Source organism: Vampirovibrionales bacterium, from assembly GCA_016712355.1.
Classification (GTDB): domain Bacteria; phylum Cyanobacteriota; class Vampirovibrionia; order Vampirovibrionales; family Vampirovibrionaceae; genus JADJRF01.
In genome coordinates this window covers 2411412-2469082 of the sequence record JADJRF010000005.1, presented here as the reverse complement: position 1 = coordinate 2469082, position 57671 = coordinate 2411412, and the positions used below count along the sequence as shown (strand labels likewise).

The window sequence follows — 57671 nt, the reverse complement described above, 5'->3', positions numbered from 1 at the left end:
CGAGAATGCTCCACAGCCCCAGCGCGATGAATACCGCCGCTGCGGCCCGGCGAATCCATGTCAACGGCAGCCGATCGGCGAATTTTTGACCCACAAACACCACCGGCGCATTGGCGAGCAACATGCCGACCGTGGTTCCCATGACGATGGCGGGTAAACTGGCATAGCGCGCAGCCAGCGCAACGGTCGCGACCTGGGTCTTGTCACCCATTTCCACCAGAAAAAAGCTGATGAGGGTCGTGAGAAACACGCCATGGCGTTCGGGCCTGGCCGCGCCGTCCTTATCGTCCAGCTTGTCTGGGACCAGCGTCCAGACGCCCAGCGCGATAAACAGCAGCCCGACGCCCCATTTTAAAATCCCATAAGACACGAGCCCCGACAGCCATTGACCGGCAAAGGCCGCCAGCGCGTGATTCAGCAGCGTTGCCGCCGCAATGCCCAGAATAATCGGCAACGGCTGACGATAGCGCGCGGCCAGCATGAGGGCGAGTAATTGGGTTTTATCGCCCAGTTCGGCAAGGGCGACCAATCCAGTGGCGATTAAGAAGGTTTCCATGGGGGGAGTATATCACAAGGGCTCGCCCCATCCCGGACGAGCCCTTGCTCAGAATGATCAAAATGCCGCTGATGCTTACGGATTCATCACGTTACGGCGATAGAAGATACCGGCCAGCGCCGCGCCGAGCATGGGCGCGACAAAGAACAGCCACAGTTGCGACAACGCCTGTCCGCCTACCAGCACGGCCGGTCCCAGGCTGCGCGCCGGATTGAGACTCGAGCCCGAGATGGGAATCCCGAACAGGTGAATGGCGACCAGCGTCAGGCCGATGGCCAGACCCGCCAGACCGACCGGCGCGCCGGCGGCGGTAGAGCCCAGAATCACGCTGACGAAGATAAACGTGGCCACCATTTCGAACACGAAGGCCGCCGTCATATCGAACTGCCCCAGATAGCCCGGTCCCCAGCCATTCTGGCCGAGCCCCTGATGCGCCAGATCATAAGGCGCAATCTGGTGCGACACGATGATATACAGCACCACGGCGCCCAGAATCCCGCCGAGAAACTGCGCGACCATGTACTGGACCATTTCGCTGGTCGTCATGCGCCCGGCAATCCATGCGCCGAAGCTCACGGCGGGGTTAATATGGCAGCCAGAAACCCAGCCGATGGCGTAGGCCGCCCCGATGAGCGCCAGACCGAAGGCAACCCCGATGCCCAGAAACCCAATCTGCGGACCCGCGATGACGGCCGCCCCGCAGCCCACAAGTACCAGCGTCATCGTGCCGAAGAGTTCGGCGGCGAATTTTTTATAACACATCCCACGAATCTCCTTAGTGCATTCTCACAAATTACGACAAAACACGGATAAAGCGCGCACAAGCGCAGGCCCGCTCTCATGCAAGCCCGTCCCGGATATACGCCTCTCACTGACGCCGCCCGTCGCGCCTGACACAGACTGCGGGACGGATCATTAAGGCATATACTATCATAGATATAAAAAATATTTTTTAAGTTTTGAAACAGTTTTATTCCGCCCCGCTACGGCGCGCGCTCGATTGTTCGGGGGAAGCTGCCGCGCCGGGGACGGGCTTTACTGACAGAAGGCCCTGTTCAATGGCGGGCCTTCTGTCGGGAGGCTGGCGGCTCGTTCGATGCCCACATCCGCTTTTAACGCCGCATGGGCCGCTTATCAGGGCGGTCAGCATCTGCAAGCGCTCGACGCCTGCCAGCGGATTCTGGCAAGCGCGCCTGACGATACCGAGGCCCTGCACCTGATTGCTCTCATTGCCCAGGCTCTCGGCCAGCAGGCCATGGCGCTGGACTTTCTCCAGCGGGCGCTGACCTTATGCCCGCAAGACCCGCACCTGTGGAATTCCCTGGGGAATCTCGCCCGAAACGAGGGCCGTTTGCAAGACGCGCAACAGGCCTACCAAACGGCGATCGATCGCCAGAAACGCTATGCTGTTGGCTGGATTAACCTTGGCGCGACGTATAAAGACCTCGGTCGCGGGCCTGAGGCGATCGCCTGTTTTCAGAAGGCTGCGCGACTGGAGCCCGCCAACAGCGCGCTTTATAGTCACTGGGGCAATGCCTTGCTGTCGCAGGGAGACGTCGAGACAGCGATCGCGCGGTATCGCAAGGCGCTGGCGCTCGACCCGCAAAACGCGCAAGCCGCTTTCAATCTGGGCAATGCGTTTCTCAAGCGCGGCGAGGGTGAGCGCGCCATTGACGCCTATCATCAGGCCATCGCCTTGAATCCCGCCTTTTTTGAGCCTTATTATCAGCTCGGCGTCATCCACAAGTCGCTCAAAGCTTACGCAGATGCGTTGGGATGCTTTGAAAAGGCGGCGGCCCTGCGTCCGGGCGAGCCGATGGTCGCTCTGAATGCGGGCGGCTGCCTGTTTGAGCTGCATCGCATCGAAGAAGCGCGGGCCCGTTTTGCCCAGGTCACGCCCTTTCTGCAAGCTCATCCGCTGATTCGCCTGCGGCTGGAGACGCTGGTTGCGCCCATTGCGGCTAACGCGGCAGCCATCGACGCCTCGCGCGCGCAGGCCGCAAGCGCGCTGGCGGCGTTCGAGTCCGAAGATCTGCGCGCGGACGAATCCACGCTGCTCGAATACAACGTGTATCCGCCCTATTACTGGGCTTTTCAGGGAGAAGACGATCGGGCGCTGCGCAGTCGCTTTGCGGATCGCATGACGCGCATGCTGTCCGAATCCGGCTGGCTGGGGACAGAATCGCTCGCGAGCCCCTCTCCTGTCGGCCCGCCGCGCGTGGCCATGCTGGTGAGCGATGGCCATGAGATTGCCTTTAACACCTTTATGGGGGGATTCTTTCGCAATGTCGCCCCCCAACGCGCGCAACTGACGCTGGTTTGCTCGCCTGCCAGCCGAGAACAGCTTCTGGCGCTGGATATGGACACATGGAGCGTGCCCTTATGGACGTCGCTGCCCGCCGGATTGCTTCAGAAAGTCGATGTCGTGCGCCAGAGCCGTTTCGATGCGCTGTTTTACTTTGAGATCGGCACGGACCCCGTGAATTATTGGATGCCCCTGTTCCGTCTCGCGCCGACGCAGTGCGCCTCGTGGGGATTCCCGGTGACAAGCGGCATCGCGACGGTCGATTATTTCCTGAGCAGTCGCCTCATTGAACCGCCCGACGGCGCCGCACATTACCGCGAACGCCTGATTGAGTTTGACGCGCTGCCGGTCTGTTTTCGCCGCCCGGCGACGCCGCCAGAGGATCGCGTGCGCGGCGATCTCGGCTTGCCGCCAGACGGACGGCTCTACGGCTGCCTGCAACAACTCGTCAAGTTCCACCCGGATTTTGATCCCGTCCTGGCCGATATTCTGGCCCGCGATCCGCAGGCGCGCCTGTTGATTCCCGCTGGCGATCGCCCCGGCCTTCGTCAGGCGCTGGAAAATCGTCTGACCCAAGCGATGCCGCCCGAGGCGATGGCGCGGCTGCACTGGCTGGCGCCCATGCCCACAGACGATTTCCTGCGCGTGATGCGTCATTGCGACGTATTGCTGGATCCGCCGCATCTGGGCGGGGGCAATACGACGTACGAGGCCATGGCGATGGGCGTCCCGGTCGTCACCTGGCCCGGCCCCTTTATGCGAGGCCGCATCACGGCGGGATGCTACGCTAAAATGGGCGTGGACGGTCCTGTGGTCGATTCGTTGGCCGATTACGCCGCCTGCGCTGTGTCACTGGCGCAGGATGGCGCTCGCAATCGCGCCTTGCGGGCCGAGATTGCGGCGGCCAGCGATGCGTTATTTGAAGACGCCGAAGCCGTTCGCGAACTCGAAGCCTTTTTTATCGCCGCGCGTGACCGGCATTCCGCTTCCGGGTAAAGCCGCGCGATTGGGTATTCAGCCGTGAGAGCGCCGCTGGGCGGTTTCTTCGGCCATCGGGTAAAAATATTCCCACTGGCGCGTCTGACCGCACTCCTCGCAGGCGGCAAAGCGGTTGATGAAAGCTAAATCCGCGACGAACTCCTGTTTGCCCACGCGGATCATCACGTCTTCGTGGCCATTGGTATAGATTTCAATATTGCCATTGAAATCCGGCTGGACCACCAGCTTAAAGCCGTGGCAACCGCAGGTTTTGCATCGAAACATCGTCATTACGCTCCCCCCGCGTCACTCTTCAGTTGGCATTCAGGCGCTAAATGAAGCATCATCCAGGCAATCCCGGCGTCGAATCCCATGTAGAAAGCCCCTCAGGTTGAATTTTCTCGGATCGTCTCGGGCTGGATCCCCTCCGGCGCCAAAACGCGCCCCTTGTCCGTCTCTCCTCAGGAAATTGATGGTATTATCCTATCGTATTATGCGCCATTCGCCAAGGATTGCCATGACCGGCTCCATCGAACGGATGATTGTGCTGGGCTCGACGGGCTCAATTGGCTCGCAGGCGCTGGATGTTCTGGCGCGTTTTCCGGAGCGCTTTGCTGTGGTGGGGCTGGCGGCGGGCGGCCGTCGGCTGGAAACGCTGGCGGCGCAGATGAGGCAGTTTTGCCCGGCGCAGGTCGCCGTGCCGCACGCGCGCGACGCCGAGGCTCTGGCGCGCCTCACCCCCGATTTTCGAGGGCAGATCCTCAGCGGCGACGATGCGCTGGAAACCATGGCCTGTTGGGACGGTTACGACGCCGCGCTCATCGGCGTCGTGGGGATGCGCGGCCTGGCCCCGACGCTGGCGGCGCTGCAGGCCGGGCGTAAAGTCCTGACGGCCAACAAAGAAACCTTCGTCGCTGGCGGGCATCTAGTCGCCCCCTATCTGGCGGCTTCTCCCGAGCGTCTGCTCCCGCTGGACAGCGAACATTCGGCGATTCACCAGTGCTTGCGCGGCGAATCGCGCGCAGAAGTCGATCGCCTGATCCTGACGGCTTCCGGCGGCCCGTTTCGCGATGCGCGACCCGATGATCTGTCCCGCGTGACGCTGGCCGACGCGCTGCGACACCCCAATTGGTCGATGGGGCCTAAAATCACCGTCGATTCCGCGACGATGATGAACAAGGGGCTTGAAATCATCGAGGCGCACTGGCTCTTTGACGCCCCCTACGACATCATAGATGTGGTGATTCACCCGCAAAGCGTCGTGCACAGCGCAGTGCGTTTTGTCGATGGCTCAACGACGGCGCAGCTAGGGCCGCCCGATATGCGACTGCCGATTCTGTACGCGCTGGGCTATCCGCAGCGCCTTCCAAACGATTTCAGCCCTGCGCCGCTGGATCTGGCGACGCTGGGCGCGCTGGAATTCCGCGCGCCGGACCCTCGGCTTTTTCCGTGCCTGCCTTTGGCGCGCGCCGCAGGCGAGCAGGGCGGCGGCGCGCCCACGGTCCTGAATGCCGCCGATGAAGTCGCCGTTGAGCTGTTTTTACAGGAATCCATCCGCTTTATCGACATCCCCCTTCTGATTGAGCGCGCATTGACCGCCTATCAGGATCAGGACGTATGCGCGGACCCCTCGTTGAGCGATATTCTGGCGCTGGATGCGCAGACGCGCCGCCGCGTGCGCGCGTTTGCGTCCTGCGAGGCTGCCATCGCCGGGTAGGCGCTCACCGGCTCTGCGCTCGCCCGCGCCTTCTCCTCCACCCGCAGGATTGTTGACGCGCGCGCCTCGACCGGGGGTGTCGCTTTGCGCGCGTCCTATGCTAACGTGAATATGCGAACCTGAAAAAATGGCGCGCGTCGTTTCGACAAGCGCGCTTTCTCCCGTGTCAGAGCCATTCCGGTTCAGCGCTTCAAGGGGCAGATCAGCACATGACAGCGGCATTTCGGCGGTATCGACTCGTCACGCGAAGCGACTTCGACGGGCTGGTCTGCGCCATCCTGCTGAAACACCTCGATCTCATCGACGAGATCAAGTTTGTACATCCCAAAGATATGCAGGACGGCCTGATCGAGATTAATTCCCACGACATCACGACCAATTTGCCGTATGTCGATGGGGTGTACCTGGCCTTCGATCACCATGCCAGCGAAACCGTTCGTCTCAAAGGCTTGCAGCGGAATCATATTATCGATCCCTATGCGCCGTCTGCCGCGCGGGTCGTTTATAATTACTATGGCGGCCGTACGCGCTTTCCTGCGGCGTGGGACGAAATGATGCAGGCCGTCGACAAGGCCGATTCCGCCCAGTTCAGCATCGAAGAGATTCTCTATCCCAAGGGCTGGGTGCTGCTCAACTACCTGATGGACGCGCGCACCGGGCTTGGGCGCTTTCGTAACTTCACGATTTCCAATTATAACCTGATGATGCGCCTCATCGATGACTGCAAAGATCACCGCATTGAGCAGATTTTCCAGATCTCCGACGTGCGTGAGCGCGTGGACCTGTATTTTGAGCATGAAACCATGTTCAAGGATCAAATCAAGCGCTGCTCCACGGTTCATGGCAATCTGGTCATTCTCGATTTGACCCGAGAAGAGACAATCTACGCGGGCAATCGCTTTGTGATTTACGCGCTTTACCCCGACTGCAATATCTCAATCCATCGTATTTGGGGCCTGAAGCAGCAAAATACGGTCTTTGCCGTCGGCAAATCCATCGTCAACCGCACTTCCAAAACCAACATCGGCGAGCTGATGCTGGCCTACGGCGGCGGCGGCCACGCCAACGCTGGCACCTGCCAGATTGCCAACGAATCGGCTGACGCCGTGCTGCAAGAGCTGATTACGGCCATCACCCGCCACGGCTAAGTCGTGGGAGGGCCGACGCGCCGATCCTGCAATTGCGACGCAATGGCCGACGCCACAACCTCAACGGGAATCGCCAGATATCGCGCGTCAGGCCCTTGCGCGGGCGCGGCGCGTAAGGCGATAAAGCGCGGATCGTCCGGTGGCAGCAAGCGTTCTGGAGACGTTGCTCCAAAAAGCGCCGTCAGCGGCCGTCCCAGGCCGACAGCTAGATGCATTGGCGCCGAATCCACCAGCGCCAGCGCGTCCGACGCCGTCATGAGCGCCCCCAGTTGCGATAATCGCGCGGTTTCGCCGTATAAATGAGTGAAATCTGCGTTCCCGCAAGCCATTTCTGGCGGCAGGGCTGCCAAAATCGCGTCGATGGTCTCGCGATCGTCCGGCCCGCCGGTCAGCGCCACGCGACAGCCGGGCGTCAGCCGTTGAATCAGCGCCGCCCAGTTTTCGGGCGACCAGCTTTTGACGATGCCTTTGGCCACGCTCGCCAGACTCACCCCCGGATGAATCAGCGCAAGCGGGCGGGTATCCGATGGATCGGGCCGCAGTCGCCCGCGCGCCCACGCGCATTCTGCCTCTGAAGGCGGCGTCAGCATCGGCGCGACGCGACTCATCGGGGTGTAATCGGGCCCCGCCAGCGAGGCGAGCGCCGTGCGGGCCAGCGCGTAGTACATCTGCGCGGCGTAAGCGCGGGTGTCCAGCGGGGCGGCGCCGGTCAGCAGCGCACGGCTGAGCGGACCGCTGTCAAAGCCAAAACGCCGCTTTGCGCCGGATAAAGCCAGCAACACGGCCATAAACGGCGTGCTGCCGCTGGCAATGACCGCATCAAACCGCTCGCGGCGCAGCAGACTCAGGAGACTGGCAAACAGCCTGGGACGCGATTGCTTCAGAACTTCGACGCTCAATACGTGATCGAGCGGCGGCAACAGCGGGGCAACGCACGCGCTGCGGCCTTCCAGAATCAGCGTCAGGCGGGCGTCGGGCAACACCCGCCGCAGGTCGGCAATCACCGGCGAAAACAAAATTTCATCGCCGATGCCGCCAAAATTCAGCAGGCCGATGCGCATTGCGTGCGCCTGATTCGCAGGCGCGGCGGCGGACTTATCCGTTATCATCGGCTTGCCGCATCGCGCTTGGCGGCCTCGCGTCCCAGCGCGTTTTCCGTCAGGGCGGCCAGACCCGCCACGCATAGCCAGAAGGCGATGTTCACCGCCGGGCGATACCAGATCGTGTCAAACGCGCCATAGAGCGCAGAACCCGCCACCGCCGTCAACAGCGTGATGGCGAGAATCTTTTCGCGGATATCGCGCGCCGAATCCAGAAACCACAGCGTGCGCAAGGCCAGCGCCAGCAACAGCGCGCCGAAAATCAGCAGCCCAGGCAATCCCTGCTCGACTGCAATCTCCAGCGGTACGCTATACGCGCCCAGCGCCGTGTAGCCCGGCACCATATACAGGCCGTACACCAGTTTAAACGTATCGTTACCCGGCCCAATACCCAGCAGCCAGTTGTCGCGCGCCATCTGCATGGCGCTATCGTAGACGTTCAGGCGATACGAGATGCTGCTATCCTCGCGCATCGCGAAAATGGACAGCAGCCGGTGCCGCAGACTCTCAGAAAACGTGAGAGCCAGCGCCACACTGCCAAGACCCAGCGCCAAGATAGACAGCCACAGGGTTTTCAGCCCGCGCCTCGCGCTCAGCGCGGGCTCATGAAATAACAAATGCCCCCCCAGCAAAAACGCCAGCGGAAACATCCCTGCCAGCGCCAGATAACCGCCGCGCGATCCCGTTAAAACCAGCGTCGCCAGAATGCCGCCGCCCAATAAAAATGCCAGCGCCGAGAGCAGGCTTTCGCGACGCAATCCGCGCCAGTGGTAAAACCCAAGGCCAAAGGCCGCCGACAGACATGTGACCAGATAACCCGCCAGCAAATTGGGATTAGACGGCTGAAGGGTTCCAAACACGCGCGTCATCACCAGTTCGGGATTCGTGTCCGGGTCTTGCCAGGTCGCCAGCGGCTCCAGATTGGCGGTGTACTGATGCCAGCCGACCAGCGTCTCCCAACCGCCCAGTAACGCCAGCAGCCAGAGCAATGCCACCCACCACGTCAGGCGTTCGGCTTCCAGGGCGTTGCGAAACAGCAGATAAGCGGCCAGAAAGGTTGTCATCTTGAACAACCCCATCAAGCTCGTCAGAAAAAACGAGGAGGCCGCCGTCGACACGACCGCCGACAGGTAAAACAGCCCCACCAGCGCGTCGATCATCGTGATGCGCCGCAGTAGCGGACGCCCCGGAATCAGGCTGGCCATCAGGCTCATGAAAAACAGCAGCCACACGACCATCCCGATGCGCGCCGTGTCCTGAAACGCGGCGACCACAAACAGCAGGCACACGCCGGTAAACAGCACCGCAGGCTGACACGCGCGACGAATCAGCGGATGCACCGCCCGCACGTCAATGCCGGGATCCAGCGCTTCGCACAACCCCAGCGTCCATTGCCCGAGCCGCGACAGTTGCGCCCATGCGGTCAGCGTGGACGCCGGCAATGTGGCCAGACGGGTCAGACCTCCCAGCGCCCAGGAGTTTTTAAGCGCAGCGCGTAGCGCAGACACGGCTTAAGACGCCTTTTTTACATCTGACGCTTTTGTGACCGGCTTTTTAGCGTCCGGCGCCGCTTGCACGTCAACGATAACGCCTGCAATCTGGAAGTCCATGCCTTCCACCAGAATCTTCATCCCGGTTTTAATCTTGACGCCGCTGGTGACGTAGCCGTCTTCCGTCACTTGCGCATGATCGCGCAGCGTTACCAGATAGTTATAGCCGAATTGATCCTCAGGATCCGCTGTGAGACGGAAATTCCCGCCGCCGCTGGGGATCATCGCCTGTTTGGGCTTGACGACGACCTGTTCAATTTTCACTTTGCCGCGCGGCTGGTTGCGCACCGTCATCGAGACGAAGGCCCCCGGCTTGAAAAGCGCTTGAGGACGAAGCGTTTTGACGTTGCCCAGATAAATGGCGTAGATGATATCGCTCTCGCCTTCGATGACCTGGCCAGATGTCTTGTGCCAGCCAGATTGCACGGCGAGCAGCCCCAGCGTTGTCGCCAGCAGAAAGGCAATCAGGGTAAAATCAATCACGTTGAAGCGGCCAAACAGGCGACCGGTGGCGTCAATCATGGAGAATTTTCCTCTTAAACGTAACGGGAGAAGGGGTCAGGATGCTTTTGCAGCGGCGTCTTGCCGCGTGATCTGCGCTATCAGCGCCTCGCCGCGCTCATCGAGAAGCGAATCCAGCGCCGCGCGCATTTCCGCGACCGAGGCGACCGCCGCCCCAAAGCGTCGAACCGTCAGGCTCGCCGCCAGATTCCCCAGCAGGCACGCGCTCAAAATGTCCGAGCCCACGCCAAGCGCAAGCGTCATCGCGCCAATGACGGTATCGCCGGCGCCGGTGACGTCAAACACCTCGCTGCGGTTAAATGCCGGGATTGTCGTATGGCTGCCGTCCTCGTCAAAGAGCATCATGCCTTGCGCGCCGAGCGTGATCAGCAGGCGGCGAACGCCGGTGCTCTGCAACAACTCGCGACCGCCGCGCAGCAGATCGGCTTCGGTTTCAAACGCAAAGCCCGCATTGCGCTCGGCTTCGGGCTGATTCGGCGAAATCACGTCCGCGCCCGAAAACAACGCCAGCTCGCGTTGTGAATCTGCCGCCCAGACCAGACCATGACGCGTTGCCATCGCCTTGCAATGCGCAATTACGGCGTCAGTGGCCATGCCCAGCCCGTAATCTGATATCAACAAAGCGTCCATGTCCGGCGCCAGACGCGAAATCGCATCCAGAACCGCGTTTTCAACCGCCCCTGTAATCGGCGCGTCGCTCTCGCGGTCAATGCGCACGATTTGCTGGGTCACCGAATGATTCGCGATGCCCGATAGCCGCGTCTTGGTCGTCGTCGGGCGATCGGGATCGATAATCAGGGCTTGGGGATCCACGCCGTCGCGCGCCAGCGCGTCGCGCAGGCGCTGACCATGGTAATCGTCTCCACAAACCCCCACCAGCGCCGTATGCCCCGCGCCGAGCGCCGCAATGTTATGCGCCGCGTTGGAAGCGGCTCCCAGCACGATGTCTGTGCGCTCGTGGCGCAGAATTACCACGGGGGCCTCGCGCGAAAGCCGGGCTGTCGCGCCGTAAATCATCTCGTCAATGGCGGCGTCTCCGACCACGAGCGCCCGCCCGTGGCTGAATTTCGCCATGGTCTCCAGCAGATTTGCTTTCAGGTTAGAGGTCATCGCCGTTTAGCCGCCCTCGCTCGTCATTAGCGGCGATAATTCTCCGGCGGCGGCTTTATTCATGATCTTGCGCAACCCCACCAGATGCTGCTCTACCGCCTGACGCTCTTCTGCCGTTTTGCTTCTCTCTGCCAGAGCGCTGAAGGCGCTTTCGGCGCGTTGATAGGAGTCCTGAGCCTGTTGCGTCCACCGTGCGGTTGCAGCGGCGTCGTTCTTGCCTTTGGCTTGGCGGGCCTGTCCCAAAAACGCGTCGCCCTGGGCTTCTTCCATCACCCCCAGCGATTTCAGCGCCCCCGGCGCAAGCTTATCATTGGGGAATTCCTCGATAAACTGCGCCAGTAAGGCGGTCGCCTTTTCCGGCTGCTTGTTTGCCTGATAGGCCAGCGCCAGATTATACATCAGCGAGGGCTCTTTCGGCATCAGATCGCGCGCTGCTTCAAGGCGCGCCACGGCTCCGGCGGCGTCGCCCTGAGCAATCATCACGGCGGCCTTGTTATTCAGCTCCGATACCGAACGCTGATAGACAAAACTGTCATTACAGCCCGACAGGATCGTCAACGCGGCGCATAGCGAGAGCGTTGTTACAACAGGTTTCTGAAAAACGCGCGTCATAAAGGTCTCCCGGATTCCGCCATAAAATTATCTGCAACAATCGCTTCGCCTTGGGCCAGCCGTTGCGCCGCCTGCGCGATGACAAGGGGATACAACTGGTGTTCTTCGCGTAAGATGCGCGCCGCCAGCGTCTGCGGCGTATCGCCCGGCAGCACGTCGACGACCCGCCGGCCCAGAATTGGCCCCTCGTCCACCGCTTCGGTCACCAGATGCGCCGTGCAGCCCGATTGCGTTTCGCCTGCCGCCAACACCGCCTCATGGACGCGTTCTCCCACCATGCCTTTGCCGCCATAGGCGGGCAGCAGACTGGGGTGAATATTCAAAATCCGCCCGGCGAAGGCCCGAATAAAGCCCGGCGTCAGAATCCGGTCATACCCGGCCAATACCACCAGCTCGACGCCTTGATCGCGTAACGCGTCGCATACGGCGCGGTCGTAGGCCTCGCGATCGTCATAGGCTTTCGGCGCCAGCACGGCGGTGGGCAATCCGCGTTCTTCGGCAATCAGCACGCCCGGCGCAGAGGGCCGGTTAGACAGCGTCAGCGCGATGCGCGCGCCCGGAATCCGCCCGGCGTCAATCGCGTCGGCGATGGCGACCAGATTGCTGCCGCGCCCTGACAAGAGGACGCCCAGTCGAACGCCGTTCAGCAAAACGCCACCTCGCGGCGATCCGGGGTGTCGATGACTTGGCCGATCACGGTCGCCTGCAATTCGGGCCAGCCTTCATTGAGAAACGCCAGCATATCGAGCGTTTGGGCGGCTTCTGCCACAATAATATACCCGATGCCGCAATTAAACGTATGGCGCATGGTCGCCGCATCCAGCCCGCCAAGGCGCGCCAGCCAGGGAAACACGGGCGGCGGCGTCCACGTGCTGTCATCGAGGCGCGCGGATAGCCCCATGGGCAGTACGCGCGGAATATTATCCACAAAGCCGCCGCCCGTCACATGCGCCATCGCGCGAATCGCCCCTTCAAAGCGTCGAAGCAGCGCAAGCACAGGCTGAACATAAATCCGCGTCGGCGTCAGGAGCATCTCGGCGATGGATCCGTCTTGGGGCGCAGGCGCGGGACTGTCGAGCGTTGCGCCGCTCTCGGCAAGAATTTTCCTCACCAGACTGAACCCGTTGCTATGCAGGCCTGAACTCGCTAGCCCGATGAGCGTTTGCCCTTCCTGAACCCCGCCGGGTTGCGGCAGCATCAGCTCTTTTTCGACTACCCCGACGCAGAATCCGGCGAGATCGTAGTCATCTCCGGCGTACAGGCCCGGCATTTCAGCGGTTTCGCCGCCAACGAGCGCGCATGCCGCCTGACGACAGCCTTCAGCCACGCCTGACAGAATCGACTCAAACATCTCGGGCTTGAGCGCCCCGGTGGCGACGTAATCCAGAAACGCGAGCGGCTCGCCGCCGCAGACCAGAATGTCATTGACGCTCATGGCCACCAGATCGATGCCGACCGTGTGATGAATGCCGCTTTCGACGGCGAGTTTCAGCTTGGTGCCGACGCCATCGCAGGCGCTGAGAAGCACAGGGCGTTCAAAGCCCGCGGGCAGCTCAAATGCGCCGGAAAATCCGCCCAACTCGCCGACGTTTGCGCGGCTGGCGGTGGTTTTGGCGAGTCGTCGCGCGATCTGAACGACCGCATCGGCCTGGAGCAAATCGACGCCTGCCCGGCGATACGCCTCATCGGAGCGGGGAGGAAGGGACATGGGGCCTCAGGAGAAACTTTCAAGCTCTCAAAAACAAGCCCCAGCATACCAGAAACACGCCTCCTGCGCGCAGAGGATGACGCCCGCCCCGCCACCCGCTTCAATGGGGAGACGGTCCCAACTCGCGAGGTGAGTCCCGGCATGACAGAGCCGTCCCCTGCAATTGTGCCCATCGTGCGAAAATCAAGAATTCCCCTGAATGCGCTTTTTACCCTGTTTGCGTTCTGTCTAACGGCGTACGCGGTTTATACCTATGGTTTGGGCGTATTGCGCGGCGATTTTAGTTCGATCGCTATTCTCGCATTTTACATGTTTATGTTGATATTATTTGTTACGCGCAAAGAGGCGCAAGCGGAGTCAGGCCGTATTACGCATCGGATTATTGCGTTTGCCACCAGTCTGCTGCCTTTATTGTTACAACCGGCCCCGCATCATCCTGCCCCTGGGCTGGGCATTCTTGCCGCCGCGCTCTGGGTGGTGGGCGCAGGGGGCTCACTGGTCGCTATCGGGTGTTTAGGCAAGGGGTTTGGGATTGTTGCGGCATGCCGACAGGTGAAAACGCAAGGGTTGTATCGCTGGATTCGCCATCCTCTGTATGCTTTTGAGCTGGTCTGGTTCTTCTCCTTGGTGTTGCTTCAATTGTCATGGTTCAATATTGTTTTGTTTTTTACTTTAATCACGTGCCAAATTCTGCGACTTCTTGAGGAAGAGCGTATCTTGAGCGCGTCTTCTGAAGAGTACAGGCAATATTTCCAAAAAGTTCGATACCGCCTGTTTCCGGCGGTATATTGAAGGATTTTATTTCAGCTGTGGTAAAGCGTTGGCGTTAACTTGTTCCGCTGCCGGGAGATCCGGGTGAAGTATTTTTAATCGTATTTGCAAAAAAGTTTCCCAAGTAATCGCACATGGAAGAAAATTGATTTGAAAGAAAAGTGAGGGCGGCAACGCAAAAAATAGCAATAAAAACCGTAATGCACGCTAGCTCGGCGAGGGTGTTACCCGTCAAGCCTCTACAAGATTTATCCCCCTTTTTTTGAGGGGGAAATTTTTTTGATGCTTTTCGATAATTTTGCATAAATTAATTTTCTCTTTTAAAAAACTCCAGCGCCGACCTAAAAATATTTAGTTCGGCGCTGGTGGAGAATGTTTGGAAAAAACCTTGATTTTATAAGCTTCTATGATGCGGGCGGCGAGCCGGGTTTAGAGCTGCTAATGGCGGTAAACAGTTTGTTGCCGACGTCATTCAGGGAGTTGCCGATTTGGCTTCCCAGGAACGACAGGGCCGCAATACACACGATGGCGATCAGGGCCAGAATCAAACCGTATTCGGCCAGCGATTGACCTTTTCTGGATTTGCGAAGCATCATTTTCATCAGGAAGTCCTCACTCGTTGCTCTATATCTCATTCTTCGTGGGGGCAAGCGGTCCGACGCTCAGATCCTTCTCAGGAGAAAAGGCGATTTCTGGCCGAGGGGGGTTGCCGATAATGTCATCTTATCGTAGCGCGCGCATGCGTTTTATCACCCGAAGGGGTGAAAACGCATGCATGGCAAACTTGCCTGATCAGAATCCCATAGCCAGATGACGTGGAAGCAGAAAAGACGCTCCATAATGGGAATACGGCGTTTGGCCTCCAAAATAGTCCGGAAATGACGGGGCGATGATGGTTTCTTATCTGGCGCATTCCCGGTGGCGGCAAAAGTTGCCGGCTGTTCTGAATGGCTTGTCCTTTGCTGGCGTCTTATTGCTGTGCCTGAACGTTCAAAATGTCGCCGATCTGGATTTATGGGGAAAAATGGCCATCGGCGCCCTAATAGACCAAAACCCCGGCTATTTTCCCTATCGCGATGTTTTTTCATTCGGCGTTGCTGGCGGGCGCCTGTGGATCGATCATGAATGGGGCAGCGGCTTCCTGCTTTTTTATCTGTTTAAACACTGGGGGAGTTTGAGCATATTCTGTTTTAAATTAACCCTTGTTTTTGCCTGCATCGCCATGATGTTACAGACGTTTCGGCAGGAGCGCGCCTGTCATGCGAATCCGTCCGCTTTTATTCCTGATTTTCTGAAGTATTCGGCGCCACTGACTGCATTTGTTCTCTGGAATGGCTTGGGCTGTACGTTTCGCTGCCATCTTTTTTCTTTCTTCTTCTTTACGCTGTTTCTGAATCGCTTACTGGCCTTTGATCGCGTCAAGGGGAATTCCTGGAAAAATACGCTGGCGTTCTTGCCGCTGGCGATGGCATTCTGGGTGAATCTCCATGCCGGTTTTATTATGGGATTTGGCCTGTTAGGCGCATTCTATTTAAAGTCGGCTTTGCAAAGAAACTGGCGGCAGGCAAATCGTCTGCTGCTCACAACAATCGCGTGCGGATTGGCGACATGGCTGAATCCCTATGGGCTGGATCTGCATCGCGAGCTTTTCGGCGCATGGGGAATGCCCCGACCTTATATTATGGAATGGGGTCATGTTTTGACCCACAGCGTGGGATTTGGCGTGAGTTACCTGCTCGTCGCCCTGTTTTTTGCTGGCGTGGCTATTTATTCGGCGCTGACGCGCCCACGTCAGTTTCCTGTGGTCGAACTCATGTTAGTGGCATTGGCAGTGGCCGGGACGCTTCATTTTAAATTGGCTCCGTTTTTCATTATTGCGGCGATAATGCTGGCGTGGCGCTTAAAAACGCCGCCCGCGTTCGCTTGGACCCGTTCGAACGTTTCGCCGGAAAATCAGGTCGCTTTAAGGCAAGAGGCGCCGTACGCGGTTAAACTCATCCTTTCTACAGGGATTTTACTGCTCGTGTCAGGCGTATTGCATATGCAGGGAGCGCCTCTCTATGTGCGGGTTCTGGGGACGACGGGCGCGGCGTCTCAAGAGGCGGAGACCCAACTGGTTTACCCTCAGGGGCTGGTTCGTTTTCTTCAGCAAAATAAAATTGAAGGCGACCTGTGGACGACTTTCGGATGGGGGCAATATTTCTTCTGGCGCCTGTATCCAGCGGTTCGCGTGTCGATAGACGGGCGTTACGAGGCTGTTTACGACGATCGCCAGATGCAGGCGTACCTGGCATTCTATATGCCGCCGTATGACCTGCGGCCCGCCCTGCGATCGGGCGCGACCCTGATCGTCATCCCCGCTGGGGCGGCGCAATTGCGCAAGAGGCTGGACCGTCTCCCCGGCTGGGCGCGGATTTATTCAGACGCCGTGGCCACGCTGTATCAGCGCCGCGATCGTCTGCGCGGGCCTTACGTCGTAGACGGATTTTCGAACCGCACGACGGCCATGGACGCCCATCTGGGCGATTTATCCCGATTCAGGCTGACGGGGGCGCGTCGCCCAGCAGACCCTGAAGCGACAAGGGCGCGACCTGACGCGTAAGCGTTTCAATGGCGTCGGCGTAAACGCGAATCTCGTATTGCGCCCCCGGATGCTTGCGCAGTTGAATAAAATTGACAATCGCCTGTAACGAGGCCGTCCAGTAAAACTCGGTGTAAATGCTCAGCGGCAGCGCGCCTCGGGCCTGCTCGCGGGCGGCTCCCGCCTCGGTCAGACGCTGGTAAAGCGCCAGCGCGTCGCGACAATGCGCCGCGTAAGCCCGCATCAGCTCGCCGCCGGGATCCGGAACGCAATCGTCTGTTGACGCCTGCTTGTTATCGCTCGATTGCTGGCGGAAGCCATCTGGCGTATAAAAATCAAACTCGCCCGCGTCCACATACCGCTGGCTGATTTCGTTCCAGGCATGATCCACCGTGGGCGCCTCGCTGTAGGCGATGCCGACCACGTGCTTGTACCACTGCCGCGCGACAAATTCCGGGACTTTGCAGTGGAACTGAATCTGCACATGCCGAAACGGGCTCCAGTGCTTGTGCGCTGCCAGATACCGAATCAGCTTCTCGTCCTGGGCGCTAAGGGCGTCCTTGCGTTTGCCGAACGACACGCGAGCCGAATTGACCACGGTCAGATCGCTGCCCATCGCGTCCACGCGCTCGACAAAGCCATGGTCCAGGGCGCGAATCAGCGCGGGAGAAGCGTTAGCGTCTGGCATCGCGGACGCGGCGGGTTGTTCGGACACGGCGGAGGTGGACATCGCAAGCGACCTTCCTGCAATTGGGGCAAAGCAACGCCGAGAGCGCGCCAACAGACAGCCGCGCTTGGCGTTTGAACCCGATTTTACTGCCAACGCCCCCAATCGAGGGATATGCTTGATGATTGGTAATAATCAAGCGCGTTCCAATAGGATTTTATCGCAACGCCCCTGATTGAGGTCGGTACGTGATGATTCGTAATAATCACGTGCGTTTCAATATGATTCTACCGCAACGCCCCCAGTTGAGGGCGTTTTGTGGCGAATCGTTTGCAATTGACCCGAACCCGCAGCCTTATTCGCTGGATTCCTCGTCGTTGAGGCCCAGATCGCTGCCGCCGTCCTTATGGACCTTCACGAAGTCGGGGGCCTTTACCTGGGTAAAGCTTTTCATCATGTACGACCAATTCTCGTTGACGGCTTTTTTGGTCGTCAGGGCCTGATCGCCCCACATCAGGTTGGCCAGAACCTGTCCGGCGCTTTTGCCGTCGCTGGCGTCCTGCTGGGCTTGCGAAAGCGACCACGCCTTCTGCTGCTCATAACTGACGCGCTGATTCAGCTTGACGTCGGAATTCTTGGGCATCTGCCCCAACAGCGTCATCGCTTCCGACACATCTTCTTCGCTCAACTGTTTGCCGGTGAGTTGCTGGGCCATCATCACGTCATTGGCGAACGTCTGCGCGGCTTCAGCCTGCGCCTTGCGCTGGCGGTAAGTCGGCGGCTTGGGCGGCTTGCTGCTGCTCTCGCTTGTCGTCGCGGGATAGCTGTTATAAAAGCCGGAGGGAGAAACGCTCATGGCAAACGCTTTCGCAAAGAATCGGGGAACGCATCAAGGGAATCCAGAGACTGATCTGGAAAGATATACAAAAATAAAAACAATTTTATGGCGGAAATTGCCTGCTGACCTGCGACGCCGCGCGATTGTAACAATCCGGACATCAGGCGATTGGCGGACGCCGGCGCCGGGCATAACAACATTACGGGGTTGAACTGTTGTCTCTGAAGCGCACTTTTAAGAGGCTCCCGATCGCAAAGTCGATCGGGAGCCTTCCCCGTTGTGGATAAAGCGACTGGTCAGCGGGCGGCCAGCGCTGCGCGGACGACTGCAAGCGCGGTTGCCTGGGGCACGTCGTCGCACAGACGTACCCGACCTGCGCATTCCACGGGCAGGACAAACGAGATGCGCCCGTCGTGGGCTTTTTTGTCCTGGGTCATCAGCGCCAGCAGGGTTTCGGCGCGTAAGCCGGCGGGCGGGGTGAGCGGCAAGTCCAGCGCACGTAGCAACGCGCGCGCGCGGCGGGCCTCTTCAGCGCCCAGCAGGTCCAGTTGCGTCGACATCTCCAGCGCCATCGCCATGCCCATGGCGACGGCTTCTCCATGCAGGAGCGTGCCGTAGCCTGCGGCGGCCTCCAGCGCGTGGCCAAACGTGTGACCCAGATTCAGCATTGCCCGCGCGCCGCTGCGTTCGGTTTCGTCTGCGGCCACGACCTCGGCCTTGATTTGGCAGCAGCGCGCGATTAATTCGCACCGCGTGGCGGGGCTGGCGCTGGACAAATGGCGCAAAGCCTCGGCCTGTACGCTCAAGAAGCCAAACAGACCGCTGTCGCCCGTGGCGCTGATTTCCAGCAAGGCGTACTTGGCGGCTTCCGCCAGACCGGCGCGGGCCTGGCGCGCATCCAGCGTGCTGAGCGCCGCCGGGTCAATAAGGACGCGCGCTGGCTGATAGAACGCCCCGACGCCATTTTTCACCGTGCGAAAATTCACTGCCGTCTTGCCGCCCACCGACGAATCAATCTGCGCGAGCAGCGTGGTCGGGATTTGCACGAATGTCGTCCCGCGATAATACGTCGCGGCGCAGAATCCCGCCAGATCGCCGACGACGCCGCCGCCCAGCGCGATGATGGCGTCGCGACGGCTCAGCCCGAATTTTAGCGCCGCGTCATACGCCGATTCCACCATTGACAGCGTCTTCGACGTTTCACCATCGGGAATCACAAAGCGTTGCGCCTGATAACCGGCCCCGTCCAGCTGCGCCAAAGCCGATTCGCCGTAAAGGCCATAGACGGTTTCGTCACTGATAAGCAGCGCGCGCGATCCCGCTGGTAAAACGGGCGCTAAAGCAGGCCCCAGAGTCGAAAGCAGGCCCGGCTCAATGATAATCTGGTAATCCCGCGCGCGCGCAGGCAGCGAAACGGTCAGCGCGGTCATGGGCGCGCATCTCCCGGCAGGGCCTGAGGCTGATCCTCCGGCCAGTTTGCCAGCGCTTCGGCGATTTCGGCGGCCACGGCTTCGGGTTTGCGCGCGTCGGTCCGTACGCGCAGGTGGGCGCGCTGATAAAACGGCTCGCGTTGCGCAAAACGCTCGTGAAAGCGCGCTTCCGCATCTGGCACGTCAATCATCGGACGCTCGCGCGGCGAAAAAATCACGCGCTCGAAGAGGACTTCCGGCGGGGCGTAGAGATAGACCACTCGTGCGCGCGCGCCCAGGGCTTCCCATGCTTCGGCCCGCGCCAGCGCTCCGCCCCCTGTGGCGATCACGGTTTTGCTGGTCTGAGATAACTCCCCGAGCAACGCCAGTTCGGCGGCGCGAAACGCGGCTTCGCCCTGCTGCTCGAAAATCTCGCGAATGGGCGCTTCAAAGCGCTTGACGAGCAGGCGATCCGTATCCAGAAACGCGTACCGAAGCCGCCGGGCCAGATATTGCCCGATGGTCGATTTGCCAGCGCCCATATAGCCGGTGAGAAAGACCGGCGGCGCCTCGCGGGCCGGCTCAAGGACGTCGGACAGGGCTTCGTCCTCCCATCGGGGCCTTGAGAACGACCTTCTCCCGTTGCTTGACGCCGGGGCGCGTCTCGGTCTTCTGGCGAGGCGTCGCGACGCCCGGGCCTGTCGGCGCGCTTCCCTTGCCTGCGTCGCCTGCTGTGGCGGCAGGACCTGACTGCGCACTCAGATTCAGCGGGCAGAACAAGATACCGAGCATCAGCGCCCCTATTGCTGCCGCCCTGCAAAGCGAAATCCCTGGCATGGCCCGTTTCCTCACGGATTCACAGGCGTTGCAGGGGATTGCGTAACCGGCTGAGGCGCAGAAGAGGCCGCGCCGGAGGCCGCTCGGGATGCAGGCGTCGTTGTCGGGCGCAGTCGCAGCAGGCTCTTCTCCACATCTGCGCGCTCAGGGGCCTCGGGCGCCTGCTTGAGGTATTGCTCGTACGCCGCAACCGCTTCCGCGACGCGGCCCATCGCCTCCAGCGTCTGCGCGCGGTGCAGGTAAATTTCGCTAATCTCGCCATCGAGCGCCAGCGCTTTGTCGTAGTCGGCCAGCGCTTCGGCGTAGCGCTTAAGCCCGTGAAGCGTGAATCCGCGCGTATCGAGCGAGGCTGCGTTGTTGGGTTTCAGGAGGATGGCGCGATCCACGGCGACTAATGCTTCCTGATAACGGCCCAGATTGGCCAGCGCGTACGCGTAATTATTGTGCGCTTCGGCCAGACGCGGATCCGATTTCGCCGCTGCGCCCGAATACAGGGCAGAATTCGCGTAATCTTGCCGCTTGGCGTAAATCACGCCGATATCGTAGTTCAGCGCAGCGTTATTGGGCTCGATCGCCAGCCCCTTCAGCAGCCACTGAATCCCCGCTTCACCGTCGCCCATTCGATCCAGCAGCACGCCCATGTGGTAATACCCTTCCATGGCGTCCGGTTTGGCGGCGATGGCTTTTTCATACGCCGCGCGCGCCGCGTCGAATTTCTCCAGTTGCTCGAGCGTCAAGCCGTGCGCCGCATGGAAATCCGGGTCTTTTGGCTTGAGGCGGCAGGCTTTATCCAGCATGTTTTCGGCCAGAATCACATTGCCGCGTGAAGCCAGCTGGGCGGCCAGCGCAAAGTAAAACTCCGCCCATGTTTCTTGCGGCGTGCGGTTCTGATACAAATACAGCGCTTGCGCCAGCGCCGGTTGTGGGGCGAGAGCGCGCAGTAAAGAGGGCGTTTGCGACGTCGGCAAGAAAAAAGCCAGCGCCAGACACGCGCTCAAGACCACCGGCGCGACGGCCAGCAGCAGGCCCCATGCGGCCCATCCGCGCAGGCGCGCGCCAAACCAGCCGGGAATCGAAATTACCGGAATCAACAATGCCGGAATCGTCATGCGCAAGCCTCTGGCGGATTCGGGCGAGGAAACGCCGTTGGGGAAAACGCCGTTATTGTAGCTCAAAGTCGCTCAAAAATCGGCCTTGCGATGCGCGCGCCGAACCCGCCCGCTTACGGCGATTTTCGCTATAATAAGGGTTGCAAAGGATAGGCGACATCCCTCCCATGGGTTTTTTGCTGCGCCTGATGGCGACATATCTCCCCGAAACGCTGCTGGCGATTGCGTTTGTTGCGCTGGCGGCTTCGCCTATGGCCAATCTGGGCCTATTTGAGACGCTGAGGGATTTGCATTGGCTGCAATCGGCCAAAGAAATGGCGATGGGCAGCGGTTCATGGCTTCCTACTCTTTATGGGAACGGCTTTGCGCAGGCCCCGCCTCTTTTGATTGCCCTGATGGCCTTGTTCTTCAGGATTTTTGGATCTGATATGGCAGTTGCCCAGGCGTTAACGGCTATTTTTGGCTTGATGGCGCTCGGGCTTACCTACGGCCTGACGCTGGCCCTGCTCGAAAGCCGCTCGCTCGCCCTGCTGAGCGCGACGATGCTGGCTCTTTGCTGGGGATTCTTTCATGCGACGCACCTGACGCCCTTCACGATGGCCTCTCTGGTCGCCACGCTGCTGACGCTGGCCCTGTTTCTGGCGTTGATTCGCGTGGGCGAGCGCCGCAAGCCGGAGCGCCGTCAAATGCTCTGGTTGAGTCGGGCTTTGGGCGCTCATCTGGGCATTGCGACGCTGATGACAGGCTTGCCCGGCGTCACGCTGGGCGCGACGATTCTGCTGGCGTTTCTCGCGTGGCAGCGCCGCCTGCGAGCATTGAGCGGCGTTCAATGGCGCGAAGTCCTCGTGTTTCTGGGAGTTGTCTTACTTCCGTGGGCGTTTTTCGCCTTTAAAGAAGGCCTGTCGCCCGCCTTTGGCTGGATAACGCCTTTGCCGTCAGCGTCGTCGCTCGGCCAGTTTGTGATGAACACCCTTTCGGGGGCCTTCTGGGCGATGGCGCCGTGGACGTTTCTGGCGGCGGCGGGTCTGGTCGAGGCCGCGCGCCCTTATGTCTTTTCCGGCGGGCGATTTACGACGCCGGAACCCTGGAAGTTTCTCTGGTGCTGGTTGTTGCTGTCATTGCTGGCGCTACCCTTTTCGCCGCTGGCGTTTTTGCCGCCTGTCTGCCTGATTGCCGCCCAATTTACGGCGCGCCGCTTTGAAGACACCCTGACCCGCCGCTCGCAGTCATGGGCGGTGGATGCCACAGTTCTGGCCCTGATGCTGTTGGCCGTTTTCTGGACGGTTGCAGCGTTTCAGCGTCTGCCGGACGCGTATCCCGGCCTTTACTGGCCGTTTCCCGGCGACCCGATGATTGCAACGCCTGAATTTCTCTCTAAATTCTCATTGCCGCCTGCCTTCCCCGCCTGGAAGCTCTGGCTGCTGGGCGGCCCGCCGCTGCTGTTGCTTACAGCGGGCGCGTATTACGTCTGGACCTGGCTTGAAAAGCCTGTGAATGGCTTGATCTCGCTGATGGCCGGCACGCTGATCTTCTACGCGATGGTCAACCTGATTATCGCGCCGATGTTCGCCGCGCCTGCCGGGGTTCGCGCTGCGGATGCCGTGCGCCGCTTCACGGAAGCCTCGCGAGCGCTGCATTCGTCTCATACTGCCTCTAATGCTGCGCTTAATCTGGTTCCGACGCTGGCGTGGCAAGCCTTGCCTGCGACTGACGAGGATCCCTTGGCGCTGGCGCGCGCGCGACTGTTGTTTTCGCTGGATCCGCTGACGTCTCGGGCCGTACGCTTTGCCTCTGGCTCGCGCGGGCTGGCGCATGCCCTGCAAACCCTGCCCGCCGATACGGGATTGCTGGCGCTGATGGCGCAACCGGACTATTATCACCTGCCCTTTAACCTGCGCGAGCGCTTTCGCACTCTCGCGGCGGATGGCGCCCCGCGCTGCGCCCCAATTGCCGTCATTCGACCCGATCAGGCCCTTAACTGCGACCGCGTGGGCGAGACCCGCCTCTATCTGCTGGCCTTGTCCTACGAGGGAGAACCATTGGCGTCTGCTGAAGAAGCCTCCCCGGACGTTGATTCGGCGACATCGCAGGCAGAATCGCCATGACCGATGGCCTTTACGATGGCGAGACAGGCCGCTTGAGTCCTGAACGCGCGCAAGAAGCCGCCGCTCTGCTGGAACGCGCGCTGTACGAGATGAAGAAGGTCATCGTCGGCCAGCAAGACCTGCTCGAACGCCTGTTAATTGCGCTGATGGCCCAGGGCCACGCGCTGGTGGAAGGCGCGCCCGGTCTGGCTAAAACCCTGATGCTCAAGAGTCTCGCCCAAGCCCTGTCTGTCGGATTCAAACGCATCCAGTTTACGCCGGATTTGCTGCCCTCGGATCTCATCGGCGCGCGGATTTTCAACCCCGCCACCGGGGAATTCGCGACAGAGCCCGGCCCTCTGTTTACCAATTTTGTGCTGGCTGATGAAATCAACCGCGCGCCCGCCAAAGTGCAGAGCGCGCTGCTGGAAGCCATGCAGGAGCGGCAAATCACCGTTGGGCGGCAGACGTTTGCCTTGGAAGCGCCGTTTCTGGTGATGGCCACGCAAAATCCTATCGAGTCGGAAGGCACGTACGCCTTGCCCGAAGCCCAGCTCGATCGCTTTCTCTTCAAGCTGCTGGCCGCTTACCCTGATGCGCGCGAAGAAGCTGTCATCGTCCAGCGCATGACCGGCGCCGACATCCCGCAGATATCGCCGGTGCTGGATGCGGACGCGCTGCTGCGTCTGTGCGACTGGGTGGGCAAGGTTTATATCGATCCGGCGCTCGCCCACGGCATTGTCGACTTGATTCAGGCCACGCGCCGCCCGCCCACTAACGCTCTCACGCGCGCCATTCAATTTGGCGCTTCTCCGCGCGGCTCGCTGGCCCTCACGATGGCCTCTAAAGCAATGGCTCTGATGCGCGGGCGCGATTACGTCCGTTCAGAAGACGTAACGGCGCTGGCGCACGACTGCCTTCGCCACCGCATTATCCTCTCCTACGAAGGCCTCGCCGCCGGGATGACGCCCGATAGTTTTCTGGACGAGCTGCTGACCCTGCTGCCGCCGCCCGGCGCATCGAGAGGCGCGTAAGCCGTGGCCGCGTCGCTGTCGGCGCGCGTGCGCAAGGCGCTTTTGCCGTGGCTGGATCCGCCTGCGTACGTAGCGGCGCTGATGGCCCGCTCCGGCCTTCGCGATGAGGGCGATGACGTCCTGCGTCTGGCCGCTGATGATTTGCTGAACGCCTGGCGGGCGCGCTTGCAACGCAAGCTGGCGACCCTGCCCGAAGGCGAGCGACCGATCCGTGCGCTGGGCGGCGGCATGGATTTCGCTCGCCTGCGCGAGTATCAGCCTGGCGACGACGCCCGCGCCCTCGACTGGAACGTCTACGCCCGCACGCGGATTCCTCACGTCCGTGAATATTACGCCGAAAAGACCCTCACCGCTTGGCTTCTGGTTGATTTAACGCCCTCGATGACCGTGGGCGGGCGGCGCCGCAAGTCGCGTCAGGCGGTGGCAATGGCGGCGGTCACAGGGATGCTCGCGCAGAAGGCGGGCTATCGGCTTGGCCTGATGGCCTTTGACGGCCATCAAACGCGCCTGATTAAGCCCGCAGTTGGCCTGATTCGTCTTCAGGCGCTGGTGGAAACCCTGCAAATCGCCTGTCGCGAAGCGGAAGCGCGCGCGATGGAACTTTGGGACGCGTCGAAATCCCCTCATGTCCCGCGCCTGGCTGATGATGCCCTGCTACAAGCCTTGAGCGAGGCTCGCCGACTGATTCAGCGCCGGTCGTGGGTAGCGCTCTTCAGCGATTTAGCCTCCGATAGCGTGGCCTGGCCCGCCGCGATGGCCGATCTGGGCCGGGCCTGCGATCTCGTTGTTGCGCTGATTCATGACCCGTGCGAGCTGGATCTTTCCCGTGCGCCGCTGGCGTGCGCGCTGCGCGACCCGGAAACGGCGCAAGCGCTTGAAATCCCCGTAAGGTCCAAGGCGTTTTACGTCGACTACGCGCGTCTGGCGCGCGAGCAACTGGAGGCGAGACGCGCGCAGGCAAAATTTGCAGCCCATTGCCAAGCCACGTCTACGACAGCCGATCCGCTGGAGGCCGCCTTATCGCTGCTGGCAGCTTTTGGAGGATGGGCCGCGTGATGCTTCCGTCGCCGCAGGCATTTCATTGGGTTCAGCCTCTTTGGCTGTTGTTATTGCTGCCTTGGCTCTTGCTGCCGTGGCTATACGCCTGGCTGACCCGGCGCGGCTGGCAGGAGCGACTTCAATTCAGCGTATCGGCGGCGATGGCGCAGGCCCGAGCGCTTCAGCGGCAGTCGCGCGGGTGGCGTCGTCTGTTGTCGCCTCTCTTATGCTGGCTGGCGCTGGCTTTCCTCATTCTAGCCGCTGCGCAGCCGCAGATGCTGACGCGTACGGCGGAGCGCGCGGTGGATATGATGCTGGCGCTGGATGTGTCGCTGAGCATGGGCGCAGACGACGTTTCTCCCAGTCGATTACAGGCGGCCCGTGAGACGGCGCGCCGCTTTGTGCGCGACCTCCCGCCGGAAATCCGGGTGGGGCTGACGTTGTTTTCGGGCGCTACTGTGGTTGTCGCGTCGCCGACGCGCGATCATGCCCATATCGATTCGCTGTTAGGCCGCGTCACCGAAAAGCGTCTGCGCCCCGGCACGGCGATTGGCGATGCGATTGAGGCTTCGGTCCAAACCCTGTCCGAGGCGCCGCCGCGCGAAGCGTCGCCCGACTCTCATCCTCTCGAATCCCCATCAGAAGCCGTGCCGCGCCGATTGATTCTCCTGATCAGCGATGGCGAGCAGCAATCGGGCTTCCCGTGGCCGGAAGCCGCCGAAAACGCTGCGCGCAGCAACGTGATGATCTGCGCCATCGGTGTTGGCAGCGCTCAAGGCGCGACGATTCGTTACCGCGACGAGCGCTTTTTCGTGGCCTTGAATGACGCGACGCTTCAAGAACTGGCGCGGCGCACGGGTGGCCGCTATTTTCGCGTCTTTCGCCCTCAGGATTTTGCTCCGGTCTTCGATCAACTGGGCGCGCGCGCGCTACAAACCCGTCTGCGTCCAGACGAATTGTCCCCGGCGTTTGCCGCAACGGCCCTGCTCCTGCTCGCGGCGCATCTGGCTCTTAACGCCTTCTGGCTGCGGCGTTTGCCTTAAGCGCAAGGCCTCCGGGCAATTCTCGTTTTCCCCGAACGTTGATACAGCGTCCGACACTGTACTCGGCTGCCTGTATGCCCGTGCGTTTGATTATGTCTGTTCATCCGTTTCTTCCTCTTCCATCACCTGTTTGGCGGTCGCGATCGCCTCAGACGCCTTCGCCTGCGCCGCTGCGTTTTGCGGGTGATTCTGACCGTAAGCCCTCTGTTGCAAGGGCGAAGAACTTTAAATCATCTTCAAAAAGTCCGCTGCTCAAGGCGATGCGTTTGTGGATTGAACGGGTGCGCTTTCGCTGGCTTGAGTGCTCGCGTCTGACCGCGAAAGAAGCTCGCGAACACGCGCCGCACGAGTTGGGACATTTGCTGGCAGCGGCTGCATGGGGATACCGCAACGCCATGCTGGGCCTGATTCAAAAAAAAGACGGCTCAGTTGCTTTTGTTCGGCTTGGGTTCAGACCTGATAGCCCTGATACGCCTGAAGGACTTTTCCCTTTTCTGGTTGTCGCCCTTGCCGGACATGTGTTTCAGCGTCAGGGTTTCTTGCGGAAACAGGATTTAAAATCCTTTCATGACAATAAAATACTGTTGACGGTTGTTAAGGACTTGGCACAGGCTACCTCGTTCTTACGGATAGCCGCTCTGAATGGTTGGTTGCCCCCTCAACCAGCTAACATGCTGCATGCTCGGGATATCGCGCTCGTACGCAACCTGAAGCCTAAGCGCGAAGAGGATTTAATCGATAGTAAGCGGGCGTGTCAGGGCTTCCTTCAGCTTGTGAGCAAGACGCTTGAACATCCCCCTCTCGCGCTGGCGAGTCAGACCGCCGAGCGCCTGTTTGAGGCGATCCCGCCGGAGGCGTTTCAGGCAATGGTGGACGAAGCCGTCGCCCGCCGGGTTATTTCCCCCGAGCAAATGCCCGCCTTCCTCGATCGTCATCTGACGCCTGAAGTCCAGCAGCGTCTTACAGGCATTATGGACGCCTACGTCACGGACGCCATGCGGCGCTTCATGCCCGTAAAACCCGAACAGCCCCCTCCTCAATGAGGCCATGCCCCAAGGCAATCCGCCCGCGCCCTCAGGTTTGAATCCTCTACAGTCCTCCCACACGACACCGTGACGCAATGCTCCTGCTCCCTGTAATCTCTCTTGGCGCGCCGCCTCTCGTTTTTGGCGGCGATTCGACATCAAGGCCTGTTACGCAGCGTTCTGACCAGTTAGCAGCGCCTGTCCGCGAGCCTTTGGCGCGTTTCGGCGCAGAGCCGCCTGCCAAAACAAGGCCTTCCGTCACCGGGGAACTTCATCCGCCCGATTTCGAGTCTTCTGCCTTTGGCCTTCGCCCAAAGGGCTTGCTGCGCTTGCTTCCCTCCGGTCTGCGCCGGCGCTTATTTGAGTGGGCTTGGCGCGTTATGACCAGGGAAGAACTGCCTGCCAGCCGGGCGCGCGAGGTGGCGGTTCACGAGTTGGGCCATATCATCGGAGATGCTGCGTCTGGTCAGCGCAATGTCGGCCTGATGCTCAAGCGTTTTGGCGACGCTGACGGCGCGATCTATAGGCCGGCTCATCAGTCGCCGCAGACGTATGAGGAGATTCTGCGGGGAATTGTCACCATGGTCTCTGGCTGGGCCTTCTCTCAGCATTTCTCAAGAGCCAGTGGGGGTGACGATGACCAACAGCTGATGGATGGGACGACCTACCGGCAGATCCTGCAGAGTACCAGTGACGTTAACAGCATTCTCTCCCTGCTGTCTTCTGCTAAGAGCAAGAGATTCTTAGATGTGGACCCGGCGGATCTGGCCCCATTGAATCAAAGAGGTATGGTTGAAATCATGCGGCCCCTGAATCATGGTGTTGAGACAGAATTTACCCCATTGGCGACACAGTTGGCAGATATCGTTAGCCAGTCATACCAGACTTTTAGGCTGCCCGTCGTGAGTCGCGCGATACTGACGTCCAAACTCCTGTTTGGGACGATCCCGCCTGAGGCGTTTCAGGCAATGGTGGGCGAAGCCGTCGCCCGCCGGGTTATTTCCCCCGAGGAGATGCCTGCCTTCCTCGATCGCCATCTGACGCCTGAAGTCCAGCAGCGTCTTACAGGCATTATGGACGCCTACGTCGCGGACGCCATGCAGCGCTTCATGCCCATAAAACCCGACTAGCCGCAGCTTCGACTCAGGCGGCGATTTCTCTTTGCCGTCGACGGCAAGCTTTGGTAGAATCAATCGCGAGCCGCGAAGGCTTGTTAAGCTTGAGGGTTTCTGCTGATGACGACTGCTAACGCCACGCCGCGCTGGGCTTCCGTCCTGTTTACGGTGGCCGGACTCTATGAGCTGGCGCTCGGTCTTGTCTTTCTGTTTGCGCCGCAAGCGGTGTTCAGCCACTTTAACGTGACGCCGCCCAATCATTTCGGTTACGTCCAGTTCTCGGCGGCGCTGCTGCTGATTTTCGCGCTGATGTTCTTTGAAATCGCCCGTGCGCCCTACCCGCGCCGCGATCTGATCGGCTACGGCATCCTGATGAAAGCCGCCTACTGCGGCGTGGCGGGATTCTACCTCATGAAGGGCCGCCTGCCCGATATGTGGCAGCCGTTCCTGATCGCCGATGCCCTCTTTATGCTGGGCTTCGCCTTGGCTTTGCGTTGCTGCGAGCGTAAAGCCTGCGCGCCAAACGTCTAAACCCGCGCCATCTGGCCGCTTTCCCGGGAGTTTCTGGACGATATCGCCTCTATGACCCATCATCCGCGAACGCCGCTGCAAATTCTGGTCGCCGGGGTGCGGCAGAAAAACGCCCCCATCGCCATCCGCGAGCGCTTCGCCTTGACGCCCGCCGAGATGCCCGCCGCTCTGACCCGCCTGCGCGCCGAGCCCGGCGTGGAAGAGTGCGCCATCCTCAGCACCTGCAACCGCACTGAGCTGTATCTCGTGGTGCGCGATGCGCTGGCCGCTCAGGCGGCTTTCCGGCGTTTCTTCCTCGATTGGCGCGGATTGGACGTGCAGGAGGCGCGCCAAGCCCTGTTTATGCGCTTGGAAGAAGACGCGGCGCTGCATCTGATGCGTGTCGCCAGCGGCTTGGACAGTCTGGTCCTGGGAGAATCCCAGATTCTGGGTCAGGTGAAAGACGCCTGCGAGGCGGGAAAAGCCGCTGGCACGACCGGACGCCTGCTCAATCGGCTGTTTCGCGTGGCAATTTCCGTCAGTAAGCGTGTCAGGAGCGAATTGGGCATTGCCGACAAGGATCTCAGCGTCAGTCGCGCCGCCTACGAGCGCGCCCGCGCCTTGGCCCCCGATCTGCTCAGTCAGCGCATCGTCGTGATTGGCGGCGGTAAGGTCGCCGCGCTGGTCCTCGACGCCCTGCGCCGCGAGATGACCGCCGAACAGCGCCGCCGCGTGACGATCGTCAACCGCAGCGCGGCTCGGCTGGCCGAATTAATGGCCGCCACCGGTTTTCACGGCGTCGGCTGGGATGACGTGCATCAGGCGCTCGACGGCTGTCAGACGCTCTTTGTCGCTACAGGCGCGCCGCATCTGGTGCTGGACGCTTCTCATTTTGAGGCGTTGGCGCCTGAGCGCCGTCCCGGCTTGATTCTGGATTTGGCCATGCCGCGAAACGTCGATCCAGCTATTGCTGAGCGCTTTGCGGACATCCTCCTGCTGAACGCCGATGATCTGGGCGAAGGCGGCGCGTTCTGTCAGGATCGTCAGCGGGCCTTGATTTCACAGGCGCAGTTGCTCATCGACGAAGCCTGCGCCGGATTTGGCCATTGGCGCGTGGGCCTGTCTGCGACTCCGACCATTACAGGGCTGCGCGGACATCTTGAAACCATTCGCCGTGAGCAGCTAGACGCCTTGTCTATCAGCGATCAGGCTTTTGCGGACGCGCTTTCGCGCCGACTTATCAACCGGATTCTCCATGAACCGCTGACCCGCCTGCGCGAGGGCGAGTCGTCTCAAGCCGTCCAGCGCCGCGCCGAGGTGATTCGCCATGTGTTTAACCTACAGGCGTCTGCTCCTTGAGCGATTCGGCAAGCGCTCTGCGCGTTGGCAGCCGAAAAAGCCCGCTGGCGCGACGCCAGGCCGAAAGCGTCATGGCCTGGATTGCGGCGCGTCATCCGCAATGCGCGCTGAGTTGGTCGGGTATTGCGACTCAGGGCGATCGTCAGCTTGATCGACCGCTGGCGACGCTGGCTCGCGAGACGCTAACCAAAGGCGTCTTCGTCCGAGAGCTGGAAAACGCCTTGCTCGCTGGCGAAATCGATGTGGCGGTGCATAGTTTGAAAGACATGCCCGGCGATTTACCGCCCGGCTTGGCGCTTCAGTCTGCTGGCGAACGCGAAGACCCCTGCGATGCGCTGGTTTCGATAACAGGCTTGTCGCTTTCGCAACTCCCTGCGGGCGCACGACTCGGCACGTCGTCGGTCCGACGCGAAGCGATGCTGCGGGCGCTCCGGCCTGATGTTGCCTGTTATTCCGTGCGAGGGAATCTGCAAACCCGTCTGGCAAAGCTTGAATCGGGCGAATACGACGCCTTGATTCTTGCAGCGGCAGGTTTGCGACGTTTAGGCGAAGAGGCGCGCATTGTCCAGCGCTTTGATCCGCTGGTCGAACTGACGCCGCCCTGTGGGCAAGGCATTCTGGCGGTGGAGTATCGTCAGAACGATGCGCGTACGCGCGCCCTGCTGGCCAGTATTGCGGTTCCGGCGGTCGAGACGGCCATGCAAGCCGAGCGCGCCGCCTTATGCGCCCTTCAGGCGGGATGCAGCGCGGCTCTGGGGGCTTACGCCGCTCCCGAGCCGGACGGCGATTTTACCCTCTCGCTGTGGTTCTTGCCGCCTGAGACGTCAATGCCCTTAATGGCGCGCGCGCGTTTTCAGCCCGTAGACGCCGCTAGAACCGCTCATGCGCTGGCTTTGCGTCTCCAGGCGACTGCCCCCGCGCCCTGAATCGCGCGTGAGGACGCGCCTGCGCCTTTTCCTGGCCCTGCGCTTTTCTGCCGTGTAAAATACGCTGCTCAGTCGGCCCCCATCGCGCGTGGGCCTGCTATAATAGAGGTCTGTCGGCGCGTTTGCGTCCCTGCGCGCGATGCGCCGTAACGTTCCAAACGAATCGGCGCATGGCCGCTCCCAGAAGTCGTCCCAGAAACGGGGACGCTTGAAAACCCCTGATGCGAACGCCTGAAGATGCCGTTTTAAGAGAGAGAGTCCCGCCACCGCCGTCGTTTTATGCCCTTAAGCGCTTGATATGCCTTTTTGCTCTGGCTTTTGAAGCCGCTTTGCACGCCCGATTCGCTCGACACGCCTTATGACAAAGAGAATGCGCCCATGATTCCTCTTCACTCTGCTGTTTCCCTTTCTCGATCTCTGTCGCGGCGCGGCTTGAGCGCCTGTCTGCTCATCGTTCTGGCGTGGGGCTTCGCCTCGCTCGCCGGCGCCTGGGCCGAGGCGATTCGCGTGCTGGGGGCGTCTATCGACCCGGCCAACGGCGCGTTGGTCATCCAGTGCAGCCAGCCGCTGACCTCTTATAATCAATTCACCACGCTGAAGCTCGCTTCGCCTTATCGCTTTGTCGTTGATCTGCCCGATGCGCGCCTTTCTGCGCCCGCTTCCACGCAAACTGTCCGCCGTGGGGGGATTCAGACGGTTCAGACCAGCCAGAACCGCAGTCCTTTCTATTCTGCTGTCCGCGTGGTCGTCACGGTCGACTCCAATGAGATTCTTACCCGCTTGCAAGCCCAGACAGACGGTAAGGCGCTTGTGGTGAGTGGGTTTGATACGGCTCCAGAGCCGGTTGCCTCGACGTTGCCTGCGCGTTCGTCCCAACAGCCGCCGTTGTTGCCTGCCTCTTCCCCTCTTGCTGATGCGCCCGCTGCGGTTCCCGCCGGCCAAACGGCGATTACGGATGTCTTCTATCGCGATGGTCAGCTCTACCTGATTAGCGACCCCACGCGCCCGGAACACATCGTGGTGAAGAACCGTTTCAAGCTTAGCGATCCCCAGCGTCTGGTGATTGACCTCAATCAGGCGGCTTTGAGTTCGCGTGATCTGGCCGGGGCCATTCATCTGCCGCCTAACGCCCTGCTCAAAAGCATTCGGGTCGGTCAATTTGACGCGCAGACCGTCCGGCTGGTGATGGAAACGCCGGCGCCGGACCGCTTTCAGCTCGCTTTTCCGGGTTCGGATCAGCGTACCATGACGCTTTCGGCTAATCTGGATGACCGCGACATGCGCCAACTGCCGAAGGAGACGGCTATGGGCGCCTTGGAGCGCATCACGCTGGATGCGGACGCGCAAGGCGGGGCCCGCCTGCGCCTGATTGCCAGCGCCCCGGCAATGTACCGGATGCTGCGCCGCGGCGACCGCGTGCAACTGGAACTCCTCAATATTGCGGCACGGCCCGGCGAAGTGGGCTTTGATCGCGCGCGATTCCCGCAGATTGAGCGGATGCGGGTTGAGCCCCTGAGCGTGGGCCAGCCCAACAGTAAGTTTATCCTCACGCTCGACAAAGATGCCAAGTGGGAGGCGGTTGTCCAGCCGGATGCCGCCGATAGCCGCGCCTTGACGCTCTTACTCGCCCCGGCCTCGCAAGTCGCCTATAAGCCGGGCGGTCCCCTCGTCAAGGCCCCGTTTGCCGCACGCGTTGTCGTAGATGCCGGTCACGGCGGAAAAGATCAGGGCGCCGCCCGAGAAGGCTTTCTGGAAAAGGATTTGAACCTGCGCGTGGCCCTGAAACTGCGGCGAGCCCTGGAAGCGCGCGGCGTCAAAGTGAGCATGACCCGTGACAGCGATACATTTCTGGAGCTGCGCCAAATCACTGAGATTTCCAACCGCATCAGCCCGGATGTTTTTGTCAGTGTTCATCATAATGCCAGCGTAAACCCCTCTATCTACGGGCTTGAAACCTATTACTACACGCCGCAAAGCAGACTACTCGCTGATAAAGTCCACCAGAAACTGGTGAATCAGGTCGGCGCGCCGGATCGCGGCGTTCGTAAAGCGATGTTCTACGTCATCCACCACACCCAGATTCCCGCCATCCTGTGTGAAGTGGGATACGTCTCAAACCCGCAGGAATTGCGCGATGTTGCCAGTGACGCCCGCCAGGAAGCGGAAGCCAACGCTATTGCCGACGGCGTGGTCGCTTACTTGCAGTCGCGGCTGGCTGCTGATGCGCGCTAATCCTGTGTTCCCGCCCGGTTAGGGGACAAACAGGAGAATATCTTCCCAATATCCGGTCTGGATGCTGCGTTTGCAAAGCGATTTGCCTGCAAAGCTTTCCATGGCGTCCAGAAAGGCGAATTCCTCGTCGACGCTCAGGCCGTTTTCGCCGTACAGGCATAGGTAGTAGCGGCACTCGTTCATGGCCGGCGCGTCGGCCAGCGACGTTTCGTCAGCGAGAAAGGCCAATTCCCGGAACCGGGCTTCGTATTCGGGCCAGCGCGGATGATCAGGCGTCATAACACAAGCCTTTTTCGAGGACGTAACGGGCGTCAGGAAAGCGGGGGCGAGTCGAGCAGCGGGGCGATGGTCTGAGACGGGCCTGCAATGGCCAATACGCCTGGTTGCGAAAATGTACGCCGGGCCATGCGCTGCACGTCGTCGACGGTGACGGCTTGCAGGCGTTCGCGCACGCGACCCAAATCTTCCACGCCGCGGCCCATCATCAGGTTGGAGCCGATATAACTGGCTTGCTGGCCGGTGGTTTCCAGATACACGGCCCGCCGTCCCAGAATATTATCGAGGGTTTCCCCGAGTTCTTTCTGAGAAACCGGCGTGTCCATGAGCTTCTGGCACTCGGTCTGGAATCCTGCTACGCAACGGTCGCGATTCTGGGGGTCCGCCCCGATGTACATAACGAACAGACCCTGATGCCGAAAGGCGTCATAAGCGGAACGAACCTGATACGCCAGGCCCTGCTTGTCGCGCAGCTCAATAAATAGTCGGGAAGTTAGTCCTGCGCCGCCAAGCAGCGTGTGAAGCGCCATCATCGGGTAGTAATCGGGATCCGTGGTCGACGGGGCCAGCCATCCCTGAAACAAATGGATTTGCTGCGCGTCCTCACGGGCGAACCCTACGGCGCGGGGGGTTTTAAGGCGATACGCGCTCAAGGTCCCCGCCGCCGGGCACGTCGTGGGCAAGGCCACCCGTTGCGGGGCTGGCGGAAAATGCCGATCGAGCGCCGCCACGACGCGATCCATCGTGATGTTGCCCGAAACCGAAATCAGAAGCCGCTCCGGATGAAACACGCCTTCATAGAAGGCGCGTACGTCTTCCACGCGCGTCAGGCCTGGGAGGTTTTCCAGCAATACGCTGGTGGTGACGCCATAGGGCGTCCCCTCAAACAGCGTGCGGTAGAAGAGATCAGAAGCCCGCGATCGCGGAACATCAAGCTCCATCAGGAGTTCACCGGCGGCGCGCTGCTTCTCGCGCTCGAATTCGGCCAGCGAGCCGTTATAAAAGATGTCGGCAATCAGCGCCAGCGAGGCGTCGAGGTCTTCTTCCAGCAGCGTCGCGCCTATCATGGCGTAATCGCGCGAGGCGTCGGCGTCGAGATCCAGACTCAGGTCGTCGATTGCTTCTGCAATGGCTTCCTGATCGCGGCTGGTCGTGCCTTTCAGCAGCAGGCGATCGGTCATATCCGACAAGCCCACCGCAGGTTCAAACGAAACCCCGCCGGGCAAGAAGAAATCAATCGCCAGACGTGGCGATTCGGGCAGGGCATTCAGCAGAACGCGCGCCCCGCAGGCAAGCGAAGCTTCTTCGAGATCGACGGCGCGCGCAGTCAGCATCGGGCGACCGCCTCCTGCGGCGCGGAGCCGTCCTGGGGCTCGCCATCTTCACCCAACAGGGTGGCGATGTAGAAGCGCTCAGGAGCGAGGTAGCGGCGGGCGCAGTCGCGCGCGCGCTCCAGCGTAAGGCCTTCCAGGGCCTGAAGATAACCCAGATAATAGTCGAGTCCGTCTGACACGGTAAGGCTTTCGCCGATGGATTCCGCGATTCCGCTGGCGGTCTCCGACGTTTCGGCGAAGTCGGCTTTGAGGGCCTTGACGGCGCGGGTGAGTTCGGTCTGCGAAAGCGGACGATCGCCCAGCAGGGCGGCTACCTCGGCGCGAACCTGCTCCAGCGCGCGGGTCATGGCGGCGTCGTCGTCTTCGCCCTCTTGCGGGGCGACATTGCCCTGAATGTAGAACGTGTTGCCGAGCTTCAGGGTGGATTGCCCGCAGGACAAGAAGTTGAACAGCGGGACGGCAGCTTTTTCAATCAGGTTCTGGTTCATGCGCGAGCTATGGCCTTCACCCAGCGCATAGCTCAGGACATCCAGCGCGACGGTTTCTTCGAGCGCCTGAGGGGTTGGACCATGGGCTGCCATCAGGAAGAAGGCCGTGTTGTACTGGCCTTTCACCACATCGGGGGCTGCGGCGGGCGGCGGCGCGTTGAGCGGGACGTCGGCAAGCGTCAGGGCGCGGGCGGTAGAGGCGGTTTCAAAGCAAAAGACTTTCTGGGCGCGCTCGCACAGGGTGTCAGGGTCCAGATCGCCCACGATGATGGTGATCAGATTGCCCGGCGCGTACCAGCGACGGTAGTAATCCACCAGCGTTTGCCGTGGCACGAGCCCGATATTGCGGCGCGTGCCGATGACGTCGCGCCGATACGGGTGCCCCGGCGGGTACATGCGCTGATTCACCGCGTTAAAGAGCTTGGTCCAAGGCTGATCGCCGCGCATCCCGATTTCTTCAATCACCACGCCGCGCTCGCGTTTGTCGCCGGTTTCCTGCGCCTCTGGCGGGGCGTCCGGGTCGAAAGGCTGGCCGATTTCTTCCTCGGGCAGTAGGGCTTGGGTCATCATATCGGCGTGAAGGTCCAGCGCCGTGAGGAAATTGCGGTCGTCATCGCCCTTGGGGCCGGTGACGTAGTAGAAGGTGAAATCTTTCCAGGTCGCCGCGTTAATCACCGCGCCCATGCTTTCCATGCGCCGATCGAATTCGCCGGGACCAAAGCGGGCTGTGCCTTTAAAGAGAAGATGCTCCAGAAAGTGCGAGATGCCCGTGGTTTCATCCGTTTCGTGAATCGATCCAGTGCGCGCCCACGTGCTGACGTTGAATACGTCACCGGGTTTTGGTACGAACACCAGCGTATGCCCGTTCTCGAAGGTGTAAACCCACCCCGGCGCGCGGCGATAGGGGATGGCGATCGGTTTCTTTTCGGCTGGCTGAGCGGACATAGCGATGAAAACGGGCTTTCGGTTGGTCGGAAGGCGGGTTTATACTATAGCGTAAAAGGCCGTCCTAAGGGCTTCAAAAGCAGCCTTAAGCGCGAGACTCGAACCGGTCCTGAATCAGAACGGCCTCGGTCGCAAGCTGCCCCCCACGTGGACGGGCGGGCTCCAGCGCCGCGCCGATGGCGATCATCAGGCTGATGACGTGGTCTTGGGGCAGGCGAATCAGTTCGGCGACCTGCTGCGGGTCGAATCCAACCATTGGGCACGAGTCCAGACCCTGGGCCCGGGCGGCGATCATGAGGGTCTGAGCCGCAATGCCGCACGAGCGCATCGCCTCGTCTCGCTGCAACTGGGGCCGGTCGCGATACGTGCGATCAATCATCGGCAGCAGGATGTCGCGCGTGGCGGGCGGGGCGTCGGCCCAATAGCGCTCGGGCGCCTTTTCCCACGCGGCGATATCGGCGCACAGCACCACCAGCATTGCGGCCTCGCTGACCTGCGCCTGATTCCAGGCGGCGCTGCGCAGTTGCTGGCGAAGCTCAGGGTCGTTGACCACCACGAAACGCCAGTGCTGGATGTTAAAAGAGGTGGGCGACAGCATCGCCAGCTCAATAAGTTCGCGCTGTTGCGCCTCACTCATACGCTGTGAAGGGTCGAAGCGCTTGACCGATCGCCGCTGGCGGATGGCGGAAAAGGCGTCCAGAATGGGCGGATTTGTCATGAGTCGGTCTCCTGTTCGGTGGAGCGCTGTTCTACGCCGGTCTTGAGAAAATCAATCACGCGTTGAAAGGCGGCGGCGCGGTGGCTCAGGCGGTTCTTCTCCTCGGGGGCGAGTTCGGCGACGGTGCGGCGTTCGCCCGCAGGCATCACGATGGGATCGTAGCCGAAACCGCCGTCGCCGCGCGGCCCTTCATGGGGAGCGATGAGCGTCAAGGGCATTTGGCCTTCGACTTCCAGCAGAATACGCCCATCGGCGCTGACCAGCGTCATGGCGGCGGCGTAATGCGCGCTGCGGCGTGATTCTTGCGCCATCAAAGCCAGAATCCCCGCGCTGAGGTGAGCCTGAACCAGCGGGTCTTCTTCAAACGAGGCGTCAATGCCTAGCAGCGCGCTGCGCAGGGCGGGGGTCATCCAGCGGTTGGAGCGCACGCCGGGAAAATCGCGCCAGCCGTCGCGTCCGGCCAGCGCATGGACGCAAAAGCCGGAATCTTCCGCCAAAACAAGCGCGTCGGGGGAGGCGGCGAAGGGGACGGCGGCCAGCGCTTTCAGGCGCGCGTTTTCGGCGAAGGTCAGGCCGGTTTCGTCGACGTCTGCAAGCGCCTCGGGAATGCGCACGTCAAGCGCCAGGCCGCACGCCTGCGCCATCGCCTGAATCTCGCGGCGTTTGCCCGGATTACTCGTCGCCAGCGTCAGGATAAGGCGCGACGACGGCTTTAAAACAGTCTGAAAATCTGACATCAAATGACTCCGCGACGATGTATTGTAGGCGAGGGGGCCCCGCGTGTCCAATGCGCCTAATATCCCGTGTAGGGGTTGCGTGGGCGGCGATCGGGCAGCCTGACGCGATGACGCCGGCGGCGGGCTTCGTCCTCAGACGGTCGCAGTCGGCATTTATAGCTGACGGCGTAGCGCAGGCAGTCCACCACGTCTTCGTGCGGGTGCTCCTGGGCGGGATCGTCGCGCTCAGGCGAGCGGAAGCGATAGCCGCCTTCCATCGCCGCAATCAGCTTGCGACAGCGCCGGGCGATCATCAGCGCGGGTTGTCCGTCAATGGTTTCCGCCAGTTGGGTACGGATGCGCTCAATGCCCCCGGCCACGTCGCTGGGATGGAAAAACGGAAACACGCCCTGGCTCTGGAGAATTTCCACGCTAGTGCAGGCGCTTTTGTCGCTGCGCTGCACCCCGGCCGGGTCGCAGACGTCCTCGTAATCAGCATCCGGGAAGCGCTGGCGGCCTTCTTCGCGCACGCGCGCGATAAAATCCAGCAGCAATTCATCTTGCCCGACGACTTCGTGCAGCACGCGCAGACGATCGTGGTCGTCCAGTTGGGTGAATACACAGGCAGGACAACGATAACCGAAATCCCAGCTCCGTAAAATCCGCTTGCCGGGGACCGGTAGCAGGACGTCGCGCACATGGCGCTGGTCAAAGCCGCGAAACACGCGATCGCTGGCCGAGCGCTCGTAGCAGATATCCAGCTCGCGGGCGACCTCTTCCGGGCTCATGCGCCCTTGCTGGCGCAGATACCACGTCTCATTGCGCAGGGGATGCAAGCGCCAGTGCAGGGTTTTGACGGCAATGCCGCTTTCCAGACGCAAGCGGGCAAAGCGATTCAGCTTGCCATAGGGCGTGCCGACCAGAATCCGGCTGGGCGTCGATTGCCCGGCGGCGGCAAAAGCCTTGTCGTCATAGGGCCAGAAGGGGAATTCGTCCATTAAAACCGCTTTATAACGGCCGCCGCGTCCAAAGTGCGGGTTGCTGCTCTCGCCAATCAGCGTATTGCCGTTTTTGGGATTCACCAGCCGCATCACGCCGTTGTGCGTTCCGTCTTTAAATCCCGCAGGACGCATCCACGACGGGAGCATGGAGAAATTAAAGCGACATTTTTGCAGCAGCGTCGAAAGATCGCCGCGCGAATCCACCAGATCGGCTTTGCGTGAGCCGATGAGAAAATGACTGCCTTCTCGAAACAGCCAGTAGTATTGAAAGGCCAGCAGCGTGATCCAGCTCACGCCCATATCGCGGCTTTTTTCGATAAGCAGATCATCGCCCTTGTCGATGGCCGCGCATAAGGCGCTCAGCAGCTCGCGTTGAAAGGGATAGAGCTGAAAGGGCAGCCGCGACGGCGTACGCCGCGGGTCAAACGTCCAGCAGAAGTAATCAAACCAGAAGCCGGGGTCGCGTCGACAGGCTTCCAGCGCCAGTTGTCGCGTCAGCGGAGAGCGGCGCGCGCGGTGCAGCAGCCGAAAACGCTGTGCCAGTAACGAAAGTTCGCATGCCATTGTCCCTGTTTCCTGTACTTGTAAGAGGGTAACTCTGAGAAAATCCGAAAAAATTCGAGAAATCTTAAAAAGAGAGAAATTTTAAAAATATAAATTTTAAAAAGAGAGATTTTAAAAAGAGAAAGAGAGAAAGAGAGGCTCCCGCCTTGCGCCTATCCAGCGGCGGGAGCCGGAAAACCGCGCCTGAAGGCAGTATTCGCAGGCGCGCGGTGCGCTATTGCGTCCCCCTTCTACGAAAACAATCCCGCCGCTCCACGTCCGGCGGCCCCGCCAAGGGAAGCCCCCAGCACCGGATTGCCGACCATCGCGCCCAGAGCGCCGCCGACGGTCGCGCCTCCGACCGACAGAATCTTGCTGAGCGTCTCCTGACGGCGCTTGCGGGCTTCGTCCAGATTGCTTTGATAATTTTCGAGCAGACGCATACGATTGGCCGCCTGCAGGCGCAGTTCGCCCGTCAGCAGTGAGCTGCCGCTTTCGGCTGCGCTCTGGGCCTGGCCCTGATACTGACTCAGGAGGCTCATCAACGTGTTGGCCCGGCGCAGGCGACTGGCTTCGTCTTGCGCGGTCATCTCCTGCGCTGCGGCGCCCGCGCGCTGTCGGGCGTCCGCCAGCGCGTTCAGCCGCCCGCTGTCCATACGCGCGAGCAGATCGCCGCCGAATGAGGCGTTGAGGCTGCCGCCAAAGCGTCGCGACAATTGCGAACGCAGTTTTTCTGCCGCCAGCCCTGCGTCGCTCTCGATGCCGGACGCTTCCAGCTTGTACAGCTCGCGTTGCGCGCGATCGATCTCTCCTGCGCGCTGGCTGTCGGTCCGTCCCAGCGAACGGGTCAGCGCGCCGAGTTCGTCGCGGGCGTCGGCGACAATCTGCGCGCTTTGCGGCGACAGGCGCGATTCGTTAATCAGAGCGCCGTTTTCGTTGCGGGTGATAAACGCATCGCCCAGCGGCGTGCGGGTTTCAATTTGCGTCATTGCGGGGGGCCGCAAGCGTGGCGCTTTAAGCCCGCTTTTTTTCTTGCCGAATGCCATAGGTAAGGATCCTCCTGGTATGGGTGACGTAATCGCCCCGACTCAGGGCGTAGAACAACAGATCGACCGCCCGACCATTCACGGTGACGGCGTTGGGCGCGCGTCCCTCGCCATGAAAGCCGCATCGCCAGCAAAAGCCCTTGGCTCCCGTATTGTCGGCGCGGCACTCGGCGCGAACGACGGGCAGATCGAGTTCAAAGTAGGCGCATTCCATTGCCGCCAGCGCGGTTTCGCCGATAATGGCCCGACGCCTCACCGTCGGGCGGCTGATTCCGTGCAGGGTTGCGCTGCGGCCGGGGGCGATATCGGTGAGCGATGCGCCCGTGTAGACGACCCCATGCGCGTCCACGCCCAGCCACAGCCACGGCGCACTGTCGGCCAGATTCTCCAGCCAGTCGTCGACGCCGATGCCCGCCTGCCAGTCGGCGTCATCCAGCAAGGCGCCCTGACACGCGCGCAGCAGCGAGCGCAAGGCGCTGGCGTAGCGCTCAAAGTGCTCGCGTGAGACGATTCGAATCACGCGCAGACTGGCGTCGAAGGCCTCAGGCGTCATGGCGCGCCTCGCTTGCGGGCGGCGCATCGTCGTTCAGCAGGGCCATCAGCCGTGACATGACCTCGTCATCGCTCATCGCGGCGAGGGCTTCGATGGACAGCGGGGCCTCGTCCGGGTTGTCGTGCGGCTCTGGCGTTGTCGCCTCGGGCGCGGTCTCCTTCGGACAGAGGCGTAAGACCCAGGTGGCTGCCCATTGTTGCGATTTCGAGTCTTCCGTGTTGTCGAGGCACTGGCTGAGGTAGGCCAGCGTGCGCGGCATCATCTCGATAATTGACGGTTGAAACGGCCCCGGACGCGAGGCGTGTTTTCGGCCTGATTTTGAAGAGCCTTTCATGAAACGATTCCCTTTCCGGCGCTCGCGGATACGTGTTGCGCGACGGCGATGCGCCGTAGATAGCCAATCGCGACGTCGCTGGGTCGGGCGACGCGTTTGGAATAATCGCTGATCATCACGCTCAGTCGGCCGTAGACGACCGCTGGCGCGCTGGATGGCAGTCGTTTGAGCGCGTCTTGCCAGTCGGCTGCGCTGCTTGGGCGCGCGTCGAAGCTGGGCGCTGCGATCGCCTCGAAGCGAATCGCCCGGCACCGGTTGCATCGGCGCTTCAGCAAGAGCGCAACGCCTCCGCCGCCGGATCCATCACTGGGAATGAGCGTCCAACGACGCTCCAGCGTGCGGCAGAAACGACTTTGACAGTGCAAACAACGCGTCATAGCAGCGAATCTCCTTTCGAGCGCGCGACGACTCCCCCGATTCAGACCCCTGAATCGGCAGGTAAGAAAGCCCCTCGCGTTTCCTGCCGGTCCGCAACCCCTCAAACTGGCTTTAAACGCGTAGAATGGCTGACATCTTTAATAATGGCATATTTCGTATATCTTGAATAGAGATCAATATTTACGATTTTCAGGAACCCACGCCAGGCTTGAAAAAATTTTTTTAGAACGGCGTTTCTGCCTTCTATGAGAGGGTTTTGAGAATTTTGAAAATTATAGATTTTTCGGCGGGATCGACGCCGACGGGGGCGCCAGCTGTCGTAAGGCTTCGGTTTCCGAGCGGCGCATGATCAGCTTGAGCTTGGCGCGCAGGCGAAGCGGCAGATGGCGCTCAATAAAGGCGGGCATCTCATCCTGGGAAATCCGGCGTTTGGCGACGCATTCGGCCGTCATCGCTTCGAGCGTTTCGGGTGGAATTGCGTTAAACAGATCCCCCGCCGTTTTCGCCGCCATCTGGATGATCGGATGCTTCACGGTGGCCGTCAAATCTTCTACGTAGCGATTGATAAAGGCGATATCTTCTTTGCCTGATAGAGACCCTTTAACAATATCGATATACCGCTCAAGCGGCAAAGGCGACAGGTCTATGTCTGTCAACGTAAAAAGCCCTGCCTTGCAGCCTTTTTCTAGAAATTTCCGCATTAAACGGATATCGTTCCCGGCGGTGCATAGGAGGGGGGCGCTCTCATTTTTATCTTTCAGACATTCATAAAGTCGATTGTTGCAAGTGAATATTAAGCCTGCAATGCAGGAAACCACATGGTTCCAATAATTTCTCGCCGTCAGGGGGCGTTTTTCAGGAGTGACGGATCCTTTTAAAACTTCGTCTGATTTGAGCGAGATTGCCAATTTTTTGTCGCCGTTCGCAATGAAGCTAATGAGATGCCCGAGCTCGTGTCTGGCCACGATCTTCGGTTGATCGGATAACCGCGGGCGGGCGGGCTGGGACGGCGGCGCGGGCGGATCTTGACCGGCGGCGGCGGCGAAGCGAGGCGCATTTGCGCGCGTCAGCAGCAGCAGAGGCCGCCTTGCGGCGGCGCCTATGGAAAACGCAGGAAAGGTCATGGGGAATGCTCGCGTGCGGAGAAACAACGCTTGTATTAACGAGCGTCGCGCGCAAAATTTGCGGAAAATCTGCTTAAAAGGCGAGGGCTTAACGCTTGGCGGCTTCTCTCGCTGCGCCCGCCTGCGCCATGCGATGAAAAGCGCGGCTGCGCCGGCGGCTGGCGGGCTCGCTGTAGAGCGACCCGACCAGATCGCGAAAGCCTGAAGTCAGCGCGGCGACGCTCATACCGCGCGGGGTAAAGTTGACATCGAACAGCGTGCGCGTGCGCCAGTCGCGCGGGGCCAGCAAACGGCCTTCAGCCTCCAGACGCTGGGCGAACGGCGTTCCGGGAAAGGCTGTGGGAAGCGTCACTTGAACGTCAAATAACCCGGACGCCTCCGAAAACGCTTCAATCTCGCCAAAAATATCCGGGCGATGGCCGTCCAGTCCAACGATAAAGCAGCCGATCACCCGCACGCCCGCGCCCTGAATCGCTGCGATGGCGGTGATATCATCCGCGCCGGGGCGACGCTTCCAGTTGCTGGTGAGTTCCAGCCGATCGCGCGCCGCCTCGTCCGGGCTCTCCAAGCCGATTAAGACCTGATAACAGCCGCTGTCGCGCATCTGACGCAGGAAATCGCCGTCTTGCGCGACGGAGGCGTCGGTTTCGGCGAACCATCGCAGGCGCCGCGCCTTGAGCGCTGGCATCAGCTCGCGCCAGTACGCCTTGTCGCGAAAGGCGTTGTCGTCCACAAACTCGATGAAGGGGCGGCCAAACAAGGCGCACAGGGCATCCAGCTCGGCAAGTACCTTGTGAATGGGCTTGTACTTGTATTTGCGCGTGAGCAGAATCGAACTGGCGCAGAACTCGCATTTCAGCGGGCATCCACGGCTGACTTGCACGGTGAGGCGGTTGTAGCGGCCCTGCTCCAGCAGCGAAAACGCGGGCGCAGGGGCCTCGCGCAGATCGAATTCCTGCGAGCGCGCGTCATACAAGCCTCCCAGACGTCCGGCGGCCAGATCGTCGAGAATCTGCGGCCAAACGCTCTCGCCCTCTCCTGCGACCACGGCGTCGGCGTGTTGAAGCGCCTCTTCAGGCTCCATCGTCGCATGGAGCCCGCCCAGAACGGTTTTGACGCCCTTTTCGCGGAATTTCTCGCTGAGGGCGTACGCTTGGTGAATCAGCGCCGTAAAGCTGGCGATGGCGACTAAGTCCACGCCGTCGCGCGGTAACTGCTCGAAATCGGCGGCGCTGGCGACTTCTCGATACAGCGTCTCATGCGGCGGCGGCGTTTGCCCGGCCAGCGTCAGCAGGCCCAGATTCGGTAACGAAGCGATCGCCTTGCTGCGCTTGACGAATCCGGGCAGCGTCAGGCCTAGATCCAGCAACGTCGTATCGCATACGGTGATGTTGCTGATCGCGACAAACAGAATCCGCATCAGCGCAGCAGGCCCCATGCCGTCAGTCCGGCGCCCAGCGCCAGCGCGACCACAGGCAGCGCAAACAGCGGCTTCAGCCGAGGGTAAAACGCGCTTGCCAGACAGACGGCCGGCATGGCGATGAGTCCGCTCAGCATGAGCGCGCTCATCAGGCCGACCGGCGACTGCGGCGACAGGGCGCCGCGCGAGGCCACAAAGGCCAGATTCAAAAACGCCACGCCAAAACACGCGATATGCCCCAGTCGCAGCAGGCGCCGTCGCCACGAGCCGTAGCCGCCCAGCCAGGCGTCGCGCTCAAAGCCCAGCCCCAGCAGCGCGCCCCAGATAATTCCGACGCCAATCGCAATCCAGGCGGCAGCGGCATTCAGCATGCGCGAATTCCTCTATATAAAGAAGAGAGAGATTCTTTTAATTTAAGAGAGGAAACGGACGCCCGCTACGAAACGCCGCTGGCGGCAGGCTGGCGACCGGTCTCAGACTTTTTTCCGGAGGCGGCCTCCTTGAGCGCCGCCACGTGATCGAGCCGTTCCCACGGCACGTCCTGGAGATCCGTGCGACCCATGTGCCCGTAAGCGGCCAGATGCTGGTAGAACGCCCCGCCGCGCTTGCCCGGCAGACCGCGCAGGTCGAATTGGCGGATAATGGCCTCAGGGCGAAGGTCAAAGCGCGTCATCACGATGGCGGCGAGATCATCGTCGCTGACGACGCCTGTCCCGAAGGTGTTGACGTTCACCGAGACCGGGCGCGCCACGCCAATGGCGTAACTCACCTGCAATTCGCACTTGCTGGCCAGACCGGCTGCGACGATATTTTTGGCCACATGCCGCGCCGCGTATGCCGCCGAGCGATCGACCTTGGTGGGATCCTTGCCGCTAAAGGCCCCGCCGCCATGGCGCGAATACCCGCCATACGTGTCAACGATAATCTTGCGGCCTGTCAGCCCGGCGTCGCCTTGCGGCCCGCCAACGACAAAACGCCCGCTGGGATTGATGAAATACTTGGTCTGCGCATCCGGCTTGACGGACAGTGGCGCGAAAACCGGGTCGATGACGTAACGGCGCACGTCGGCGGCGATGCGGGCCTGAATTTTGGCGTTATCCGTTTCGCCATCAATTTCGGGGTCGTGCTGGGCGCTGATGACGATGGTGTCAACGCGGTAAGGGCGACCGTCAACGTATTCGATGGTCACCTGCGACTTGCTGTCGGGGCGCAGGTAGCCCATCTGTCCGCTTTTGCGCACGTCGGCGAGCTTGCGAACCAGACCGTGGGCCACGTCGATGGGCATGGGCATGAAGTCGGGCGTCTCGTCGCAGGCGTAGCCGAACATAATGCCCTGATCGCCAGCGCCGGTTTTGTCGAGGTCATCGCCTTGCTGGCCGCGCGTTTCGTGGGCGTCATTGACGCCGCCGGCGATGTCGGGGGATTGCTCGTCAATGCTGGTCAGCACGGCGCAGGTTTTGGCGTCGAATCCGCCGCCGTGCGGGCCGACATAGCCGATTTGCTCAATCATTTTGCGGGCCACGCCTGGGATATCAACGTAGGCGGATGACGTAATTTCGCCACAAATGAGCACCATGCCGGTAGTGGCAGTGGTTTCACACGCCACGCGGGCGTTAGGGTCTTGCGAGAGGAAGGCGTCAAGGATGGCGTCGCTAATCTGGTCGCACACCTTGTCCGGGTGGCCTTCACTGACGGATTCTGAAGTAAACAGGAATCGGGATGTGGACATGGGCCGGGCTCCTCTCTTCTGGCATCACAGACTGCGGCTCAGGGTAGCACAAACGGGGGCTGTCATACAGCGCCGCGTGACAAAAATCGCCCCGGCTGCCCAAGGTCTCGATGCGTCTCGGGCTGCGCTCGCCGGTGCGGATCTGCGGGTATTCACGCGTTGGGCAATTCCGGTTTTAACGTTGTTTTTATTATTGGTAGAGCGATTTTTTGTTAGCGAGTTTGTCACGCATGAGCGACCCTGATGTCGCCGTCGCGCGCGTCCGAGAGAGCGCTAGAGATTTAGAGAGAGAGAGAGAAGCCGATGACGCAGCCGATTCAATTGTGGAATCCTCCGATGTCGTGGAATCCGGCGCCGATGGCGTGGCCGCCGCAGGCGGGCTGGGGCGTGAACCCCGCTTTCCCGTTTATGGCGCCGCCGCCGCCGATCAATTCTCTGGGCCCGGGCTTTGGCTGGGAGGCTTTCCCTCAGGGGCGCGACCCGTTTAACGAGATGCTGGAGGGCTTTCTCGTCGCCGAATGCCTGTTGCGGATGAAAAAAGAGTCTTCTGAAGAAAAGCCGCCGGAGTCTAAGACGGCGACGCCGTCTACTCCTGCTTCATCTACCCCGGCTTCGTCTTCTCCGCCTGAAAAGGCGGCTTATGATCCCAATCTCTACGGTCGCGGTTCCATCGCATATGACCGCGTCCACGGGCAGCGTCCGCTTTTGGGCCAGTCGTCGGGGCAGGGGGCTGTCTTTGGGCCGTCTCCCGATCAGGACGCAGATTATGCCGCGCGGCAGAATATGCTCTCAGAAGATTTCCTGAAGGACCAGTATTCCAGCGGGGCTTTCGCGACGTCCCCGCAAACATTGGCGATTAGCGGCGAGGGCGAGCGGCGAGCCGTGCGTCTATCCACGCAAGCCGATACGGTGACGATCAACGGCTCTCGCAACGCGACTGGCGTGGATCTCGGCGCGGGTAATAATCAGGCGACGGTCGACGGCATTCGCAATAATACGCAGATTCTGGCGCAGGACGGCGATAATACGCTGACGGCGAAAGGACAGGGCAATGCCACGGCGATCCATCTGGGCGGCGGTCATAATCGCGTCAATTTAGTGGGCGATTTTGCCGAAGACTTCGTGACGACCAAAGGGGGGCAAACCGACGCCACGATCGACGGGGTCAACGGGATTAAGGAGTTGCGTCTGGAAGGCGTGCGCCACAACGTGGAAATGGCCTCGACCACGAAAAACAGCGAGTTCCTTTTGCAGGGATTCTCCGGCGACACGACATTCCGCGCCGCTGGGGACCGCAACACGATCAACGTCTCCACGCATAAGGGCGCCGATGACCTGTCGCTTGGAGGGTCGAATAACAAGATCACCGCCCATGGCGGAGAAGGCAATGATACCTATCGCGTGGCCGCAGGCGATCACAATGAGGTGATCATTGGCGACGGGGCCGGCGCCAACAAGCTCGTCTTGGAAGGCGCTGAAAGCGATTGGGTTCGAACATCCGAACCGAAATCGAAAGGCCGTTCGGGTTCTCGGGATAACGTAACCTACGAAAATAAGAAAACCGGAACCAAAGTCTTCGTGACGTCGTATTCAAACTTAGAGGTTAGCTACGCCTGAGTTTTTTGGCGCTGATGTCGCTAGACGGTAGCCAGCATAAGGCGATCGGCGGGATTCTTTGAGCCTGCTTCTTCGCCGCGCACTTCTTTGACGAAGGCGCTGACCTCTGCGCTCAGGCGTTCGGCCTCGCTGGAGAGCGAGCGGGTCTCTTCCAGCGTTTGCCGCGCGGCGGCGGCGGCTGTCGTCGACAGGCCGCTGATTTCGCTGAGGCCTTCGTTAATATGCGTCACCCCGCGGGCGGCGTTGCTCATGTTATGGGCGATTTCGCGCGTGGTGGACCCCTGCTCTTCTACGGCGCCGGAGACTGTCGTGGAGGTCTCGTTGACGCTCTGAATCGAGGTTTTGATATCACTGAGAACGTCAATCACTTGCTGCGAAGCGTTTTCGATGTTGGTGATGTTCTGCGCGATTTCGGCGGTCGCCTGACGCGTCTGACCGGCCAGCGTCTTGATTTCATTGGCGACGACGGCGAATCCGCGTCCTGCCTCGCCGGCGCTGGCGGATTCAATCGTGGCGTTCAGCGCCAGCAGGTTAATTTGAGCGGCGATTTCGTTAATGGTAAAGACGATTTTGCCGATCTGAACAGTCGCTGAATCTAGCAGCGCAGCCGTTTCGTCCGCTTTTTCGACTTTTTCAACGGCAAAATGCACTGCGCGGGCAGAATTCCCCATTTGCGCCGCGATTTCCTGAACGGTTGCCGACATTTCATCCACGGCGGAGGCGACGTTCTGTACGTTGCCCGTGGTTTCGTCAGCGGAATGCGCGACTTGGCTGGCTTTGTGACGGCTGCTCTCAATGGAATCCGTCAGCGACTCGCACACGCGCGACAAGGCCGTGGCAGAACTCGAAACGCCGCTGATGAGCCCTTGCATGCGCTGCTCAAAACGATGGGCGAGATCTTCTCGCGTCCGCTGCTTTTCCTCTTCCGCATGGCGCTGGGACTCTTGACGCTGGCGCGCTTGCCGCTCATCGGCTTCTAATCGCTCGCGTTCAGCGCGGGCTTCGGCTTCCATCTGCTCGCGTTCGCTTTGGCGCTGAGCGGCGGCCAGCCGGAGTCTTTCGACGGCATTCTGCTTGAAGACGTTGAGCGTCTGGGCCATCAGGCCGATCTCGTCCTTGCGCCTCGCGTCGGGGATTGCCGCCTCCGTATCGCCTTGAGACAGCAGCGTCATGGCGTTCATGAGCGATGACAGAGGGTTAAAGATACCGAAAATGGCGAACAGGGGCAGGCCAATGGCGGCAAGCAGCAGGAGGATCATGGCGCTTTGCAGCCAGCCGTGAATTCCGTTCGATTGTGCCGCCAGATCGTTTGACCAGGCCAGAATCATTTCCGAGCACTTGGCCTGATCTTCTTCCAGAACGCCGAATACGGTCTCAAACTGCGGTAGCATCGCAATCGCCGCGTTGAAATTCGAGGCCTTGCGCGTCATCTCCAGGCTGAAATCGCTGTACTGGGCGACCGACTGCTGAATTTTATCAAACTGGGCGCGAATTTCCGGCGGGATGTCGGCTTTCTGGTTATTCTGCACATCCTGGCGAAATTCTTCGGCCATGGCGGCGACTTCGTCCTGCGAGTCCTTCAACAACTGCCGATTGCCGGTTTTGGCGGCGACCAGCGCGCTAAAGACATTGCCGCGAATGCCGTCGTGCTTCATGTCGGCGTCCATATGACGCTGAATGACGTCTACTGCGGTGCGCTGGTGGTCAATAATGGCGTTATTCTGCGCGTTTAGCCATTGCGTCAGGCCCATCAGCGTGACCAGTAGCGCGCCGAACAGGATGAACTTTACCTTCAGCGTCATCGTCAACCCCTTTCGTGCAGGCATTGTCTTCTTATGAGGAAAATCATAGTCTGCCGCGACGCCGCCCGCCATCGTATAAGCGACCGAAGTCACCCCGGCAGCGCCGCTTGCGCGCGGACCTGAGAACCCGCGCCTCGCCCGCGCAGGGGATCCCGCTTTGGCCGCGCTCCGGTATAATACGGGCAGGTTGCTGACGAGAAAGGCCTTATGAGCGCTTCCGACTCCCTGCTTGCGCATGAATTGCTGGAAAAGCTGACCTCCGGCGCGGTTATCGCGGAAACCGAATCGGGGCGGGTGTTTTACGTGAACCCGGCCTTGCTCGCCTTTCTCGGCTACCCGGACAGCGCGGCGATTCCCGCCAAAGGCGACGCGCTGACCCTGCGCGATATTCTCGCCTTTTCCAAGGCCGCCTCCGAAAAAGACCTCAGCCTGATTAATCCTGTGCTGGACGGCTTTCTGCACACGGCGCGCAACGAGGAGTTTCGCGTCAAAATCAAACCAAGTCCGCTCACCGATGTCTTGACGCTCTCGCTGGTCGATCCGTATTCCGAAGAACAGGCCATTAGCCAGGCTCACAGCGATTTTGTCAGCGTCGTCAGCCATGAGTTCCGCACGCCGCTCACCAGTATCAAGGGGTTTGCCGACACGCTGCTGCGTTATGGCCAGAAACTGCCCCCAGACCAGCAAACGCGCTTTGTGACCATCATTAAGGATCAGGCGGACCGCCTCACGCGGATGGTTGAAAACCTCCTGACCGCTTCCAAGCTGGGATCGGGCAAGGTTGAGCTGGCCTATCGCGCTATCCCGCTTGAAAAAATGGTCGAAAAAGTGATCCAGAATATTCTTGCCAAGGCCAATCAGGATAAAGTCTACGAAAATCGCAAGGTCCATGTCGACATCGCCCCCTCGCTGCCGGACGTCTGGGCCGACACCGATAAGCTGGAGCAGGTGCTGACGAATTTAATTGATAACGCCCTCAAATATTCCTTTCCCGAGAGCGACGTGCGGGTGAAAGGCCTGTGCGACCCGGCCGACGACGACGCGATTCTCATTCGCATTATTAACCAGGGCATGGGGATTCCCGCCGAGTCGCTCGCCAAGATTTTTACCAAGTTTTCGCGCGTCGATAACCCGCTGACCCGCCAGCGCGAAGGCACGGGGCTGGGCCTGTATATCACCAAAACCATGGTCACGTCGATGGGAGGACGCATTCAGGTCGAAAGCGTCCCGGATGAGGAGACGACCTTTTCGCTGCGCTTTCTGGCGGCCACGCCCGAGCGGCAGGCGGCCTATCACCAGTCGATGGGCGCGCACGACGCCGGGGCGGACTAGCCCATGAGCCTGCAAGTCGTCCTGATTATCGGCAAGGATCCGGGCTGGGCTTCGGCCCTGATGGAAAAACTCGCCGGCGAATCGCTGGTCGAGTGCCTGCATCTGGAAAAACTCGAAGAAGCCCGCCAGCTCATCGACGCCGTGCTGCCGGATCTCATCCTGCTGTTTGCCGACAGTCTGGAAGCCGCCGGAGAAGACGTCAACACCTTCTGTCGCCAGATTCGTGAGCGGGCGTTTACCGATGTGGGCGAGTCCAAGCCGGTGGTCGTCGTCCAGACCGATTCGCCCAAAGAGGATAAACGCATCCAGTACCTGCTGGACGGCGCCGACGACACGCTCTCCAGCCATTTAAGCCCCGAAGAGCTGCGCGTGCGCGTGCTGGTCCAGTTGCGGCGCAATATCGACACGCTGTCGAATAATATTACCCTGCTGCCGGGTCTCGATCTGGCCTCGAAAGTCATCCAGCGCAAGATTAATCTGCAGCGCCTGTACCCGGAAATGGCCTGGGCCGTGCTGTTAATTGAGCTGGATAATTTCGACGTCTATAACGAAATTTACGGCTATCTGGCCGGGAATCAGGCCCTGCGGACGTTTGCCGTCATGCTGGCGAATCTGGTCATGGCGCCGGATTTAATTGGCCATTCGGCAGAAACCGATACGTTTATTGTCATTACCTCGCCCGATCGCGCCGAAAAGCTGTCGCGGCTGGTGTGCAAGCAGTTTGCCGAGGTGTCGCCGAATTTCTATTCCGATAAAGATCGTAAGCGCGGTTATGTCGTCGCTGTCGATGAAGGCCGGGTCAGCCGCCGCGTGCCGCTGCTGACGGTAAGCATCGGCGTGGTGAACAGCGAAACCGCGCAATACGAGTCGTATAAAGCCGCCTTCACCGCCGGGATGGATATGAAGGCGCTGGCCCGCATGAGTTCGGGCAATACCTGGGTGAGCGATAAATTCAAGCTCACGGGCGCTAAAACCGTCGAGGAGCAGCCCGCCACCCCGCATATTCTGGTGGTGGAAAGCGATGCGGCGCTGGCCTTTTTGCTCAAAACCACGCTTGAAATGCAGCATTACGAGGTCGAGGCCGTCGGCACGCCCAAGGAGGCGCTGGAGGCAATGGCAGCCGTTCCCGCGCAACTGGTGCTGATGGACGCCCTGCTCAACGACGAAGAAAGCGGCTGGGAGCTATGCGAGGCCATCAAGGCGCAATATCCTTACGCGACGGTGATCTTTATGTCCACCATCCACGATCGCGAGCGCGCGCTCAGCGCCGGGGCTGATCTCTACCTCCCCAAGCCCTTTGAATTAATTGCCCTGTTCTCCTCAATCGATCGCGTGCTGAAGGTTCGTTAAATTCGTTAACTCCGGCTTACGGACAGGCGCGTCGCGCTCTCATTAGCTTTTAATGCGGCGATTTGAGCGAGTCAGAAAACGGTCGAAAGTTTGACATGCAATACTAAAAGCGGCTTCCAGGTGTTCAGGAATGCCGTTTGGCTCGTCCAGCGTTCCTGGCAAACTGGTAAAGGCTTGCGCCACCCGGTTAATCACCTCGTCGGAGGTTGTAACCTTCCGTTGTGCGATGCCACGTTCCAGGGACTTCAGACGCTCAAAACAACCATCCAGCCAATCGGGAATGACAACGAAATAGGGGCTGCTGGCAATACTTTCGGCTCGATCAGGCGGTATTAAGCACCGTAAGATATAGTCAGAATCACTCTTCGGTAAACCTACGCCCGGGGAGAGCGCGTGATAACCCGAAAAACGTCCTGTGGACGGTTTTGAGGATGAAATCTGCATTTGAAAAACTCGCAGAATGCTGAAGGAAGCGGGTTACTTTTCCGATGGACTCACGCGGACAAGCGTAGCATAGGCGCGAGGGGGACGCAATGCCGCGTGATCGCTTAGCGCACGCTGACGCCCTCGTTAAAGTGCTTAATGAGCGGGTAGATGAAAAACTCGATGAGACGGCGCTCGCCGGTCTTGATTTCGCCGGTGAACGTCATGCCGGCGCTGAGCGGCGCGGGCTGGCCGTCGACGCGTAAGGCGCGCTTCAGCGGGGTGATCTCGATGCGGTAGACTGCCTCGCCGGTTTCCGGCGCGGATTTGCCCGGCGCTTGCGCGGCGATGGCGGCAGCGCCCACGGGCTGACTGTCTTCGGCGATACGCGTGACGCGCCCGTCAATCATGCCGTACTTCTGGAAGTCGAAGGCGTCGATTTTCAGCGAAACCGGCATGCCGGGGCGAATAAAGCCGACATCGCGATTTTCCGCCGAGGCTTGGGCCATGAGCGGCGCATTGTCCGGGACCAGCGTCATCAGTGGTTCTGCGGGCGTGACTACTGCGCCAAGGGTATGAATCGTCACGCGCTCGATCACTCCGTCGGCAGGCGCTGTAATGGTCTGGCGTTCGCGGCGGAAGGCGGTTTCTTTCATGCGCGCCATCAGCTCGTTGGCTTGCTTGCGCTTGTCTTCCAGCTCGCTGAGGGTCTGCGTGCGAAACTGCTCGACGCCAAGCTGAATCTGGCTTTCAATTTGGCGTTTCTGCTCGCGCAGGCCGTCCTGATCGTGTCCCAGCGTCTGGATTTTGCTTTGTAACTGCGCGATTTCGTCCTGTACGCGTACGTATTCGTCTTTCGGGATGATGTCCAGCACTTGCGCCATGCGTTGTTCGCGGGTTTGATAGGCTTGCAGCGTGGTGCGGGTCTGGGCCTGTTCGACGCGATTGCTTTCAATGCTCGACTCCAGCCGGCGGATTTCGGCCTGCTGGGCGTCCCGGCGCTGCGCCTGTGCGCTCATCGCCGCCTGATACAGCGCCTTTTGTTCGCCTCCGCCGGCAAACGCGCCGCCGCTGGCGCTGGCCTGAAGTCGCGCCATTTCCTGCGATAATTGCGCCAGATTGGCTTGCGCCGCATCCAGCGCTGGGTCGGTCGTGGCGGGATCCAGCAGCATGAGCGGGTCTCCCTTTTTAACGCGCTGTCCTTCGCGCGCCAGAATCTCGCGTACGACGCCGGTTTCCAGCGCCTGTACGGTTTTGACGTCGCCTTGCGGGGCGAGCCGTCCGCGTACGGAAATCACGACGTCTGTTTTGCCTATGCACAGCCAGGCGATTGCGCTGACGAGGATGGCGACGACAATCCAGAACATGCTGCGCCCGAGCGGGCTGACGGGTTGCGATTCAATTTCGGCCAGCACTGGCCGGAATTCATGGGCGTCGTCGAGCGGAGGTTTTGCCGCGCGGGGCTTAAACGTCAGCAGCGTCATCGCGCTTCCTTTCTTATTGAGCGGGTTAAGTCAGACTCTTGCCCCAAGGGGTCCGTTCCCTCCCCCTTGGGAATCCCCCTCCCTGTTTTGGGAATTTCGCTCTCTGAGGAGGCGTCATTGAATTGCTCAGGGCCGGATTGAGCGCCCTCATGCTGAAGCTCAGCCGGGGTTTGGGGCGCAGCCCCAAGAGGTAAATTAAGGGGGGCGGTTCTCAGGACGGGGGAACGCCCTCCTGAGGCCAGATGCAGAGGTGTTTGCGTCTGATGGGTAGAGTTGGGATCCGGGCCCAAGGGGTCCGTTCCCTCCCCCTTGGGAATCCCCCTCCCTGTTTTGGGAATTTCGCTCCCTGAGGAGGCGTCATTGAATTGCTCAGGGCCGGATTTATCGCCTTGATGCTGAAGCCCAAGCGGGGTTTGGGGCGCAGCCCCAAGAGGTAAATTAAGGGGGGCGGTTCTCAGGAGGGGGGAACGCCCTCCTGAGGCCAGATGCAGAGGTGTTTGCGTCTGATGGGTAGAGTTGGGATCCGGGCCCAAGGGGTCCGTTCCCTCCCCCTTGGGAATCCCCCTCCCTGTTTTGGGAATTTCGCTCCCTGAGGAGGCGTCATTGAATTGCTCAGGGCCGGATTGAGCGCCCTCATGCTGAAGCCCAAGCGGGGTTTGGGGCGCAGCCCCAAGAGGTAAATTAAGGGGGGCGGTTCTCAGGAGGGGGGAACGCCCTCCTGAGGCCCAGAGGGCAGGACTCATGCGCATGTTGGGATTAATCATGGCCTTCCATCTCTAATAAATTCCAGTAATAGCCCCCCATGCCCACTAATTCATCATGCGCCCCCATCTCCACGACTTTGCCGCGATCCATCGCGATGATTAAATCGCAATGCCGCACCGAGGAGAGACGATGCGCAATAATCACCATCGTGCGGCCTTCGGCGATTTTTTTCATGTTGCGCTGAATGACGCGCTCAGACTCGTAATCGAGCGCTGAAGTGGCTTCATCGAAAATCAGGATACGGGGTTGCGTCATTAATGCGCGGGCGATGGCGATGCGCTGCTTCTGACCGCCGGATAACGATGAGCCGCGCTCGCCGACCGGGGTGTCATACCCATCGGGCAATTGGGCGATAAATTCGTGCGCGCCTGCCAGACGGGCGACATGAATGATTTCTTCCATGGGCGCTTCTGGCTTGGGAAGGCTGATATTCTCCTGAATCGTTCCGCTGAATAAATAGCTCTCCTGCGGCACGACGCCGATCTGATAACGCAACCAGCGCGCGTTGAGATGGCGGATATCCATATCGTCAATATGAATCGACCCGTCGGTGGGAATATACAGGCGCTGAATGAGCTTGGCCAGCGTGCTTTTGCCGCTGCCGCTTCGCCCGACGACGCCGACGCTCAGACCGGGGGCGATGGTTAAAGTCACATTGTCCAGCACCTGTGGGCCGCCCGGCGTATAGCGGAATCCGACATTATCAAAACGGATCATGCCGTTGATTTTCGGCAGGGTGATTTCTTTCTCAGAGGCGCTCTCAATGGGATTATTCAGAATATCGCCGAGGCGATCGACGCCCAGCAGGGTTTGCTGAAAATCATTCCATAAATTCACCAGACGCAATACCGGGGCGGTAAACTGGTTGGCGAACATTTGAAAGGCGATGAGTTGGCCGACCGTCAGTTGATTGTCCAGTACCAGCTTGACGCCGAAAAACAGCAGGCAAATGGTCTGGAGTTTTTGCAGGCAGGACGACAGCGAGCCCAGGATGCTGCCCAGCGCCGACAGCCGAAAACTGGCGCCGAGGTATCGGCCCAGATAATCTTCCCACTTGCGTTGCATGGCGCCTTCGACCGCCAGCGATTTGACGGTTTCCACGCCGGTGACGGATTCAACGAGATAGGAGTTGGATTGCGCCATCATCTGGAATTTCGTGTTGAGGCGCGCGCGAAAGGCAGGCGTGCCGATGAGATAAATCAGCCCGATGGCGACGATAAAGCCCAGCGTCAGGAGCGTAAGCGGCACGCTGTACAGGGCCATCATGACCACGAAGACGACCGAGAACAGTAAGTCGACCATCAACGTGACCGATTTATTGGTGATAAATTCGCGAATCGCGTCCAGTTCGCGGATGCGGGCGATAATGACGCCGACCGGGCGGCTTTCGAAGTAGGCGTAGGGCAGGTTAAACAGATGCCGAAAGAGTTTGGCTCCGAGCTTGGCGTCAATTTTATTGGCCGTGTGGGTGAAGATATAATTGCGACTGAGATTCAGCAGCAGTTCAAAGCCCGTGACGCCGACAAAGGCCACGGCCAGTACGTTGAGCGTCGTCAGGCTGTGATGAACCAGCACCTTGTCGAGAATCACCTGCGTAAAGAGCGGCGTGACCAGGCCGAAAAGCTGGACGAAGAACGAGCCAATCATGACCTCGGCGATGACCTGGCGGAATTTGATGATTTCTTCAAAAAACCAGCGGAAGCCAAATTGACGGTATTCGTTGTATTGACGGCTTCTTAAAATGATAAATTCGCCGTGAGTCTGCGCTTGCAGCTCGTCCAGCGTCCATTCGCACGGCCCGTTATGGCCGGGAATGTACATCAGGCATTTTTTAGCCAGCGCGTTGATTTTGAGCAATACCTTATAGGTGCCGTCCTCGCACAGGGCGATGGCGGGCAGCGGATAGCGGTTCTCCAGCGCCTCGGGCTCCAGGGTCTTGCGTTTGGCGCGGAATCCAGATTGCTGGATGATGCGCAACAGCTCCTCGCACGGGATTTCGCCGCTGGCCAGACCGTGCTCGCGGGCGATGGCGCGCAAATCGACGGCAATATGGCTCAGCTTGGCGATGGCGTCAAAGGCAATCAGGCCGGTTTGCATCAGGGCGCGCCCTCCGCCAGAATCCGCAGGGTCTCCAGCGCCGATAAGCGCTCAATGGCGGCTTTGTCACGCTCGCGGCGATCGGCCAGCGTCTTGATTTTGGCCTTAATCAGCAGCGTTTGATCCAGCATGCGCTCGTCTGCCAGACGATTCAGCAGGCCGAGCTTGCTTTCGCGCTCTCTCAGGACGACTTCGGCTTGTTGGGCGGCGCGCTGGGCGGCTTCCTCTGCTTTGACGGTCGATAACCAGCGGTTGCGCTGCTCATCAATAACTTTTTCGCGTTGCAGCGAAAGCTTTTCCAGTTCCAGATGA

General features: G+C 60.5%; 54 protein-coding genes (2 of these 54 cut by a window edge). 18 read left to right on the top strand and 36 right to left on the bottom strand.

Going from position 1 to position 57671, the window contains the following annotated elements; translation table 11 throughout:
• Nucleotides 1–556, bottom strand: the 5' portion of a protein-coding gene (locus tag IPK79_12745; GenBank protein MBK8191305.1) for a TMEM165/GDT1 family protein. It extends 5 nt beyond the left edge of the window; only the first 556 of its 561 coding nucleotides appear in the window; its start codon is at nt 554–556; its stop codon lies off the left edge, out of view.
• Nucleotides 557–631: 75 nt separating this feature from the next.
• The gene (locus tag IPK79_12740; GenBank protein MBK8191304.1) at nt 632–1318 is read right to left on the bottom strand and encodes an aquaporin; all 687 of its coding nucleotides are present in this window, start codon (nt 1316–1318) and stop codon (nt 632–634) included.
• Nucleotides 1319–1652: 334 nt separating this feature from the next.
• Between IPK79_12740 and IPK79_12735 the strand changes: the two genes are divergently transcribed.
• Nucleotides 1653–3857 (top strand): tetratricopeptide repeat protein, encoded by a 2205-nt coding sequence (locus IPK79_12735; GenBank protein MBK8191303.1) that lies wholly within the window; start codon nt 1653–1655, stop codon nt 3855–3857.
• A gap of 18 nt (nt 3858–3875) precedes the next feature.
• On the opposite strand, the gene IPK79_12730 is transcribed toward IPK79_12735, so the two are convergent.
• Nucleotides 3876–4130 carry a hypothetical protein gene (locus IPK79_12730; protein ID MBK8191302.1) on the bottom strand — a complete coding sequence of 85 codons (255 nt, stop codon included), beginning with the start codon at nt 4128–4130 and terminating at the stop codon, nt 3876–3878.
• Between the two features lie 238 nt (nt 4131–4368).
• On the opposite strand from IPK79_12730, the gene IPK79_12725 reads away from it, so the two are divergent.
• On the top strand, nt 4369–5556 hold the full coding sequence (locus IPK79_12725; protein ID MBK8191301.1) for a 1-deoxy-D-xylulose-5-phosphate reductoisomerase: 1188 nt from the start codon (nt 4369–4371) through the stop codon (nt 5554–5556).
• A gap of 209 nt (nt 5557–5765) precedes the next feature.
• On the top strand, nt 5766–6704 hold the full coding sequence (locus IPK79_12720; GenBank protein MBK8191300.1) for an exopolyphosphatase: 939 nt from the start codon (nt 5766–5768) through the stop codon (nt 6702–6704).
• Here IPK79_12720 and IPK79_12715 read toward each other — a convergent pair.
• Genes IPK79_12715 through IPK79_12685 form a run of 7 tightly spaced genes read right to left on the bottom strand, consistent with a single transcriptional unit; the run spans nt 6701 to nt 13306 of the window.
• On the bottom strand, nt 6701–7813 hold the full coding sequence (locus IPK79_12715; protein MBK8191299.1) for a glycosyltransferase family 9 protein: 1113 nt from the start codon (nt 7811–7813) through the stop codon (nt 6701–6703). The genes IPK79_12720 and IPK79_12715 overlap by 4 nt on opposite strands.
• On the bottom strand, nt 7810–9312 hold the full coding sequence (locus IPK79_12710) for an O-antigen ligase family protein (GenBank protein MBK8191298.1): 1503 nt from the start codon (nt 9310–9312) through the stop codon (nt 7810–7812). Before IPK79_12710 ends, IPK79_12715 begins: the two co-directional genes overlap by 4 nt.
• A 3-nt stretch (nt 9313–9315) precedes the next feature.
• Nucleotides 9316–9876, bottom strand: a complete 561-nt coding sequence (locus tag IPK79_12705; protein MBK8191297.1) for a DUF4330 domain-containing protein — start codon at nt 9874–9876, stop codon at nt 9316–9318.
• A 36-nt stretch (nt 9877–9912) separates the two neighbouring features.
• Nucleotides 9913–10986, bottom strand: coding sequence for a bifunctional hydroxymethylpyrimidine kinase/phosphomethylpyrimidine kinase (locus IPK79_12700; protein MBK8191296.1), 1074 nt, complete (start codon nt 10984–10986; stop codon nt 9913–9915).
• A gap of 6 nt (nt 10987–10992) precedes the next feature.
• A complete protein-coding gene (locus IPK79_12695; protein MBK8191295.1) occupies nt 10993–11598 on the bottom strand; it encodes a tetratricopeptide repeat protein in 606 nt (201 codons plus the stop codon).
• Entirely contained in the window at nt 11595–12245 is a 651-nt protein-coding gene (gene purN, locus IPK79_12690) for a phosphoribosylglycinamide formyltransferase (GenBank protein ID MBK8191294.1), read from the bottom strand. Before purN ends, IPK79_12695 begins: the two co-directional genes overlap by 4 nt.
• Nucleotides 12242–13306, bottom strand: a complete 1065-nt coding sequence (locus tag IPK79_12685; GenBank protein ID MBK8191293.1) for a phosphoribosylformylglycinamidine cyclo-ligase — start codon at nt 13304–13306, stop codon at nt 12242–12244. Before IPK79_12685 ends, purN begins: the two co-directional genes overlap by 4 nt.
• A 141-nt stretch (nt 13307–13447) precedes the next feature.
• On the opposite strand from IPK79_12685, the gene IPK79_12680 reads away from it, so the two are divergent.
• Nucleotides 13448–14098, top strand: a complete 651-nt coding sequence (locus IPK79_12680) for an isoprenylcysteine carboxylmethyltransferase family protein (protein ID MBK8191292.1) — start codon at nt 13448–13450, stop codon at nt 14096–14098.
• A 34-nt stretch (nt 14099–14132) separates the two neighbouring features.
• Here IPK79_12680 and IPK79_12675 read toward each other — a convergent pair whose 3' ends face one another.
• Complete coding sequence (locus IPK79_12675; GenBank protein MBK8191291.1) at nt 14133–14381, bottom strand: hypothetical protein; 249 nt, start codon at nt 14379–14381, stop codon at nt 14133–14135.
• Nucleotides 14382–14481: 100 nt separating this feature from the next.
• Nucleotides 14482–14679 (bottom strand): Flp family type IVb pilin, encoded by a 198-nt coding sequence (locus IPK79_12670; protein ID MBK8191290.1) that lies wholly within the window; start codon nt 14677–14679, stop codon nt 14482–14484.
• 287 nt (nt 14680–14966) lie between these two features.
• Here IPK79_12670 and IPK79_12665 point away from each other — a divergent pair, with 287 nt between their 5' ends.
• On the top strand, nt 14967–16679 hold the full coding sequence (locus IPK79_12665; protein ID MBK8191289.1) for a hypothetical protein: 1713 nt from the start codon (nt 14967–14969) through the stop codon (nt 16677–16679).
• On the opposite strand, the gene thyX is transcribed toward IPK79_12665, so the two are convergent.
• From thyX to IPK79_12640, 5 genes are all read right to left on the bottom strand, one after another.
• Nucleotides 16615–17388, bottom strand: a complete 774-nt coding sequence (gene thyX, locus IPK79_12660; protein ID MBK8191288.1) for an FAD-dependent thymidylate synthase — start codon at nt 17386–17388, stop codon at nt 16615–16617. The two genes, IPK79_12665 and thyX, sit on opposite strands and share 65 nt — an antisense overlap.
• Before the next feature lie 292 nt (nt 17389–17680).
• Nucleotides 17681–18181 carry a hypothetical protein gene (locus IPK79_12655; GenBank protein MBK8191287.1) on the bottom strand — a complete coding sequence of 167 codons (501 nt, stop codon included), beginning with the start codon at nt 18179–18181 and terminating at the stop codon, nt 17681–17683.
• A 278-nt stretch (nt 18182–18459) separates the two neighbouring features.
• Nucleotides 18460–19584 (bottom strand): 3-dehydroquinate synthase, encoded by a 1125-nt coding sequence (gene aroB, locus IPK79_12650; protein ID MBK8191286.1) that lies wholly within the window; start codon nt 19582–19584, stop codon nt 18460–18462.
• 5 nt (nt 19585–19589) lie between these two features.
• Nucleotides 19590–20330: a shikimate kinase gene (locus tag IPK79_12645; protein ID MBK8191285.1), complete on the bottom strand. Its 741-nt coding sequence runs from the start codon at nt 20328–20330 to the stop codon at nt 19590–19592.
• 90 nt (nt 20331–20420) lie between these two features.
• Nucleotides 20421–21518: a tetratricopeptide repeat protein gene (locus IPK79_12640; GenBank protein MBK8191284.1), complete on the bottom strand. Its 1098-nt coding sequence runs from the start codon at nt 21516–21518 to the stop codon at nt 20421–20423.
• Nucleotides 21519–21685: 167 nt separating this feature from the next.
• Here IPK79_12640 and IPK79_12635 point away from each other — a divergent pair, with 167 nt between their 5' ends.
• The 10 genes from IPK79_12635 (at nt 21686) to IPK79_12590 (ending at nt 33884) form a co-directional block, all read left to right on the top strand.
• A complete protein-coding gene (locus IPK79_12635; GenBank protein ID MBK8191283.1) occupies nt 21686–23623 on the top strand; it encodes a glycosyltransferase family 39 protein in 1938 nt (645 codons plus the stop codon).
• Nucleotides 23620–24636, top strand: a complete 1017-nt coding sequence (locus tag IPK79_12630) for a MoxR family ATPase (protein MBK8191282.1) — start codon at nt 23620–23622, stop codon at nt 24634–24636. Before IPK79_12635 ends, IPK79_12630 begins: the two co-directional genes overlap by 4 nt.
• Before the next feature lie 3 nt (nt 24637–24639).
• Nucleotides 24640–25692, top strand: a complete 1053-nt coding sequence (locus IPK79_12625; protein ID MBK8191281.1) for a DUF58 domain-containing protein — start codon at nt 24640–24642, stop codon at nt 25690–25692.
• On the top strand, nt 25689–26717 hold the full coding sequence (locus IPK79_12620; GenBank protein MBK8191280.1) for a VWA domain-containing protein: 1029 nt from the start codon (nt 25689–25691) through the stop codon (nt 26715–26717). Before IPK79_12625 ends, IPK79_12620 begins: the two co-directional genes overlap by 4 nt.
• 266 nt (nt 26718–26983) lie before the next feature.
• A complete protein-coding gene (locus IPK79_12615; GenBank protein ID MBK8191279.1) occupies nt 26984–27760 on the top strand; it encodes a hypothetical protein in 777 nt (258 codons plus the stop codon).
• A gap of 401 nt (nt 27761–28161) precedes the next feature.
• Nucleotides 28162–28872, top strand: a complete 711-nt coding sequence (locus IPK79_12610) for a hypothetical protein (GenBank protein MBK8191278.1) — start codon at nt 28162–28164, stop codon at nt 28870–28872.
• 105 nt (nt 28873–28977) lie between these two features.
• Complete coding sequence (locus tag IPK79_12605) at nt 28978–29388, top strand: hypothetical protein (GenBank protein ID MBK8191277.1); 411 nt, start codon at nt 28978–28980, stop codon at nt 29386–29388.
• A 51-nt stretch (nt 29389–29439) separates the two neighbouring features.
• Complete coding sequence (locus IPK79_12600) at nt 29440–30726, top strand: glutamyl-tRNA reductase (protein ID MBK8191276.1); 1287 nt, start codon at nt 29440–29442, stop codon at nt 30724–30726.
• Nucleotides 30723–31652, top strand: a complete 930-nt coding sequence (gene hemC / locus IPK79_12595; GenBank protein ID MBK8191275.1) for a hydroxymethylbilane synthase — start codon at nt 30723–30725, stop codon at nt 31650–31652. Before IPK79_12600 ends, hemC begins: the two co-directional genes overlap by 4 nt.
• A gap of 378 nt (nt 31653–32030) precedes the next feature.
• The gene (locus IPK79_12590) at nt 32031–33884 is read left to right on the top strand and encodes an N-acetylmuramoyl-L-alanine amidase (protein MBK8191274.1); all 1854 of its coding nucleotides are present in this window, start codon (nt 32031–32033) and stop codon (nt 33882–33884) included.
• An 18-nt stretch (nt 33885–33902) separates the two neighbouring features.
• On the opposite strand, the gene IPK79_12585 is transcribed toward IPK79_12590, so the two are convergent.
• From IPK79_12585 to IPK79_12520, 14 genes are all read right to left on the bottom strand, one after another.
• On the bottom strand, nt 33903–34163 hold the full coding sequence (locus IPK79_12585) for a hypothetical protein (GenBank protein MBK8191273.1): 261 nt from the start codon (nt 34161–34163) through the stop codon (nt 33903–33905).
• Between the two features lie 32 nt (nt 34164–34195).
• A complete protein-coding gene (locus tag IPK79_12580) occupies nt 34196–35494 on the bottom strand; it encodes an insulinase family protein (protein ID MBK8191272.1) in 1299 nt (432 codons plus the stop codon).
• Entirely contained in the window at nt 35488–36927 is a 1440-nt protein-coding gene (locus IPK79_12575; GenBank protein MBK8191271.1) for an insulinase family protein, read from the bottom strand. Before IPK79_12575 ends, IPK79_12580 begins: the two co-directional genes overlap by 7 nt.
• Before the next feature lie 85 nt (nt 36928–37012).
• The gene (locus IPK79_12570; GenBank protein ID MBK8191270.1) at nt 37013–37627 is read right to left on the bottom strand and encodes a nitroreductase family protein; all 615 of its coding nucleotides are present in this window, start codon (nt 37625–37627) and stop codon (nt 37013–37015) included.
• Nucleotides 37628–37641: 14 nt separating this feature from the next.
• Nucleotides 37642–38382 (bottom strand): non-canonical purine NTP pyrophosphatase, encoded by a 741-nt coding sequence (locus IPK79_12565; protein ID MBK8191269.1) that lies wholly within the window; start codon nt 38380–38382, stop codon nt 37642–37644.
• A gap of 56 nt (nt 38383–38438) precedes the next feature.
• A complete protein-coding gene (locus IPK79_12560) occupies nt 38439–39926 on the bottom strand; it encodes a hypothetical protein (protein ID MBK8191268.1) in 1488 nt (495 codons plus the stop codon).
• 230 nt (nt 39927–40156) lie between these two features.
• Nucleotides 40157–40951, bottom strand: coding sequence for a hypothetical protein (locus IPK79_12555; protein ID MBK8191267.1), 795 nt, complete (start codon nt 40949–40951; stop codon nt 40157–40159).
• Nucleotides 40920–41504 (bottom strand): GNAT family N-acetyltransferase, encoded by a 585-nt coding sequence (locus IPK79_12550; GenBank protein MBK8191266.1) that lies wholly within the window; start codon nt 41502–41504, stop codon nt 40920–40922. The genes IPK79_12555 and IPK79_12550 overlap by 32 nt, the downstream gene beginning before the upstream one ends.
• A complete protein-coding gene (locus IPK79_12545) occupies nt 41494–41838 on the bottom strand; it encodes a hypothetical protein (protein ID MBK8191265.1) in 345 nt (114 codons plus the stop codon). The genes IPK79_12550 and IPK79_12545 overlap by 11 nt, the downstream gene beginning before the upstream one ends.
• Entirely contained in the window at nt 41835–42215 is a 381-nt protein-coding gene (locus IPK79_12540) for a hypothetical protein (protein MBK8191264.1), read from the bottom strand. The genes IPK79_12545 and IPK79_12540 overlap by 4 nt, the downstream gene beginning before the upstream one ends.
• Nucleotides 42216–42488: 273 nt before the next feature.
• Nucleotides 42489–43340: a hypothetical protein gene (locus IPK79_12535; protein ID MBK8191263.1), complete on the bottom strand. Its 852-nt coding sequence runs from the start codon at nt 43338–43340 to the stop codon at nt 42489–42491.
• An 88-nt stretch (nt 43341–43428) separates the two neighbouring features.
• Nucleotides 43429–44760 (bottom strand): radical SAM protein, encoded by a 1332-nt coding sequence (locus IPK79_12530; protein ID MBK8191262.1) that lies wholly within the window; start codon nt 44758–44760, stop codon nt 43429–43431.
• A complete protein-coding gene (locus IPK79_12525; protein MBK8191261.1) occupies nt 44760–45131 on the bottom strand; it encodes a hypothetical protein in 372 nt (123 codons plus the stop codon). The genes IPK79_12530 and IPK79_12525 overlap by 1 nt, the downstream gene beginning before the upstream one ends.
• A 65-nt stretch (nt 45132–45196) precedes the next feature.
• Nucleotides 45197–46489, bottom strand: coding sequence for a methionine adenosyltransferase (locus tag IPK79_12520; protein MBK8191260.1), 1293 nt, complete (start codon nt 46487–46489; stop codon nt 45197–45199).
• A gap of 303 nt (nt 46490–46792) precedes the next feature.
• On the opposite strand from IPK79_12520, the gene IPK79_12515 reads away from it, so the two are divergent.
• Entirely contained in the window at nt 46793–48106 is a 1314-nt protein-coding gene (locus tag IPK79_12515) for a hypothetical protein (protein ID MBK8191259.1), read from the top strand.
• Between the two features lie 20 nt (nt 48107–48126).
• On the opposite strand, the gene IPK79_12510 is transcribed toward IPK79_12515, so the two are convergent.
• Nucleotides 48127–49932 (bottom strand): HAMP domain-containing protein, encoded by a 1806-nt coding sequence (locus tag IPK79_12510; protein MBK8191258.1) that lies wholly within the window; start codon nt 49930–49932, stop codon nt 48127–48129.
• Nucleotides 49933–50115: 183 nt separating this feature from the next.
• Here IPK79_12510 and IPK79_12505 point away from each other — a divergent pair, with 183 nt between their 5' ends.
• Nucleotides 50116–51240, top strand: coding sequence for a hypothetical protein (locus IPK79_12505; GenBank protein ID MBK8191257.1), 1125 nt, complete (start codon nt 50116–50118; stop codon nt 51238–51240).
• A gap of 3 nt (nt 51241–51243) precedes the next feature.
• On the top strand, nt 51244–52590 hold the full coding sequence (locus IPK79_12500; GenBank protein MBK8191256.1) for a response regulator: 1347 nt from the start codon (nt 51244–51246) through the stop codon (nt 52588–52590).
• A gap of 42 nt (nt 52591–52632) precedes the next feature.
• On the opposite strand, the gene IPK79_12495 is transcribed toward IPK79_12500, so the two are convergent.
• The 4 genes from IPK79_12495 to IPK79_12480 form a co-directional block, all read right to left on the bottom strand.
• Nucleotides 52633–53034, bottom strand: a complete 402-nt coding sequence (locus IPK79_12495) for a hypothetical protein (GenBank protein MBK8191255.1) — start codon at nt 53032–53034, stop codon at nt 52633–52635.
• A 104-nt stretch (nt 53035–53138) separates the two neighbouring features.
• On the bottom strand, nt 53139–54497 hold the full coding sequence (locus tag IPK79_12490; GenBank protein ID MBK8191254.1) for an HlyD family type I secretion periplasmic adaptor subunit: 1359 nt from the start codon (nt 54495–54497) through the stop codon (nt 53139–53141).
• A 756-nt stretch (nt 54498–55253) separates the two neighbouring features.
• A complete protein-coding gene (locus IPK79_12485; protein MBK8191253.1) occupies nt 55254–57359 on the bottom strand; it encodes a type I secretion system permease/ATPase in 2106 nt (701 codons plus the stop codon).
• Nucleotides 57359–57671: the 3' end of a TolC family protein gene (locus IPK79_12480; protein MBK8191252.1), read on the bottom strand. Its footprint extends 1061 nt past the window's final position; the window shows 313 of its 1374 coding nt (coding positions 1062–1374); the start codon falls outside the window, past its right edge — the gene reads right to left on this strand; it ends in the stop codon at nt 57359–57361. Before IPK79_12480 ends, IPK79_12485 begins: the two co-directional genes overlap by 1 nt.

Bases quoted from the DNA above. Each gene is read 5' to 3' on its own strand.
- IPK79_12540 (MBK8191264.1), bottom strand. From the start codon at position 42,215: ATGACGCGTTGTTTGCACTGTCAAAGTCGTTTCTGCCGCACGCTGGAG.
- IPK79_12685 (MBK8191293.1), bottom strand. From the start codon at position 13,306: ATGTCCCTTCCTCCCCGCTCCGATGAGGCGTATCGCCGGGCAGGCGTC.
- IPK79_12535 (MBK8191263.1), bottom strand. From the start codon at position 43,340: ATGACCTTTCCTGCGTTTTCCATAGGCGCCGCCGCAAGGCGGCCTCTG.
- IPK79_12730 (MBK8191302.1), bottom strand. From the start codon at position 4,130: ATGACGATGTTTCGATGCAAAACCTGCGGTTGCCACGGCTTTAAGCTG.
- IPK79_12720 (MBK8191300.1), top strand. From the start codon at position 5,766: ATGACAGCGGCATTTCGGCGGTATCGACTCGTCACGCGAAGCGACTTC.
- IPK79_12590 (MBK8191274.1), top strand. From the start codon at position 32,031: ATGATTCCTCTTCACTCTGCTGTTTCCCTTTCTCGATCTCTGTCGCGG.
- IPK79_12555 (MBK8191267.1), bottom strand. From the start codon at position 40,951: ATGGCATTCGGCAAGAAAAAAAGCGGGCTTAAAGCGCCACGCTTGCGG.
- IPK79_12505 (MBK8191257.1), top strand. From the start codon at position 50,116: ATGAGCGCTTCCGACTCCCTGCTTGCGCATGAATTGCTGGAAAAGCTG.
- IPK79_12530 (MBK8191262.1), bottom strand. From the start codon at position 44,760: ATGCGGATTCTGTTTGTCGCGATCAGCAACATCACCGTATGCGATACG.
- IPK79_12565 (MBK8191269.1), bottom strand. From the start codon at position 38,382: ATGTCAGATTTTCAGACTGTTTTAAAGCCGTCGTCGCGCCTTATCCTG.
- IPK79_12740 (MBK8191304.1), bottom strand. From the start codon at position 1,318: ATGTGTTATAAAAAATTCGCCGCCGAACTCTTCGGCACGATGACGCTG.
- IPK79_12680 (MBK8191292.1), top strand. From the start codon at position 13,448: ATGACAGAGCCGTCCCCTGCAATTGTGCCCATCGTGCGAAAATCAAGA.
- IPK79_12550 (MBK8191266.1), bottom strand. From the start codon at position 41,504: ATGACGCCTGAGGCCTTCGACGCCAGTCTGCGCGTGATTCGAATCGTC.
- IPK79_12600 (MBK8191276.1), top strand. From the start codon at position 29,440: ATGACCCATCATCCGCGAACGCCGCTGCAAATTCTGGTCGCCGGGGTG.
- IPK79_12525 (MBK8191261.1), bottom strand. From the start codon at position 45,131: ATGCTGAATGCCGCTGCCGCCTGGATTGCGATTGGCGTCGGAATTATC.
- IPK79_12545 (MBK8191265.1), bottom strand. From the start codon at position 41,838: ATGAAAGGCTCTTCAAAATCAGGCCGAAAACACGCCTCGCGTCCGGGG.
- IPK79_12700 (MBK8191296.1), bottom strand. From the start codon at position 10,986: ATGACCTCTAACCTGAAAGCAAATCTGCTGGAGACCATGGCGAAATTC.
- IPK79_12495 (MBK8191255.1), bottom strand. From the start codon at position 53,034: ATGCAGATTTCATCCTCAAAACCGTCCACAGGACGTTTTTCGGGTTAT.
- IPK79_12675 (MBK8191291.1), bottom strand. From the start codon at position 14,381: ATGCAAAATTATCGAAAAGCATCAAAAAAATTTCCCCCTCAAAAAAAG.
- IPK79_12715 (MBK8191299.1), bottom strand. From the start codon at position 7,813: ATGATAACGGATAAGTCCGCCGCCGCGCCTGCGAATCAGGCGCACGCA.
- IPK79_12640 (MBK8191284.1), bottom strand. From the start codon at position 21,518: ATGACGATTCCGGCATTGTTGATTCCGGTAATTTCGATTCCCGGCTGG.
- IPK79_12630 (MBK8191282.1), top strand. From the start codon at position 23,620: ATGACCGATGGCCTTTACGATGGCGAGACAGGCCGCTTGAGTCCTGAA.
- IPK79_12560 (MBK8191268.1), bottom strand. From the start codon at position 39,926: ATGGCATGCGAACTTTCGTTACTGGCACAGCGTTTTCGGCTGCTGCAC.
- IPK79_12580 (MBK8191272.1), bottom strand. From the start codon at position 35,494: ATGCTGACTGCGCGCGCCGTCGATCTCGAAGAAGCTTCGCTTGCCTGC.
- IPK79_12585 (MBK8191273.1), bottom strand. From the start codon at position 34,163: ATGACGCCTGATCATCCGCGCTGGCCCGAATACGAAGCCCGGTTCCGG.
- IPK79_12695 (MBK8191295.1), bottom strand. From the start codon at position 11,598: ATGACGCGCGTTTTTCAGAAACCTGTTGTAACAACGCTCTCGCTATGC.
- IPK79_12655 (MBK8191287.1), bottom strand. From the start codon at position 18,181: ATGAGCGTTTCTCCCTCCGGCTTTTATAACAGCTATCCCGCGACGACA.
- IPK79_12510 (MBK8191258.1), bottom strand. From the start codon at position 49,932: ATGCCTGCACGAAAGGGGTTGACGATGACGCTGAAGGTAAAGTTCATC.
- IPK79_12520 (MBK8191260.1), bottom strand. From the start codon at position 46,489: ATGTCCACATCCCGATTCCTGTTTACTTCAGAATCCGTCAGTGAAGGC.
- IPK79_12500 (MBK8191256.1), top strand. From the start codon at position 51,244: ATGAGCCTGCAAGTCGTCCTGATTATCGGCAAGGATCCGGGCTGGGCT.
- thyX (MBK8191288.1), bottom strand. From the start codon at position 17,388: ATGTCCACCTCCGCCGTGTCCGAACAACCCGCCGCGTCCGCGATGCCA.
- IPK79_12490 (MBK8191254.1), bottom strand. From the start codon at position 54,497: ATGACGCTGCTGACGTTTAAGCCCCGCGCGGCAAAACCTCCGCTCGAC.
- IPK79_12485 (MBK8191253.1), bottom strand. From the start codon at position 57,359: ATGCAAACCGGCCTGATTGCCTTTGACGCCATCGCCAAGCTGAGCCAT.
- IPK79_12665 (MBK8191289.1), top strand. From the start codon at position 14,967: ATGATGGTTTCTTATCTGGCGCATTCCCGGTGGCGGCAAAAGTTGCCG.
- IPK79_12605 (MBK8191277.1), top strand. From the start codon at position 28,978: ATGACGACTGCTAACGCCACGCCGCGCTGGGCTTCCGTCCTGTTTACG.
- IPK79_12735 (MBK8191303.1), top strand. From the start codon at position 1,653: ATGCCCACATCCGCTTTTAACGCCGCATGGGCCGCTTATCAGGGCGGT.
- IPK79_12635 (MBK8191283.1), top strand. From the start codon at position 21,686: ATGGGTTTTTTGCTGCGCCTGATGGCGACATATCTCCCCGAAACGCTG.
- IPK79_12515 (MBK8191259.1), top strand. From the start codon at position 46,793: ATGACGCAGCCGATTCAATTGTGGAATCCTCCGATGTCGTGGAATCCG.
- IPK79_12670 (MBK8191290.1), bottom strand. From the start codon at position 14,679: ATGAAAATGATGCTTCGCAAATCCAGAAAAGGTCAATCGCTGGCCGAA.
- IPK79_12705 (MBK8191297.1), bottom strand. From the start codon at position 9,876: ATGATTGACGCCACCGGTCGCCTGTTTGGCCGCTTCAACGTGATTGAT.
- IPK79_12575 (MBK8191271.1), bottom strand. From the start codon at position 36,927: ATGTCCGCTCAGCCAGCCGAAAAGAAACCGATCGCCATCCCCTATCGC.